This window comes from Candidatus Paceibacterota bacterium, from assembly GCA_030583745.1.
Classification (GTDB): Bacteria; Patescibacteriota; Minisyncoccia; order Phycocordibacterales; family BOKC01; genus BOKC01.
Map to the genome: position 1 here is coordinate 403701 of CP129473.1, position 57671 is coordinate 461371.

Here is a 57671-nt window from a genome sequence, read left to right on the forward strand (position 1 = left end):
TACAGGCTTTGCGGATAAAACGGCCGACGAGGATTCGGTCCCACTATCGCCTCAAGCTTATAGTCAAACTGAACGGTTCCTCCTTCCGACATATTTATCCTTGAAAGATAATCGGAAGCCTTTCCTTTATTGGAATATCTTCTTGGACTAAGATTATTGTTATTAGGAATTTGTCCATCATCGTCAGCCATATCGGGTGCAACTACGTAATCAGGCAAACCGTCGCCATTGACGTCGATAAGCTGGACGTATTCTCTAAGTCCCCAGAAGTAGTAATCTTGTTCGGTGGTGCGGTAATGGGAGGGCAGTTGGTAGAAGTCGGGGTCGAACTGCCAGCCGGTGCCGGTGTTTAAGTAAACTCTCGGCTTAAGGTTGTTGTTGTCGGGAATGATACCGTCATCGTCAGCCATATCGGGTGCAACTACGTAATCAGGCAAACCGTCGCCATTGACGTCGATAAGCTGGACGTATTCTCTAAGTCCCCAGAAGTAGTAATCTTGTTCGGTGGTGCGGTAATGGGAGGGCAGTTGGTAGAAGTCGGGGTCGAACTGCCAGCCGGTGCCGGTGTTTAAGTAAACTCTCGGCTTAAGGTTGTTGTTGTCGGGAATGATACCGTCATCGTCAGCCATATCGGGTGCAACTACGTAATCAGGCAAACCGTCGCCATTGACGTCGATAAGCTGGACGTATTCTCTAAGTCCCCAGAAGTAGTAATCTTGTTCGGTGGTGCGGTAATGGGAGGGCAGTTGGTAGAAGTCGGGGTCGAACTGCCAGCCGGTGCCGGTGTTTAAGTAAACTCTCGGCTTAAGGTTGTTGTTGTCGGGAATGATACCGTCATCGTCAGCCATATCGGGTGCAACTACGTAATCAGGCAAACCGTCGCCATTGACGTCGATAAGCTGGACGTATTCTCTAAGTCCCCAGAAGTAGTAATCTTGTTCGGTGGTGCGGTAATGGGAGGGCAGTTGGTAGAAGTCGGGGTCGAACTGCCAGCCGGTGCCGGTGTTTAAGTAAACTCTCGGCTTAAGGTTGTTGTTGTCGGGAATGATACCGTCATCGTCAGCCATATCGGGTGCAACTACGTAATCAGGCAAACCGTCGCCATTGACGTCGATAAGCTGGACGTATTCTCTAAGTCCCCAGAAGTAGTAATCTTGTTCGGTGGTGCGGTAATGGGAGGGCAGTTGGTAGAAGTCGGGGTCGAACTGCCAGCCGGTGCCGGTGTTTAAGTAAACTCTCGGCTTAAGGTTGTTGTTGTCGGGAATGATACCGTCATCGTCAGCCATATCGGGTGCAACTACGTAATCAGGCAAACCGTCGCCATTGACGTCGATAAGCTGGACGTATTCTCTAAGTCCCCAGAAGTAGTAATCTTGTTCGGTGGTGCGGTAATGGGAGGGCAGTTGGTAGAAGTCGGGGTCGAACTGCCAGCCGGTGCCGGTGTTTAAGTAAACTCTCGGCTTAAGGTTGTTGTTGTCGGGAATGATACCGTCATCGTCAGCCATATCGGGTGCAACTACGTAATCAGGCAAACCGTCGCCATTGACGTCGATAAGCTGGACGTATTCTCTAAGTCCCCAGAAGTAGTAATCTTGTTCGGTGGTGCGGTAATGGGAGGGCAGTTGGTAGAAGTCGGGGTCGAATTCCTGATTGGTAGTTATTGTTTGATATTCAAATTCAGTAGGGGGCAATTGACCGATTGTGCTTGAAGCAACAACAGATTGAAGAAGTGATCGGTTGTCATTATAGCCGGTTGTATAATTCAATAAATATTCTTTTGTTAAAGAATTGTCAATTTTAATCTGAATATTTGAAATACGTTTTGATGTAATAACTTTAAATCCTGCATCATAGGACGGTACAGGGTCTTCCCTATTTTCATGGATAAAATCAACAGTAAAAATACCGTCGTTAGAACTATGGCTAGTATATACAATACTTGATGGATATATTTGATTATTATCTCTAATGTAATTAAATTTTACAAAATTACTGTTAGCGTCACGAATCTCTTCAATCATCCATTTATAAATCTGGTCAGTTGATGAAGCATTAAGTTGTCGTGACTGTGTGGTTGTTCCAAATAAATATTTAGTTCCAGATTTATCAGTAACAATCCATTTATTATCAGAAAATTCATAGTTTAGAAAAGAGCCGTCTTCAACTCTGGATTTATAAGTGTTACCACTGTCAAGCACGAGCTCGCCGGAAAGCGAAGAGGTAAATGTACTAGTTGCATTTGTATAGAATTGATGCGCTCCATTCCGATTTACTCTTTCAATGTAAGGAATAGAAATTGACCACCCATACCCAACGAAACTATTATTGACAGCAAGACTACTATTGTAAACAAGGTTCAAATCAGGAGCTATATTATTTCGTCCTGGTGGTAAATCAATAGGGTATTTATACAAAGCAGCTCCCGTCAAGACATCGACATCGGGAAGAAAAGCATTAATGGCATTAGGGTTTTCAACAATTTTATCTTCGCTTGTACTAACTTCAATTTTACGATCATCATTTTCTTTTCTTAATTCCCCCACCCTTCCTAAGTCAGCGCTTCTATCCTTATTCTCAAGAATTTGTTTGTCTTCAGTGTTAGAAGGTTCAGATTGCCCTCCTAAAGTAATGGAGAAAACCGGCTCTGAAGATTCTTTTTGAGGAATAACCTCCTGACTGGTCTCTTCAGTTTGTTGTGCACGAACTTCTCTAATAAATAGAAGTGTATGTGTTGGCATAAGAAAAGAAACAGCTATTAAGCTCGCCGTTATTCTTGCAAACACCGAATTTTTTACTTTCATAACTTTTATTAGTAGGTAGATAACTGATAAGTCTAAACTCCTCCACATTAAGATTACCCATTACTGTTGTCAACATATAACAGAATTTATTTCTTCAGAATCCTATTTCAGCCTTATTTTAAAGGATAAAATCAACAGTAATAAAAATTAGAATAAAATTTGTCAATAAGGTCTGACAGTTTAGAGGTAGACCAACGTCCGAACTAAAATTATTTTAAAATCAGAAGAAAAGCATCCAGGAAATTTTGCATATTTTCTTTGGGTGTAAGTTTGGAAACTTTTTTTGATTCGCTATCAATGTATCCAACTAGACTAGACTTATCAAGCGCTAAAAGATACGCCAAGGTATCGTTCACAGGAATAGAAAATCCCTTTGTAATCATATCGAAGACCTTCCGACAATCTTCTTTACTTTTAATCCGTATTGCACCGGGGGCATATTGATACCAGGCGCGGCCGAAAACAAGAGCCGGTTTTTTACCGCGAAGTATTGTCTCCCATCCAGCCGTACCAGAGACAGTAGCAACTGCTTGCGACTTTCCTATAAGATCCAAAGTTGGCGTCTCTATTGGTACGAGAAAAACATTAGGTATGCGTGCAATCCTCCCATAGTAAGAGCGGTAACGATCTTCAGTAAAACCATTTCCGTAATATGGCCACTGAAAAGGATGTTCTTTAACATAGATAACCCAATCATTCGGTAAGGAATCTGCGAGTGTCTCAATTAGAAAAATTTGATCTTGAAAAGTTTCGCCTATGGGGTTGGTTGTGCACTCTGGTTGAAGATGTAGTGGTACATAAATGAAGTTTCGATTAAAATCTGGTGCAATCTGCAAAGATCTGTATGCGCGAGGCAAATTATGTCTAAAGTAATATGACAACTTAGAAATCATATTAGGCAGGTTTATATAAAATCTTCTAGCCTTGCTAAAAAAAAGTTTTGGCTTGAAAATACTCGTAAAAAAATTACGAATTTTACGTATTATTTTTTTTGTAGCTGTATATGTTTTAAGGCCATCTGTTAGGTAAGAAGGCGACGTATCAACCTCAGGATCATTATGCCGCTCGTAAAGTTTTCTAATATCTGCAGGAAGATCTTCAGCGCTTATTTGCGAGGAGCGCAGACGCTCGAAATTGTCACGAAGAAGCAAGCTTCCTTCTTGAATATCGTCCATCCATATCATCCTGCCCTCAACCCAAGTAAATTCAAACATTGACGTCTTAATCCCTAGATGTTTCGCTAGTCCATATAATGCAAAGTAAAGTGGTGCGTGTGGGGTAGTATTAAAAAATATTAGCTCGGGTTTATATTGATCAATCAAACCTAACCAGTAACGAATAAACTGGATAAATATTTGCCGTCGTTCTGAAACAGATAGCCCCTGATAGATTTTATTCATCATTGGCAGAACCAGAAGCTCTGTACTGGCAAGCTCTTTGAGTAAAGATTCATCCGGATGTGGATATTTATCACATGGAATTTGCGGGGTCGGAATACTATTTCGCGCTTCGTGGTAGGAGTGAAAAGCTGTATTTGGAAAACGTGAATGATCAATAGCTACGGGATCTTCATTTCTTGCCCAGTAAACTATTTCATGACCGTTTTTTTCCAGTTCTTCTACGGCATCAACCAACTCCGGACAACTCTCCGCCCATCCTATTAAAAATAATTTCATCCCGTTAGAAGTAGGAAACCATTAAAAATGGTTTTTATACTTGTTTAATAATAAAATCATAACTTAACTTTTGATGTGCCGCTTAAATCTCGTTTGTTTCCGTAGATTTTTTGTGCTTCCAGTATACCATTTGCCTGTTTTCTCGCTTTGTAATAAATAGATATAAAACATAACTTTGTCGTCTCTAATGGGATTATATATTTTTTAGTATTGCTTCTAATATATTATTGGCATGTTCTTCCTTGGTCAACTTAAAGAAATTTAGATCAGACCGATATTCTAAATCCAAACAACCCCTAAAACTTAGTTCGTCTAAACTCTTTAAATACTGCAACATTTCTTTTTGATCGAACATCTCTCCTTTCTCTATCTTTTCAAAAGCGTCCTTGCACGAAGAAAGATCTTCAACCCGATACGCTCCCGGAGCATCCTGATACCACGGATATCCGAATATCATAACAGGCTTACCTCGAAGCAAAGCTTCCCAGCCGGCTGTCCCACTTATAACCGAAACAGATCTGGATTTACTAATTAACTCAAAAGAATCAGTTTCAATCGGCACCAGTTTAACAGAAGAAAATTTTGTTATTGAATGATAGTAATTTTTCGGCCGATACGAATTGTGTCGACTACTACCAACTTTCCACTGTGTCGGATGTTCTTTTACATAAATCTCCCAACCCACGGGCAAACTGGCAGCTAAAAGTTCTAGAGCCATAAGTTGATCCCTGAAGATACCGCCTACAGGATTCGTTGAAAGTTCCGGTTGAAAATGCAACGGAAAATAAACGAATGGTTTTGTCATATCAGGCTCAGATGAAAGCTTCTTATAAAGACTAGGTAATTCCCTACTTAATCGAGATCCAAGCCAAAAGAAAAATAATCGGAAAGAAGAGGTAAGGCGATACCAAAAACCCCTATGTAAATCCTTTCTGAAAAGTGATCTTATACGCGACAAGGTTCTTCCCGAGATAGTGTAAGACGACATGATATTGGGCATATAAACAGGTGTATTATCTTTAGTTTTTGATGTTTGTGACTGATAATAATCAAGTAAATCTGGGCTCAGCTCATCTAAATTAACATTCCCACTTATAGATTCTTTATACTGTCGCAGATCGGCAGTGCCTTGTTCAAAATCTGACATAGGCAAAATTCGATCACTTACCCAAAGCTGGTTAAATATTAATGTTTTAATTCCCATCTTTTTTGCCAGATGGAAAATAATAGTATTTGTCGGTTCATGAGGTATTGTGCGAAAAACCACGATATCCGGTTTAAGATTTAAAAACAAACCTTTCCAGCACCTCAAATATTCGTAGTAATTTCTATAAAGCTCGGGTACTTTATGATTCGGATATATTCTATTTAATTGATAGAGGATTGTTGATTCGTAAGGAGCAAAGTAAGACAAATCTTCCGCATCCAGAGGTGGGATTTTTTCCATATTGTTTATTACCCACGGATTTTTCTCATCGCTCCACTCGTAATTCCATCTGAACTCTACAAGAGATTTAATTTCTTCCGGCAAATCAGGAGCAAATCCAGAAGCCCGGACCCAATGGACTATTTTGTGACCCCTTTTTTTCAGTTCCTTGGCAACATCAACTATTTCTGGAAAGACAGTTGTCGGAAATCCTATAAATAAAAATCTCATATAATAATTTTAAATTCCAAACCCTAAATCATATCAAGCGTAGAATGTTTTTTAACATGCCTTCGGCCTGAACTTCAAATGTAGTTGTAAAATGTTCTGGATTATTTCGATAACTCAAATCCAAACATCCCTTGAAACTGTTATCGTCTAGCCGCTTCAGGTAAGAAAGGACTTGTTTGGCATCTACCTTTTCCCCCATTTCAATTTTTTTCATTGCATCCTTACAAGACGAAGAGTTACTTATAACAAAAATTCCTGGAGCGTGCATAAACCAAGGATATCCGAAAACCAAAGAAGGTTTGCCGCGCATAGTCGACTCCCAAGCAGCCGTCCCACTTACAGTCGCAACCGCTTTAGAATTTCGAATGAGTTTGAAAGAATCGGTATCTACTGGAACCAATCTAACATTTGGAAACCTAGCCATCTTGCGATAATAATCTTTTGGCCTGTACGAGCCCCGCCTGGTACCACCAACTGGCCACTGCGTTGGGTGTTCTTTTATATAAATAAACCAATTTTTCGGTAAATGAGTAACCAAAAGTTCTAGCACCAAGATCTGATCTCTAAAGTAACCTCCCAAGGGATTGGTGGAAAATTCCGGTTGGAGATGCAAAGGGAAATAGATAAACGGCTTTTCAAAATCAGCTACTTTAGATAGCTTTTTGTAAGCTCTGGGCAATTCCCTACTTGAATGAGTTTGAATCCATTTATAAGTATGAGAGAGTAGGGTCTTCCACATTTTCCCAAGTATTTTTATCTCCCAAGCTTTTTTTAAAGCTCGAAAACCAGCTTTGGCGCGTCCACCCAAATTATAACTATTCAAAATACTGGGCATGTAGACTGGTACCCCACGTTTTAAATCCTTAGTCTGAAAATTATAATATTCCTGAAAATCTTCTGACAAATCGGAAACCTCTATTTCTCTGTCTTCATTTTTTAATTCTTTAAGTTCGGGTGTTCCTTGAGTAAAATCATTCATAGCCAAGACTCTCCCTTTAACCCAAGTGTCGGAAAAAATGACAGTTTTAATTCCTTTTGCTCGAGCCAGACTGTATAGAATAAAATGAAGTGGTGGCATATTTGGAACTATGCGAAAAACAATTACGTCCGGTTTTTTTTCAAGGATCAACCATTTTGAGCAGAGAAGTAAAGTATGATAGATACGTTCCAATTCCGGAAAGGCTTTTTTGGGGTGCGTTCGTTGTAGAAAATCAAAAATATGTGGCTCCTTGTCAGCAATCATCCTGACGTCTTCAGCGTCAAGCGAAACTTGATTGGATAGTGAAAGCAAAAAATTATTGTCCATTAAGCCTGAGTCTCCTTTTTCATCAATAAAAGAAGTCGGCTCTGAACTACCTATCCAGTAGACAGTTTCATGCCCAAGTGATTGGAGTTTGTCCGCCACCGTCACAATCTCAGGGAAAACTGACTGCGAAAAAGAAACAAAAATAAAACGCATCCCGTTAGAAGTAGGAAACCATTAAAAATGGTTTTTATACTTGTTTAATAATAAAATCATAACTTAACTTTTAATGTAATATTTAACTCCTGTTGGTTTCCGTAACTTTAGTGACTTCTAATAACGGAACGCATAAGACATACAATAAATCAATGTTTGCAAAGAAACAAGACACTTTATAAGTTTGTAAAAGTCTATTTCTTTATGTATTCTAGATTATATAAGTTCTATGAACATCATTTTTATCGCTCCTAAAATTAATCTTAGTGGCGGTGGCTCCAATTCAAACACTGATCTCCGTATTCGGACTCTTCAAGAAAGAGGGCATCGGGTAAAAGCCATTACTCTTTTTTCAAAATACAATAAACTACCAGATTATAATCCGTATGAGATTATTCCCTTCAACAAAAAACCAAAACATTGGATTCTTATAAATCTTTTTGTCTTTAAAATCTTGAAAAAATACGATAAAGAAACAGATCTATTCTACGTAGACGGACCACAATTCCTCTGGGGATCCGGACTTTACAAACTTTTTTATAAAAAACCAGTCTTAATTCATTTGAATGTGCTTCCCTATACAATTTTAGAACATGGGACAAAATTCTGCGCTGAAATCGACAAGGCGTCTGGAATTTTAAATAAAACAAAATCATTAGTGAGAACAAAAATGGGTGGAATTATCGACCGATATTTTGCAAAAAAAATTGACGCTTTTACTTGCACTTCTCCAATAATTAAAGAACATTGTGTAGACTTTGGATTCGGTGAGAAAAACATGCACGTTATTCCAGAATTCATTGACACTGGAATATTCACCAAAAGAACAAAAGGGCAAAAAGATAAAAAAAATCAAAAAAAGCGCTTACTTTATGTCGGCAGGCTGGTAGCTTGCAAAGGGGTTGATGTGTTAATAAAAGCCTTAGAAAGATTAAACCGAAAAGATATAGAGCTTGATATTGTTGGCGATGGATTGGAATTAGAAAAATTAAAAAAATTGGCTGAAAAATCTGGTTTGGATGAACAAATTCATTTTCACGGTTGGATTAAAAGAGAGATGCTTGGAGAGATATACAGCCAAGCAGACATATTTGTTCATCCGGCCCGCTGGGCAGAGCCCTTAGGAATCACTATAGTTGAAGCAATGTCCATGGGACTTCCGGTCATCGTACCTGAAATAAGCGGCTCCGCCTGGGCATCTGGCCTTGCCGGTCTTAAATTTAAAAATGGAAACGCAGAAGATTTGGCGAATAAAATAGAAACTCTTTTAGATGATGATAAGCTTTATCAAAAACTACAAGGTCACACCGAACAAGAGACGGAAAAAATGGGCTACAGAAAATGGACTAGGAAGTTTGAAAATCTAATTGAAGAGCTCATTTCTCTGCCTCGAAATAATAACCTAGAGTCATAAATTTTTTAGACATTTTGTTTTCTTTTTTTATCAAAGAAAGAATTTTATCGCCAAGTCTAGCCAAAGCAATAAGTGGTCCCGCTAACCAGTTCCATCTGACAAAACCAATAAAAACATGGTAAGCGACACTAAAAGAGCCGGTTCCCAATTCTGTTATCTTAATTTCCCGAAAGCCAGCGTTTCCTAGTATGCGTTCAAGAGAAAAGCGGGTAAAGCGGAAATGATCGCTTGGAGAACCGTGTATTGGAAACATGAATGGAACAACTCCAACAACTCTTCCTTTATGTTTAAGTACTCTGAAGGATTCCTTAACAGCGTTGTTATATTCAAATAAATGTTCCAGTAGATTAATGAACAAAACACAGTCAAAGCGCTCGTTCTCAAAAGGCCAGGGTTTTTCAGCGTCAAAATTAATATCAATTCCATAAGAATCATTAATATTGCCGACCACCACCGTATGATTTCCTTTGATTAGCTCTAAATAACCCGAAGTATGAGAACCTCCGACATCTAAAATTTCACCGTTAACTTCCAGGTTTTGAATGGCTCGATATTGCTCTTGCCTCAGAAAAGATTTGGTATTAAAAAGCGCCATATAATAAATTTATAAATTACCGATAGCTATTTTTAGTCGGTTTGCAAGAATAGCTAGGTCGTGATTTTTCTCAACATAATCGCGCAGTTCATTTCTTATAAGCTTGGTTTTCTCAGAATCTAAATGTAATAGATTATGCAATGTAATTGCAAGATCTTCTGCATCAACCCTATCAAGAATTAATTCTGGATTAATTTTTCCTCGAAGATTTGAATGCGGAGAAACGATTAGAGTCCCGACAGACATTGCTTCAAACATTGTTTTATCATATAAGCCATCTGGACTCAAATTAACAAAAATATTATGAGAAGCGTAAATACTTGGCGTAGTATGGTTTGGAACAGATTGAAAAAAAATAACTTTATTCTCAATTTCTAAAACCTGAGCCTTCTTTTTCAAACTTAAATAGTAATTTTCATCTTTTGGTAATGGATCGCCGTAAATTGACGCCATAAATTCGTCTCCCTTTTGATTAAGTAATCCGAGTGATTCAATAAACAAGTCCTGTTTTTTTATAGGAGCGATCCGACCTAAACAAAGAATGGTATTTTGTTTTCTAGAAATGGAATCATCCGGTTTAAAAAAATTTGTATCTATACCAACGGGCATTATTTCTGTTTTATCAAACTTAGCGGTGAAAGATTTGGAAGATGTGCAAAAAACTTTATCAGAAAAATAAATCGCTAATCTAGTTAAAAAATTACCACTTGAGTGGTTGCGCCACATAGTAATCTTTTTTCCCAGAATTTTCCAAAATAAACCTCCCAAAATAATATACTCTTGGTTCATATGGACAAAAACAGAATCATAGTTTTTCCTTTCATTCCAAATATATTTATAAAATCTGTATAAGTATTTTAATTTGGAAGTTCCGCCTTCTTTACCAAGAGATAGAACGTTTACATTATTAGGTAAGTGATATTCACCTCTCCAAAGACAAATGACTGTAATTTTTTCAAAATGTTTAGAAAATTCCTCAAGCCAATGATGGAAAAAGCCCAAAATAGAATCGTTTCTATCAACTTTCTGTGTGATAATCAGCAATTTCATATAATTATTTTCCTCCTAATTTCTCTAATATGAGATCAGATAATATTTTCGGATTGAAATCATAAAATAAAAAAGCTCCCAAATCACAAGCCGAGCCAACGTCGCTCGAAATTACCGGGCAATTAGCGGCTTTTGCTTCAGCAATAGTCATCCCGTAACCCTCATAAAAAGAAGTGACTAAAAATAAATCAGTGGTTTTGTAGTATGAAACAAGATCATCAGTCCAGGGTTCAAATTTAATATTAGATTCCAGATTCAATTTTTTGACAAAAGATTTTAATTTATATTCTTCTGGACCAGAACCAACGATTATAAGACCTGTGTTATTCTGATTTTTAATAACTTCCTTAAAAGCTAAAATTGCCAGAGAAATATTCTTCTCCTTTGATAAACGTGAGGCCATTAAAATAATTTTTTCATACTGCGGATATTTTTTCCTTAAATCGGTTTTAATTTCTGATTTACGAATATTTTCAGTATCAATAAAAATAGGTCTAACGTTAATTTTATTGTTTTCTATATTAAATTTGAGATTAATAAAATCTTTTATTCTATTGTTAACAACCCTTATCTTACTGGCTTTTGGTAAAAGAATTTTTGCCATCAAAAACCTTAATTTATTAATAAAAGATTCTTTTCGGAAATATCGGCTTCCAATGTCAGTATGAACTTGTAGCTCTAATTCAGAGCCAAAAAATCTTGAGAGCAGCCAAGCAACTAAACCACACTCGAACGGATCTTGAGCAGTGATCAAGTCTGGTTTTATCAATCTCCTACCTATCCTGGTAGCATCAATCGGATAAAGCCAGCGACAAAATGAATTCGTGGGATAAACCCAAAATTTGGAAGATATTTTTTTATCCCGAAAGTTTGAATTTTTTAATGTAAATACAATAATATCCAATCTATCAAGATTATTTGCATATCCTATATGTCGCTTTAAGACATCACTATTGTCTTCAAAAAATCTTTTATCTCTACTGATAGACAAAATTTCCATAAAAAATCACTTATTTACTAAGATATTTTCAATGATATTTAAAGTTTTTCCTACTGTATTTTCAATTGAAAAATCTCTAGACCTTTTTTCAGCTTCAGCGGTAATTTTCTCCCTAAATCCAAAATCAGATGAAAGCTTCTCAACAGATTTAATAAATTCAAGTTTGTCGTCAGGAGTTATTAATATCCCAGACTTCATACTCTCTATTATTTCAGGGATGCTTCCTGTCAAGGTGGAGATAACCGGTGTCCCAACATACATAGACTCAACAACTTGAAAAGAGAAACTTTCAAAATGAGTATTCAAAGCAAAAATTTCACAATTTTTTATAAATTTAGCCAAGTGTTCTCTTTCAAGCTTACCTAAAAAAATAACCCTGTCTTTCACCTCTAGATTTTCAGCTGTTTTTTTAAGATTAAGTTCTTCAGGGCCTTCTCCGGCGATAAAAAGTTTCCAGTCCTGGAGTTCCACTAATGACCCTATCAACATTTCAAAACCTTTCCATGGCACAAGTCTACCAGCAGAGATTATTGTCTTTGGTTTATATTGATATCCAGAATCTGCTCTTGGAAGTTCTTTAAAATCAATTCCATTGTAAACGGTCTCTATTTTTATTTTTATTTTTCTATTTGACATCCACTTACTGACCAGATTAGAAAAATATAGACTGGGAGTAATTATTTTGTCAGCTCTTCTAACAACAAATTTTTGGATAGAGCGCATAAATTCAACTCTAAATCCGTAATTTTTGTCCTGAAAATTATCAATACTGTCAGTCACTTTATACCTTTGCCTGGACTGTTCCCAAGCATAATCGCCGGCAACCCTAATAATAAATTTCTTTCTCATAATCTTTGAAGCGATAAGAGAGGGAAGCCCAACACTTACAGGATCTTGAGCATAAATAATGTTTGTGTTTACTGATTTTAATAGCACATGAATAACAAAGACAAAGTGGCGAATAACTTTAGGTAAAAATCTTACAACCCTAAAAGGTAGGACCCCTACATCAATTCCGATTTTTCTAAAATTTTCCTCCAAGAGCTTAGTGTAGGTTGCCGGGCCACCTATTTCGGGAGGGTAAATTCCTGTAGTTATAAGAATCTTCATTTTCTAAGCTTGAATATCATTAAATACCTCTTTCTTCATTCTTTGGCTGATATTGTCCCAATCATAGCTTTTTTGGACATTTTCTCTAGCATTTTTTACAATATTTTCCCTAAGTTTATCATCCTCTATTAACCTTTTTACCTGTTTTGCAATGTCATCAGGATCATCGACTTTGCAAAAAAGGCCGGTTATTCCATCCTCCAAAAAATCCACAATCCCGCCAACCGGTGTAGCGACTACCGGCAATCCAGCGGCCATGGCTTCAATAAAAGAATTACCCATACCTTCCGAACGAGACGGTCGCACAAAACAATCGCTTGTCTTAAGCAAGGTGGGTAATTTTTTATGCTCAATAAAACCTCCAAATTTGACTCTTTGTGCCAAACCCAAACTTCCAACAAGCCTCTCTAATTCATCACTTTCCTGCCCTGTGCCGGCAACGAAAAACTTGTAGTTCTTCGGCAAAAAAGTTAGAGATTTTATCACGATATCGACAGCATTTTTCTTAACCAACCGTGAAGAAGTAATGATAAAAAAATCGCCCGGTTGTTTACCTAAAATTTCTCTAGCTTCTTTGAGTTCTTCTTCCGAAATTACACGGCCAAAATTTGAGATATCGACACCGTTGGGAATAACAATCGGCTGACCTTTGTGCCCCATAGATTTTCCAAACTCTGCCAAGAAGTTGGAGATTGCCTGAATTTTGTCGGCCTTATGAAAAATCTGTCGGAAAAGAGGCATAAAAATCCCAACCCTTTTTTTTATGTACTCCAAATCATCCCCCTCCTGAAGAGTCAGAAGAAACGGGATTTTCGGATAAAACCATTTAAAAAACAGAGCGGCAAAACCAGCATAGTTCGCCATAATTGACCAAGTTAAATCAAATCTTTCCTTGCGATTTAAGGAACGAGCTTTCAGAAAAGCTAGAAAAGGGAAAAGATATTTGCTCACTGTTAGAGGCCAGTTTACCGAGGACCTGATAAAAATCCCTTCTTTTTTGGCGGCAAAGCCGATTCGGTGAATTGTTATGTTTTCAATCTTTTCAATCTTCGGCAAAGCCCTGTCCATTCTCAAGGTAATAATATTGAAATCAAACCCAGAAAGACGCTTGCAAATTTCTTGAACAGCTACTTCAGCGCCACCAATAAACGGGTGGTAAGCGATGGAAAAAATTAAAATCTTGTTTTTCATTCTGTTAAAAAATTTATCGGTATTACTCGTCAATCTCTACAATCTTAACGCCCCGAGCATCGTCTCGTTCTCTTGGTAAGAAATATACCAAAACCGACACAGTCAACAGAAAAATAGCAAGAATTAATATCCACTTAAACATAAAAATTATTGTCCAATATCTAAAATTTTTTCCAACTCTTCCCTCGGAATCTCTTTCGCGCTGTTTCTTTGTTTGTGTTCGACTCTGTCAGTCTGGGGAATTTTAATTTTATGCTGGCTGTCTTTTTTTTCTTGTTCAAAACCGACCGCGCCTTTTTCATTTAACCCCTCTGACATTGTTGGTTTTTTTTCCTCCGCCAAAATTCCGGCCAAAGCGGCTTTCAGCTCGTTTCTTGAGCTCATAGATGGCCCAGACTCTTTATCTTTTCTCTTACTTGAGTCAGCGATTTTTTTCAAAGAAACCTTAAAATCTCTGCGATCAGGAACGCTCTTTGGTGGTCGGCTATCGGGAATCTTATCCACCCTTTTTTCTTCCATATTAAAACTTGCAGGTTTTTGCCGAAAAGAGTTGTCATCTCGTCTTCTTACTGATTTGTCTAAATTTTCTTCTGGAGTAGACGGGGTGTGCCAATCTGCTATTTTCTGCTCAACACTTATTCTAGGTTCAGCAAATGTTTTTCTGGAAAACTCAATTATTTGATCTTTGTTGGAAACTGGTGGTTTCTTAATTGGTGGAAGAGTCGTAGCAGAGAATGGTTGAGAAGTAATACTATCTATCATCAACTTTAAATAAATTTGAACAAACCCCAAATTGACCAAATCTTCAATAGTGAAAGTTGGAGCAAATTCTTTCTCCAAAATCTCCGCATCAAAAGCGCCAATCCGAAAGACAATCATCGTACCGACGTTGCCAAAAACAGCCGCCCGCACCTCTTCTGGCATCTGCTCTATGTATTGGTGGGCAATGGTCAAAGATAATTTATATTTTCTAGCTTCAGACAAAATATCAGCGAAAGATTCATTAGCAAAAGACTGGAATTCGTCAACAAACAGATAAAATTGCGGCAAACTCTCCAAAACACTTTCATGAACATCAGCTCTAGACATGGCCGAAAGATATATCTTTGTAACAATCATTGAGCCGAGAAGTTGGGCATTTACCTCCCCCATCCGGCCCTTTGACAAATTGATAATCAAAATCTTCTTTTGGTCCATTATCTCGCGCAGATTAAATGAAGATTTTGGCTGGCCGATGATGTTTCTTATGAGAGGGTTTGAAGTAAATTGGCCAATTTTGTTTTGGATAGCCGGTGTGGCCTCTTGGGTGTAGCGATCGGTGTATTTGGCATATTCATCTTCCCAAAAAGATTTGACAATCGGGTCAGTGATGTTGGCAACCACTTTCTTTCTGTATTCCTTATCGGCATACATCCTGTTGACCCCAAGCAGTGTGGCTCCTGGATATTCCAAAAGAGCAAAAAGTGTGTTTGAAAGGATATACTCCATACGGCCGGACCAAGCGTCAACCCAGATCTTTTTGAAGGCCGACATCAATCCAGAAACAACTAGATGTCGTTTGTCATACCCAACATCTTCCATAATATTGAAAGAAATTGGGTAGTCCATATCAAAAGGCGCGAAATATACGACATCCTCAATTCTCTCTTTCGGCACATATTCCAAGAGCAGCTCGGCGGTCTTGCCGTGCGGGTCAATAAAAGCCAAGCCCTCGCCGTTCTTTATATCTTGGATAGCCAAATTCTCAAGAAGTGTGGACTTTCCCATTCCGGTCTTACCGATAATATAAATATGCCGAGCTCTATCTTTAGCTTTAATACCAAACGGCACTCTTCTGCCTCGCGCATCAGTTTCGGCAAAATAAGTTACTTTGTTGTCTTGATTACTCATAAACCTGCTAATTATTATAGCAGTTAAAAAAGGTAGTGTCTGGATTATGGCAGTCCCTGTTTCAAAACCTCTCTTAAACTTTCGTAGCGATTAGCCGGGTCCCAAAACATCCAAGAATGGAGTCCAGCATCATAAGTCGCTTGAATTTGCGCTTTTATTGCATCCGGACCGTACTCTCCTCCATAACGAAAATCTTGGAGCCATGGGCGCATAATGTTGGCGTCATAAACCGGTTTGTCATACAACCCGCTAAAGACCTCTCTTGTGGTTGTAGCTTGTCTTTCCGAATCAAATTCAGCCACTTTGTTCATTATCGGTTTGTTGTATTTAGTCTTTACCGGAGTCGTGGCAGAGGTGGCACGCCGAACAGCTTCTTTCATCGAAATATTTATAACCTCATAAGGATAGTGATTCGGATTGGCAAAATTATTCCAATTGGGTGGATAATGGGACGGGTAAACCATCGGGGCAATGTAGTCAAAATAAGGCATGGCTCTTTCCAAAACCTGACCAATGTTTAAGTCATCGGTGTTAGTCGTCGTCATACCGAATAAATCAGCGGATAAAATAACTCCGGTGTCTTTTAAAGCGCCGTCCAAATATTCAAAAAAATCTTCCAAGACTTCCGGCTTCGGCCTCTCGCTACTTATCGGAAACTTTATATCTTTCATCGGTCCATCTGAAGGAAATCTTATGTAATCAAAATTCAGCTCGTCAAATCCTATTTTTCTCGCCTCTTTTGAAATATCGATGTGATAATCCCAAATTTCTTTAGACCCGGGATCAGTAAAAGACAAACCTTTGAAATCTTTCCAGATTGACCCGTCGCTTCTTTTTTGAACTGCCAAATCCGGTCTCAAATTAGCCATGTGTGGGTCTTGGAAAACCGTAATCCGCCCGATGGTGTAAATATTTTTAGAGTGAAGCTCTTTTATAAAATCTTTCATTTCCAAGGTCCCGCAACGAGCCGCTTCCCAAGCATGCAAAAGTTTTTGATCTTCGGGTTTAAATGAAAGAGTTCCAGAAAAATCTTTTATGTCTATGATAACCGAATTAAGCTCGGTGGTTTCCAAAAAATCCAAAAGATTATTTCTAAAGGAGGGTGTCGAAGCTACACAGCTTGTCATATATATAGATTTTAGCGGGACAGGAGTCTTTAGATAAACTTCATCCTCGGAAGCCAAGAGCAGGGCCTTCCCCACCTTTGCCTCTTCAATAAAATTATTTAGATCTCCCCTTTGATAACTGACTGAAAACAATTTTGGCGCCAAAAGATAAAAAGCCAGCCCGAAAGCAAGCAGAACAAAACCCAAAAAAAATTTTGTTTTAAAAATTTGTTGTCTGTTCTTGTTTTTTTTCATTTTCCAAAACTGAAAAATTTTCATCCTGATCAGGATTCTGAATGTTCTCTTCCGAATTATCAAGGGCGCGTGTTTCAAATTCTATTCTGCTAGCCCGGCCGGTCAAAGCGTTTTTTCTAGCAATTAAATAGGCCGAAATAAAAACAAGAACTCCAAACAAAAGGAAAAGCAGATTTTTGAATTTTTGAGGGAAACCCAGAAAAGGAAGGATGGCTGTCAAAAGACCGGCAACGATAATTAAGTTTATTTTGGTTCTCATTTGAAATTTATTTAGCTGATATTTTTTCAGTAACTTTATAGATATCTCCAGCACCCATTGTAACAATAACGTATTGATTATCAAAATTTTCCAGCAGATACTGCGCGATTTCTCCAAAATCGTTAATTGCCGTAGATTTTTGTCCCCGTTTTCTGATTTCAAACGCCAATTTTTCATTACTAACGCTAGGGTCTATTTCTTCTCTTGCCCCGTAAATCGGAGCAACAATAACCTCCTCAACATCAGCGAAACTTTTTCCAAATTCTTCGAGAAAAAATTTTGTCCGACTGTAAAGATGCGGCTGAAAAGCAACGATGATTTTTTTGTCCGGAAAAGTCTCTCTAAGCGACAACACCGATGCTCTTATTTCAGTTGGATGATGAGCGTAATCGTCATAAACAATCGCTCCTTTGTCAGTTTCGCCCCTCCGCTCTAAACGCCGCCAAGTCCCCTGAAAATTTTCAAGAGACTTCTTGGCTTCTTCTCCAGAAATCTCAAAAACCGCCGCGACCGCCAAAGCCGCTTTGGCATTTTCTTCATTGTGCCGTCCTGGCACTTTCAGACTCGGCATTTCGGCCTTGAGTGAATGGTAATCAACGATGTTACATTCAATTTCCGGATTGTCTATTATTAGCTCTAAATTCGGGTCGTTTATGTTGCAAATTAAAAAATCGTCTTTAGCAAGTTTTTTTGCCAGTTCCAAAAAGGCGTTTTGAATATCTGACAAATCTGTATAGTAATCAAGATGATCAGCTTCAATGTTTGTAATAACCAAAATATTCGGATTCAAATGAAGAAAGGTTCGGCGATATTCGCAGGCCTCAACTAAAAAATTTTGGCTGGCGCCAAGAAAAAAATTACTTCCAAAATCCGACAAGATCGAGCCGGCAATCACGGTCGGCGACAAACCAGCGTCCACCATAACTTTTGCGATCATCGCAGTCGTTGTCGTTTTGCCGTGAGTGCCGGCGACCGCGATTGTAAATTTGCCACTTGAAATCATTCCCAGAGCTTCGGCATAAGAAACTGTTTTAATATTTAATTGTCTTGCTTTTTCAAGCTCTGGATTTTTTGAGTCAATTGCCGTGGTGTAGATAGCAAGCTTTGCATCATCTGGTAGATTTTCAGTGCTGTGACCAAAAAATATTTTTATACCTTTTGATGTTAAGAGGTCTGTTACTTTTGACGGCGCCAAATCAGAACCAGAAATTTCATGCCCCTCGGATAGAAAAAATTGAGCAATTGCCGACATACCAATCCCGCCTATACCTATGAAATGGATTTTCATAATCAAAGTATACTTGAAAACAAAACTTGAGAAAATTCTTCTTAAAGCTGGTTAACCAGATCCACAAATTTCTCTCCTCGGTCAAACTCATTTTTGAATTGACCAAATGATGTAAACGCCGGGCTAAAAAGAATGATGTCTCCCGAATTAGCAACCTTAAAAGACCTTTCTAGAGATTCCTTAAGTTCCCTAACCCTTTCTAAACCCAGCCCGTCAATTTCTGTCGGCAAACGATCACTGCCACTACCCGGGACAACAAATACTTTCTTACAAAACCTTGGTAAATCATCCAAAAGCCCTGTAAGGTTTAGTCCTTTATCATTGCCCCCGAAGATCAAAACAATATTTTTTTTCTCTTCATTTCCGAGGGCTTCAAGAGCGGCAATCGTAGCTTCTGGAGTAGTAGATGTGGTGTCATTATATATCTTTATTCCGTTAATTTCTTTCATAAACTCTAACCGCCCCGGAACGCCTGAAAAAGACTCCAAAGCCGATTTTACAATCGCTCGGTCAATATTTAGAGACTCCACGGTCAACATGGCCAGAGTAGCATTATATCTGTTGTGCTCACCTAGAATTTTTAAATTCCAGTCTGACGGCAAATCCTTGCTATCTCCTATTAAAACCCGAGCTTTTGATTCATAATTGTCTTTTATTAGACCGGCGCATTGACTACCAAGAATTAAAAAATCATTTTCTTTTTGGTTAGAAAAAATATACGACTTATCTTTCAAATAAGCGTTTAGGTCACCTTTGTAATAATTTAGGTGGTCCGGAAAAAATGTTATAAAAACCGCGATGTGCGGAGAGATTTTTTCTTCACCAAACCCTTGGAGTTGCCAAGAATCTAATTCTAAAACCGCAATTTCGTCCGGAGTACTCTTGGGTAGATGTGCTAAAGTTGAAACACCTTTGACATTGCCTCCCAAAAAAACTTTTTTACCAGCGGCTTTTAATATTTCATAAATCATGGCGGTTACGGTCGACTTTCCTCTTGTACCGGTTACGCCGATAATTGTGCCCGGAAAAAATTTGGCAAAAAGCGAGGTGCTCATCTTCACCGGAATGTTGTTTTTTTCAGCTTCTGCAATAAAAGGCGAGTCAAATGGCACTCCGGCCGCCTTTATAATCAAATCTCTACTTCTGAAGTCATCAAGTTTATGACCGCCCAAAGAATACGTTATGTCATATTCTTTAAGTTGTTCCAAAGAAGAAACAAGATCTTCTTTGGTTTTCAAATCGGTAACGGTTAAAACCGCTCCATGTTCAGCCAAAAATTTAATATCACCGACTCCTCTGCCAAGAATCCCCAGTCCAATCACCGTAATTTTTTTACCTTTAAAATATTCTTTATAATTCATCATCTAACTAATATAAGGACATCGCAAGTCCTTATTATTCTAAATCTAAAGCAACCTCTTGAAAATTTTCCACACTTATATCTTTAAGCCAGTTTCGTATACCTTTTCTATAGCCATCAGTTCCGCCGAAAAAATCTAACATGAAATCACGTTGGGTAACAGATGGAAAATTTTTCTCTCCAAGATAGTCTAAATGACTCGACCAACGATAAGAACCTAGAAAATTTATTGCCTGCCTATAATCTTTCAACTTCCCCTCTCTCCACTCCGGCGCGGTTAAATCAAGAGGGTTTAAATGAATGTAATAAGGTAAGTGAATGAAATGCGCGTCGTTTTCTACTAAAACTCTTTTATATCTTGATTCAAATAAAGCCCCCTTTCTCTCATATTTTTCATTGAAATATTTAGCATATCCCATATTTACTTTCTTCATAAATTTGGAAATACCGTAATCTATTTTGGATGAAATCAATAAATGATAATGGTTGGGCATCAAACAGAAAGCGTTAAGATTTACCAACAGTTTTCGCTTCTGCCGAGTTTTTTCAATATAAGGACTTGCGATGTCCTTAATTTTGGAGAAACGATAAAGAGAGTTGTTAACCCAATTCTGATCGTTAAACTCAAATAAATCGTGAATAAAACGGAGATAATCCTTGTTATCAAGAAAAATATTTCTCTTGTCTACCCCTCTATTTAGTACGTGGTAAAACTCCATATTCTATTGCTCAATTCACAATTTACCTATTATACCATAATTAATAATATTAAGGACTTGCGATGTCCTTATATTTATATTTAGAGAAAGGTCTAATTTTCGGACGTCTGATGTCCGATGTTTATTAAATTTTCGAAAAAGTCGGGCTGCCGAGAATCGAACCCGGACTTCACGCACCCGAAGCGTGTGGACTACCACTATCCTACAGCCCGAACTAAATAAAAACTTACTTTTTTACCGAATGGGCAAGGGGGGAGTTGAACCCCCACTGGATTGCTCCAACACGGCCCTGAACCGTGCGCGTCTGCCAATTCCGCCACTTGCCCACACACTTACTTTGCCATTAAAGAATTTTTTGCAACGAAAAAGACTGGTAAAGCTGATGTGGAACATGCCCAATCAAAACCAATGCGCGTGCCAGGGATCGAACCTGGGACCTTTCGAGTATCAGTCGAATGCTCTACCTTCACCCGCCCATCAATTTTTAAATACTTTATTTACCGTCCAAAGTGCGCGTGCCAGGGATCGAACCTGGGACCTTTCGAGTATCAGTCGAATGCTCTACCAACTGAGCTACACGCGCACTCTAGAAATTAAAAATATATTTATTGATGTCAAAATTGATAGGCGGGCAAGCCTGAGCTACACGCGCGCAATATTTGCTTTTCAAGATTCTAACACCCTGCGTACGTTTAATCTCTGGGCCTACCAAGACAGCTACACGCGCGCAATATTTGCTTTTCAAGATTTCTACCACGCGAGACAAACCTAAACCCAAAATACCCATAAAAATTAACAAAAAAAACTCTCAAAAACAAGAGAGCCCCGCGCGCAAGCGCGCGGGGCTCATATATGAATTCACTTCCCCCATTCAGGTCCAACCCAGACCCGATGGTACCGACGCCTTCCCTCAATTGCCTCCAACGGCACTTTCTTGCCGTTGATCTCCACCTGCACGATCTTGCCGGTGGGGACGGAAACATAGACGACGGGCTTTCGGGCGTCATCAACGATGATCACCACAGTCAAAGCCCCGAAGAAAATATAGAAGACAGTGAGAAGAAGAACGTTTCGAATTAGACGCTTGATTTTTCCCACGAAGAGCTCCTTTCTTCTTTATTCCTGCCGTCATTGGCTGGGAATCTTCTAATAGGATACAACAATTAACAAAATAAGTCAAATGAAAACGCCCCCGTCTAGACGGAGGCGTGAGCGAGACACAACAGGTCAAGCCCAGTACCGAGGGCTGCACTCTGTGCAGACCTGTTCTCCGGTGTAAGGATCCACCTGGAGAAGCGTTTTGTGGGTCGAACAGTAGAGGGCGAGGTGGGGCCACTCCTCCTTTTCCTCGCTTTCCACATCAACACCACCGAGGTGACTTTCAGTCAAAGCCACCTGACCAGCTTCGGTCTTGATGAGATTCCTCATTTCTCTCACCTTATCCCACCTGATTGTGGCCATCATGACCTCCTTCTTTGTTGCGAAGAGTCCTTTCACACATAGCACTTACAACAAGCGCTAATCCTTTTTCATACTAACACATTTAAAAACAAAAAGCAATCCAAGTCTGGACTGCTTTTTGTTTATTATCCTTTGTTTTGTTCCGTTCTAGCCCGATCATTTTACAAAGTAAAATAATTTAGGGTCTTTGTTGTGTATCTTTCTACACCTGTCATCCAATTTAGGTTTTGAAAACCATTGTACACTCGATCGAGATGTACAATATCGACTGTAGCCCCCACCGAAGTGAGGGTTGTTCAATTTGAAATATTCCACGAGCAGCTTCCGCTACCCGTGCCTTGTTACGACTTACTCCCTGTTATTGAGCTTACCGTGATGCCACAAAAGTGACGCTTCGGGTATTCCCAACTCCCTTGAGTTGACGGGCGGTATTTGATGTGTTATAATGTCACCATTATAATTCTCTTCAACACGGGGCAAGCGGTTTTCCCGCACCCTCGCGTTTTCCAAAGGTTGCTTATCCGATTTTTTTATCGAATTCACTTACCTTGCCATGATAAGTTTTAGCTTTCTTCCCTAATGAGCGCAAATCATTGCGTAGGGAAACAATTTTGTTAAATCCATCATCAGATAAATGTTCTTTGGCGCAAACCATAAGAACTATTTTTCTAAAAATAAGATAGGATTTTTTCTTTTTCGCCTGTAATGGATACTTATCAAGAAACGGGAATAAATACTCTTTCAGGTCCCAGATGCTGGTAATTTTATACTTGGCATGCGGATACCATCCATATCGCTCATAAGAGCAATCATAAATTCTCCCGATTCCGATAGTCACAAGTATGCGTTCCAGGATTTCTTGATCATCTTTCCGCAATTCTATTTCAAATTCCGGTCTGATCTCAAAACCTCGGCGCAGTGTCTTGTGCTTACCGATACTAATCGAAAAAGATCCTTCTCCATCAATAAATCCTGCGACATATTGAGGATCTAACTTTTTCCTTTGAATTTGTTCCTTCCCAATCGGAAGTTCTAGCTTGGGGTTAAACCGAGCATCTTTCCGAGTGGTACTACGAACTCTGCTGACTTCTTGCATATCATCATTGTACCATTACTAGTACAACTTCTCGGTGTGTATAACACAACGAGGAAAATGCAAGATCTCCCACGGTAACCGAATACACATTTTGTTTACATCTCGATGCCACGATACATAAAACGATTTTTTATAGAAGGTTTCTCCATGTACTCGCAGGATGACCTTCGTTTTATGCCATAACTGACATTCAAGCTATAAACTGCTACTTTACTCCTTCACTCAAACTCTTCACAGAGTAAGAACTAGTATTTCGCTTCAAAGCACTATAAATTGCTTTGGTTGGATTTCCACGCCCTCCGTAGTTTAAACGAAGGACGGGGCACCAACTAGCGTACTCAATCGCATGGCGACCCGAGTACAAGACTTGAGAACGTATTCACCGCGGTATAGCTGACCCGCGATTACTAGCAATTCCAACTTCATGGGGTCGAGTTGCAGCCCCCAATCCGAACTGGGGCGGCTTTTAAAGGGTTGGCTCAGGATTACTCCGTCGCGACCTTCTGTAGCCGCCATTGTATTATGTGTGTAGCCCCAGGCGTCAAAGGACCATGCTGACCTGGCGTCATCCTCGCCTTCCTCCCACCACCAAACTAACAGAGTTAGTTTGGAAATTCTAATTTCTAAATCCTAAATTCTAAATAAATTCCAATAACCAAATTTATAAATCTTAAACGAAATCCGTTTTAAATTTTAAAATTAGGATTTTGAGATTGTTTAGAGTTTAGATTTTGATACTTTGAATTTCCACTTAGCTCTCCGAGCTTAGTGGTGGGCGGTCTCGTCTGACACTTGTAACAGACGACGAGGGTTGCGTTCGTTACCCCACTTAAGGGAACAGCTCAAACCACGAACTGACGACGGCCATGCAGCACCTGCCCTAATGTCCTTGCGGACTCCAGCTGTTTCCAACTGGATTCATTAGGGTTTCAAACCTGGGTAAGGTTCTTCGTTTACCATCGAATTAAACCACATAATCCACTGCTTGTGCAAGTCCCCGTCTATTCCTTTGAGTTTTAAGCTTGCGCTCGTACTACCCAGGCGCTTGACTTAACGCGTTAGCTTCGCCTCTCAGAGGGTCGATACTCCGAAAAGCTAGTCAAGATCGTTTAGGGCGTGGACTACCGGGGTATCTAATCCCGTTCGCTACCCACGCTTTCGTGTCTCAGCGTCAGGAATGCGCCAGTCTATTGCCTTCGCTTTTGGTGTTCCCCATGATATCAACGGATTTCACCCCTACACCATGAGTTCCATAGACCTCTCACATCCTCCAGTTCTACCGTTTCCCCCGCGGGCCCTCGGTTAAGCCGAGGAATTTAACAGGGGACTAATAGAACCGCCTACACACCCTTTACGCCCAGTAATTCCGGATAACGCTTGGGGCACTCGTATTACCGCCTCTGCTGGCACGAGTTTAGAGGCCCCTTATTCTTCGGGTACTATCAATAAACTTTCTCCCCGATAAAAGGTTTTTACGTCCCAAAGGGACTTCATCAACCACGCGGCGTCGCTCCGTCAGGCTTTCGCCCATTGCGGAAGATTCTCGACTGCGGCCTCCCGTAGGAGTATGGTCCGTGTCTCAGTACCATCGGTGGGGGTCAGCCTCTCAGCTCCCCTAGCCGTCAAAGCCTTGGTAGGCCATTACCCTACCAACTAGCTGATAGCCCGCAGGCCGTTCCCAGAGCAGATTGCTCTTTTAGTGTTTCCACGCCATCGGGAATTAGCTCACCTTTCGGCGAATTATGCCCGACTCTGGGGTACGTACCTACGTGTTACTACCTCGTCTGCCGTGGGTCTAAACCCACTCGACTTGCATGCCTTATCCACGCCGCCAGCGTTCATCCTGAGCTAGGATCAAACTCTTAATTAAGATTTGTTTAACAAATCTTTTAGAACGGAACAAAACAAAAGATAATACCACCGCGCTTGGCGCGGAATTTATAATCTCTAATCTATAATTCTAATTTGATTTCCTAGCTAATTTTTTGGAATTTTATTTAACTTGCACTTATTTTTTGAATACATTCTATTTTGACATTTCAAAGAACACACCTCTACTTTAAGAGGTGGTAGTAGTATAGACGATAGAAAATTGGTGTCAAGACAAAAAAACTAGCAAGATTAATAACGAAATATAATGCCAAGGCAGGGTTGGCGTAGGTTAGAAGTTAACCTCCCTTCTTCAAATTCCCCATCAGAATTAGAAGCGGGGAGGCCAGAAAGATAGAGGAGTAAGTTCCGACAATAACGCCGGCAATCAGAACTAAAGTGAAATTTTTGGTTACTTCCCCGCCTAAAAAGAACAAGGCTAAAAGCACCAATAAAGTAGTTAGGGAGGTGTTGATAGACCGAACATAAGTTTGGTTCAAACTCTTACCGGCGGTCAAAGAAAAATCTTCCTTAAGATTGTTTTCTTGATTAAGTCGCAAATTTTCGCGAATCCTATCAAAGACCACAATGGTATCGTTAACTGAAAAACCGAGAATAGCGAGAAGCGCCATCACAAAAAGCACATCAACCTCCGCCCCCATAAAGAGACCGAGAAGAGAAAAAATCCCAAGTGGAATTATAATGTCATGAGCCAAGGCAATGGTAGCCGCAAAGCCGTATTTCCAAGAAGACACCCCGCCTTGAATAGGTAGGCCGACAGAAACTTTCCTGAATGCAAAAGCGATAAAAAGAATAATAGCCACAATGGCAACAGCGATAGCGACCCAGGCCTTCTGTTTTAATTCGTCACCAATAAGCGGACCGACAGCGCTAAATCGTTCTTCCAACGGCTCAAAATTGTCACCAAAAGTCATTGCTGAAAGTATTTCCTTTTTCTGGTCATCGGAAATAAAATCTGTCCTTAGGATAAACCTTCCTTCATCCGAATCTCGCAAACTAAAACTCTCTATGCTTTCAGCAGAGGCAACAGCCACCCTCAATTCTTCAAGAGAGGGTGAATCATCTTGATACCGGACTTCCAAAATTGACCCGCCACGAAAATCAATACCAATATTTAAACCAACAAACAAAACCAAAAACAAAGACAGAACGACTAAAAGACCGGAAACCGCCAAAAATATTTTTTTGTATTTGATGACAATCATAATTATTTAGATTTTTTTGTTCCGCTACCGAATAAAAAATCAGTTCTAGGATTTTCAGTCGCTACTGCCAGAAGAAAAGTTCTAGTAATGGAAATCGCCGAAAGCATACTAACCAAAACACCGAGACCAAAAATCAGAGCAAAGCCCTTGACGAGCGAGGTGGCAATAAAGAAAAGAATAACAGCAGTAATTAAGCTGGAGACGTTGCTGTCCCTTATCGAAAGCCATGCCCTGGAGAAACCGTCCTTGATTGCCTGCTCTCTTTTTTTACCTGACCTTAATTCCTCTTTCATTCTCTCAAAAATAAGAACATTTGCGTCTATCGCCATTCCGATTGATAAAATAAATCCGGCAATTCCAGCAGCGGTTAAGGTTACCGGAATAAGTTTAAATAAAGCCAGCATTAAAATGACGTAGGCCACAAGAGAAAGTGAGGCCAAAAATCCGGGCAATCGGTACCAGGCAATCATAAATAAAACAACTAAAGCAAAACCAAAGACCCCCGCTCTAACTCCTTCATCCAATATTTTCTCACCCAAAGAAGCACCGATGCTTTGGGTTGAAATTAATTCAATCGGCACGGGTAATGCGCCGAAATTCAAATCACGCACTAAGTCTCTACCCTCTTGCGGACTAAAATTGCCGGAAATCTGGGCGTTCCCGTCTCTTATTTCTTCCCTGACAATAGGTATGGATATCGGTGCGCCATCTAGAAAAATAGCAAGTGGTTTGCCAATGTTGTTTCTTGTAATTTCAGCAAATAAAGCCCGCCCCTCGGAATTAAAAGAGATTAATACTATTGGTTCTCTGGTTGTTTGGTCAAATTCCAATCGTGCCCTATCAAGCATTCTGCCGGTCAAGCCAGTATCAACAAAAATTTCTTCGAGGTTCATTAAAATTTCTCCTTCGGAATCTGGCTCGACGGAAGATTCATCCGACATCAATTTGAACTCCAGAAGCGGAGTCTTTCCGATAAGTTGAACGGCTTCTTTGAGATCAGTTATCCCAGGTAATTCAACAATAAGTCGATTTTCTTCTCCTGCTAAACCGCCCCTCTCAATCTGAACGATTGGCTCTGAAACTCCAAAAATATTTACTCGCCTTTCAATCACTTCTCTCAAAGACGACATGGCATCATCCACACTCCTTCCGTCTCCCAGACCAGAAACATCAGCGTCATAAACCAGATGACTGCCACCTTTCAAATCAAGCCCGAAACGAAAAGCGAATCTAGAGTTTTCACCTTCTGTACGAACAATAAAAAACGCTAGTCCAGTTGACAAAAAAAGCAGTAAAACAGAAAAAATAATATATTTATTGCTTGAAAACATTTTTGAAAAAAACAAAAAAATAAAAACTTGTTCGGCGATTATACATTAAAAAATACGGTCTTACAAATATGTTTTTTTAAGACTTTCTATTCCATCCGCAAGCATAATTTTCGGCTCCCATTTTAGAACACTTTTGGCTTTTGAAATATCAGCGCAAGTGTAAAGCACATCTCCCGGTCTTGGAGGAACGTAAACGCAGTCTCCGCCAATTATTTTAGCAATTTGTTTTACGGAAAAAACCTGACCGCTACCAATGTTTATAGTCTCTCCACCTCCAACCATTTTACTTTCCATCGCCAAAATATTAGCTTTAGCAACATCCTCAACATGAACATAATCTCGATAATACTCGCCATCGCCACAAATTGTCATTGGCTTGCCTTCTTGCTTTTGTTTTAAAAAACGTCCGATAACCAAAGCGTAAGCCCCATCCGGATCAGCATATTCACCATAAACATTAAAATAGATCAGGGAAACTGTTTCTAAACCAAATTCCCTAGAAAAAATTTTACAATAATGTTCACCTACCAATTTATGCAACCCATAAGGAGAAATCGGGGATTTTACTATATTGTCTTCTTTGACCGGATATTTATCTTCTGATAGCTGACCATAAGTGGCACTGGAAGAAGCAAAAACAACCCTTTTAATTCCGGCTTTTTTAGCTGACAATAAAACCGCAAGAGTTCCATTCACATTGACATCGTGAGTTTCTTTCGGTTTTTCTACAGAATCAGCGACCCTTGGCAAAGCCGCGAGATGAAAAACTCCATTGGCACCTTTAAAAACCTCAGATAAAATTTTTTCATCACGAATATCACCCTCAACATATTCTGCGCCTGACTGAAAACGTTCTTTTTTTTTACCGCCGGCGTAGTTGTCTAAAACTACAACTTTAAAACCAGAGGACAAGAGTCTTTTAACCAGATTAGTTCCAATAAATCCCGCGCCTCCGGTTACTACCACTTTTTTGTTTATTTCCATTTTCTATTTTCAAAAAATTAAATTCCACTTGTCATAAAAAGCGCCTTCAGAGTTTTTAAAGCAATTTTTAAATCAAGCATCAAAGACCGATTTTTAATGTAATACAAATCATAAGAAAGCTTGGTCTTAGTTTCATCAAAATCAGCATTAAATTTCGGCGGATTTTGATGGTAAAGTTGCGCCCAACCGGAAAGTCCGGGTTTTATAAGATGGCGAACATTATAATAGGGCACTTTTTTCTCATAAAGTTCAGCGATTTCAGGAATCTCCGGTCGAGGTCCAATTAGGGACAAATCCCCTTTCAATACACTCCAGAGCTGGGGCAATTCGTCTATTCTGGTCCGGCGCAAAAAACTACCAACTTTGGTTATTTTTTTCGGCTCATCAACAGTCATGGACCGAAATTTTAAAATTTTAAAAATCTTATTGTTCTGACCAACTCTATTTTGGGCAAAAAACACCGGCCCACCATCATCAAGTTTTACAGCTAAAAAGACAATTGGGTAAAAGACAAAAGAAACTAATCCTAAAACCAAAGCGGCAAATATGTCAGTGACTCTTTTTACAAAATCAAAGGTCGGATTGTGGACAGTAGAGATATTTTCCAAAAACCAGTTGTATTTCAAAACCGACATCGGAACTCGGTCAAAAATATCTTCGTAAACTTTGTGCATATCAACAAATTTAACCTTGGAAAATATGAGGTTGTAAAAATTAGACAAAACTGACTCGACCTTTTCACTTCTCAAATCTATAGCGATAACTGATACTTCTTCGGAATAGACAGTCTTGAGCACTTCTTCTTTAAAATCCAAGCCATCGATTTCTTCTAAATCAACAGAGGAAATAAATTTTATTCCGTAACGTTCGTTATTATTAACCTCTTCTTTCAACTCTTTCATCTCTTCACCGTGGCCAACTAGCATGGCATTTTGCCTCTTGGAGGTATAGAAAAATTTTTGACCTTTGACTCTCCAAAACAAAATCAGGATGAAAGAAATAGCGAGATAGATGAAGAGATTAGTCTTTGGGGTTATGCCAAAAAAGGGAATGAAATAAAAGAAAGTGATAGCGATAACAATATTTGCCAGTTGAGTATGCAGAAGGGTGTTTGGTAGCTTACTTTGAAAAATCAGTGTGTGTTTTTCATAAAGTCCGGCGATAAAAAACACTAAAAACCAAACCGCAAAAAGTATCGAAAATGGTTTTAGGTGGTTAACAAATTCTTCCTTTCCGGGAATTTCCTGATATCTAAAAAACAAAGTTAGCCAAAGAGAAGCCAAAAAGACTAGTAAGTCCCCAAAAAACAGAAAAAACGCTTCTTTTTTACCCGAAAAAGTCATATTAGAAAATTATACTATAGAAACTGGCTTAAAATGTAAAACCCCCTGTTGGGGGTTTTGTTTTGTCAGGGTCGTTCCGCTCTTCCTGCTCTTCGTCCCGCTTTCGTCCTAATCCTGCCGGCCTGATGACTCTTCGTATCCTTCTTCCTCACCACCCTCTTGGGTTTTTCAGGAAATTCTATGCCAAAGAAGAACAACTCAACCCATCCGATCTCCCGGCGAGCGACGTAAGCTTTCAGCAGGAAGATGAGATCCAAAGGCATTGCACTGCGCCCCGTCTCCCAATTGCCCACGGTCTGTGAGGTCACACCGCAAATCAGACCGAATTCGCGTTGAGATATGCCGAGCTTCTCCCGACAATCTCTGACAAACCTCGATGCCCGCTGGCGGTGTTTGGCCTGAACATTTTTTCTGCCCCTTCTTCCATGCATTTCGCACTCCTCTGGCTGAAGTTTCTGAGCGACAAATCTAAGATTAAAGTATCAGCATATTAGAAGCTTGTCAAAAACTCAAAGTTCCAATAAGATAGACCTCTAATGGGGAAAGGGCAAAAAAAGAGGATTTTGTACGTAATTACAAAGGGTAATTTTGGAGGAGCGCAACGCTATGTTTTTGACTTGGCGACCAATTTGCCAAAAGAAGATTTTGAAACCGTCGTCGCTTTCGGTGAAGGTGACATTTTAGGAAAGAAATTGGCCGAAAAGAGTATTCGAACAATCCGATTAAAAAATTCTCAGAGGAACATAAACCCTCTCAAAGATTTTATTCTTTTTTTTGAGCTTATCCGAATTTATAAAAAAGAAAAACCAAATATTATCCACCTCAACAGCTCCAAAATTGGCCTTCTTGGAGCGCTAGCAGCTTGGTTTTATAATTTCCTAAAGCCTAGAGCCTATCGCCTAAAGCCTATCTTCACTGCTCACGGCTGGGCTTTCAACGACAGTAAGTTTTTCTGGCAAAAATTCCTTTGGAAATTTCTTCAATGGCTGACAGTTCTTATGACCAACAAAACAATCGCTGTTTCAAAAAAAACCGTAAACGATATGAATTGGCCGGGGACAAAAAAGAAGATTCGCTTAATTTATAACGGCATCCGGCCAATTGAGTTTTTTGAAAAAGATGAAGCGCGAAAAAAGCTTTTGCCCCAGTTAAAAGACAGGTTATGGATCGGCGCGATTTCCGAGCTTCACAAAAACAAAGGGGTGGATTTGCTGATCGAGGCCTTCTCTAAAATTTCCAACCAATTTGAAAGCGCTATCTTAATCGTTTGCGGCAAAGGTGAAGAAAGAAAGAAATTAGAAAAGATAATAGAAAAAAACAATCTGAAGAGTAAGGTTTTTTTGTTGGGCTACGTGGAAAACGCGCAAAGGTACTTAAAGGCCTTTGATATTTTTGTCCTACCATCGAGAACTGAAGGTTTACCTTACGTAATTCTAGAAGCCGGTTTGGCCGGATTGCCAACTCTTGCTTCGGAAGTTGGTGGGATCCCTGAAATAATTGAGAGTGGTAAAAACGGTCTACTTTTCACACCCGGAGAAAAAGAAGATTTGACAAAAACTCTGCAAGACTTGTTATCAGAAAAAGGTGATTGGCAAAAATTGGGGGCCGAATTAAAAAATAAGATTCTTGACGAGTTTAGATTGGAAAATATGGTAGAATTAACCTCAAGTTTATACAAAATTTAAAAAACTCAAAATGAACCCAGAAGAAAACGAAGTTGAATTTTTAGAGGAAGAAGAGACGATAGACGAAACAAACAGAGTGAGGAGAGCTGCCAGTGAAATGGCTAATTGGCTCATAAAAAAGAAGTTGGCTAGAAACGAAAAATCAGCCAACAGAATTCTCATTTTAATAATCATTGTGGCTTTTTTCTTGACCGGATACATTATCTTCCGATCCTTCTGAACTCTTTAGACTAAAATTTTTTCCTCTTTTTCGTCCTTATGAAAAGCGCTCCTGTATTTGCGCATGCCCATTAAGATTCCCAGCGCAGCAAATTCTGCGAGTAAGTGGGATCCGCCATAACTCATAAACGGCAAAGTGATGCCGGTGATTGGCAAAATTCCTATATTCATTCCGACATGGACAGTAAAGTGGCTTATTATCCAAAAAGAAAGACCGGCGGCAAACAAAATCTCAAAATTTGACGAACCATAAATTGAATTTACAATCAAACGCCAGAAAAAAACAACAAAAAGGCCAAGTAGAATAAGAACCCCAAAAAAACCCCACTCTTCAGCAAAAGCGGCAAAAATAAAATCGGTCTGATATTCCGGTAAAAATCTCAACCTAGACTGCGTGCCAAAGCCAATTCCTTTGCCAAAAAACTGACCGGAACCGACAGCGATCATTGACTGAAGTGAGTGGTAGCCGGCGCCCTGTATATCAGCTAGTGGGTTAACAAAAGTCATTAGGCGTTGTTTTTGATAGTCAGCCAAAACAAAAAACCACAGAAAAGTTAGTGACAAAAAAGCGGCTAAAAGTACTGCCAGAACGTGTTTTTTTGAAATACCAGAAACCATTACCATTCCGAACCAAATGAAAAAAATAATGATTGACGAACCAAAATCTGGCTGTAAAAAAATCATCAGGAACAAAACAAAAGCGTAAAAGCCAGAAACTAAAACATGCTTGAGGTGAGCGATTTCAATGTGCCTTTTAGAAAAATATTTGGCCAGAAGTATGATCAGTGCGATTTTTGCTGGATCGGTTGGTTGAAAAGAAAAAATTCCGAAGTTAATCCAGCGCTCGGCACCCTTAACAGTAGAACCAAGAAAAAAAAGAAGAAAAAGAGTTAAAAAAGAAATCAAAAATATCAATATGGTAACGCTACTTCTTCTTAAAAAACGCCAATCAAAAAGACTGAAGGCGAAAAAAACTATCAGAGAAATAGAAAGCCATATTATCTGCCGATTAAAGAACGGGCTTTCTTCAACAAACGAATGCATTGTAACTAGACCAGCGCCGGAGATTAACAGAGCAGACGATAATAACAGCCAGTCAATATCGAAAAACGATCTGGCCTTCAGTACGATAGGTCTTAATTCCCCCATAGTTTAAAATCTTTTAATCGTCAGATTTCTTTAGTAATAATCTCAACCGCAGTCGGAGCTTCGCGACAAATTGTTTCGGCTAGAGAACTGAAAATCGGAAATAGGTCGGCCGATTTAGAAGCGCCAAAATAATGTGACGGGCTCGTGGCAAGAGAAGCGAGAAATTCTTCATCTATCTGTTCTTCACCGAGACCAATTGAAAAAATAGTTATGTTTTCAGATTTTATTCTTTTGGACAATTCTAGAGCAGATACCATCGGAAAATCAGCGCGGTCGATAGTCTTAGGATGAGTCGGCACACCATCAGTAAATAAAATTATAACCTTCTCGGAAGAAGCGGAAGAATTTGAAGAGATCTCTTGAAACGCTAGGTTAAGGCCGTGAGTGATATTGGTTTCCTGTGTCCAAACCTCAGCTGGAGTTTCGGCTAGCACTGATATTTTGGCAACCGATTCCATAGTTTTTGCGATATCTCCGGTCAATGGAATGTCTAAAGTTGCCTCCGTCGCGAAAGACACCAAGCCACCTCTGACATTAGAAAACAGCTTTTCCAAAAAACCTGAAGCCGCGCGCTTAGCAGAATTCAAGGGTTCCGGATTCTCCAAGTCCCAATTATCAAAGACCATACTGCCAGAACGGTCAAAAACAAGCATCAGATCAACCGGGTTTTCGCATACAAATTCCTGGACCTCAAAAGGTTTCGGCCAAGTGAATATCAAAGTCTCCTGGCTATCTTTTTTAAAATCGTTCAAAAAAGTTCTTGAGGCGCCGATGGCGTTTTTATTGCCATCAAATATTAAGGCCACAACTTCCAGCCGATCGATGTCAAAAATAGAGCGGTTTTCAATTTGGGCTTCAAGTCGCGGTGCACTCTCTTCCCTTGATAAAAAATTTCTACCAACAAGAATTTCCGAGGGTCGAGTCTCGTCCTTATGCCAGATGATTTCGCTTGTAAATTCAAAGTCTGTCCGAGAAACTTCGCCACTAATTTCAAAGTTCGGCTCAAATACAACAATCGTCCTAGTATTTGGTATTAAGACAACGCCACTGCGTTCCGCTAAAACATTGCCGAGTCCATCTCTTATCTTAAAAACATAAGACGCGGATTCTGCTGAAGCATTAATGTTTGGATTTTCAATAAAAGCAACGGAGCTGTAAATTCCCGGAGAGACTTCAAAAGACCGGCTCCAATGTATAATCGGATTTCTAACCTCAAAAGGACATAGACGCGAGCAAGGCCCGCCACAATCAATTCCGATTTCTCCCTGGTTTTGCCGGCCATCAAAACAAGTTGGTTTTTGGTAGGAAAAAATAAAATAAAAAGAAAAAATCACGACAAACAAAAATAGAAACAACCCTGAAAGATAAATTAGTTTTCTTTTAACTGACCACTCTAATTTCTCCATAAAAGAGATTATAGCAAAAAAGAGAGAATCCGTGCGATCTCTCTTTTTTTTTTGAATGCTTTGTGTTGGCGACTAGCTACTCTCCCCTTTTAGAGTACCATCGCCACTACCGTGCTTAACTTCCGAGTTCGGAATGGGATCGGGTGTACCCACGGCGTTTAATCACCAACACAAAACATTCAAAGAAAATCCTAAAGGTAAACAATTGCAAAAAAGAGAGCAAAATCCGCGATTTTCAAATTTCCCGATGAGATTGATTTATTAGTACGCCTCGGCTCAACACATTACTGTGCTTACACCTAGCGCCTATCAACGTGATCATCTCTCACGAATCTCAATGATTCCTAATCTTGGGGTGGGCTTCCCTCTTAGATGCTTTCAGAGGTTATCCCTTCCGAACTTAGCTACCCTGCGGTGCCCTTGGCAGGACAGCAGGCAGACCAGAGGTTCGTTCACAAAGGTCCTCTCGTACTATTCGCGACTCCCCTCAAGAATCAACGCCTGCAGTAGATAGGAGACCAACCTGTCTCACGCATGATACCACTTATTACTAAGTGCATTGGACTATAACTTCATCCCTTACATGATCGCATGTGAGGGACTGCTAACGTTTAGTCTCTACGGGCGTGCTAAAAACTTTTAAATGTTAACCCTTAACTATAACTAGAAATTCCAGTTAGGGTTATTTGTTACTTGTTAATAGTTTCTGCTCTTCCCTCGGTATTCTCCTCTTTCTTTTAACTAAAAGCTATAAGCTAACAGCTAAAAGCTAAAAGCTAAAAGCTGATTGGAATTCACCGATATAAGTCAGCTTAATCAACCTAGACCCTAAACCCTATTGGCTAGACCCTAGTTTTGACCGCCGTGATGTGATTGATTCATCCGCCATAACCCTTTTCAGAGCGAGGCAGACTTTCTATCTAATTATTTGTTTATAGACGAAAAACTCGAAGTGGTTCAGATTGTGAAAAAGTCGATCTATTCAACTTCTTCACGGTCTGACATTAATTAATCTGTCATTACTGACAGGACAGACTATACCTTTCCCGATTTTTCCAATGTCGGGACTGACGTGTTAGCATCCGCTTATACGGACACTCTGCCGTTCATTTAACTGTGAACAAGCAAGTCGTTACGGGGATTAGCAATCTTATAAATCATTGAAGGGATTATATGAGGCTCAACAATAGCAATAAATTTCTGGAAATCATATCTTCCAATACTTATCTTAAGCTTTGTTCGATCCTTTACAATTGTCGCGTTGATTTTTAATGATTTTCTCAGAAATTCTACTATTTGCTCATGGTCTACTTTAGAAAAACTATGAGTGCTCAATGTAAAACTTTCCTTGGTATTAGAACCATCATCCATAAACCAAATCGCGATCATTCTTGGATTGAGAAAACTAAATATATCGTGCGGTAATATCTTTGTCCCATTTTTGTAGAAATAATGATAAAGAAAACCTAATTCTTTCAAACTTTTAGTATGAAAGTACCAAGAAATCTCACGCAAACCTCTTTTAGGGTTATCCCATGAAATTTCAGATGGTTCTTTATTCACAATTTCTTTCAAGACATTGAATTTCCACAATACATATTCTTTTTGCTTCAATCCATGATGCACTCTAAATCGTGCCGTCACTGGAGATCGTATTCCAATTGACCGGCATTCTAAGCGCGCATCACCCAACAATGACCCAATAAGCACATCAATCTGATGCGCGGAAAATGAAGATTGCAATCTTCCCACGATATTATCCATTGCTCATCATTATACTATGACAAGCATTCGGACTTCACCGTTATGAGTCAGTTTATTTTTTATCTCTTATTTATTCTCGTAGATTGTCTTAAGCTGGGCTCATTTTGAATCACTTACCCAGCTCGCGTAACTTTTTAATTGGCGAACAGCCAAACCCTTCCCAGCTTCTCCACCAGGAGGATAAGTTGAGCCGACCACAAATACATTTCCCTTATTACTAAGGGCGCAGACTATACCTTTGCTTGTTATTGCCTTACAAGCACCAGCGTGTTATGGCTGTGCGTATTTGGCTTATGCCAGGACACCCACCATCTTCACCTCCTCTGTTTTTACAGATTCGGATCCAGTCGTTACGGGGTCGTGAAAACCTATTTTATACATCATCGATGGGATGATATACGGCTTAATAGTTTGAATCAATTTTTTTGTTTCTTTTGTATTACAATACATTCTGTACCCCCTGTCTCTGTCCTTGTAATATTTCATCTCCACATTAAATTTCTTCTTTAGTGCGAGCTGTAACAAATTGATTTCTGGTTCTAAAAATGAATAGGTGCTGATATCAATGTGCTTTTTACTGTAAGAACCGTCATCCATAATCCAGATGGCAAGTCCCAAAGCATCAATTTCACTTACAATACTTTTAGGAACTATTTTCCTTCCTGTTTTATATCCGTTAGGGATATAAAATGTATTATAAATATCAGTTAATAATGGGTGGCGAATCGTCCGAAACCACCATGATTTTTGGTATTTTTCTTTTTGTGCAGTATATCTATAACTAATTTTTGGTTCTGTAAAAACAAGTGGCTTTAAAATTTCATATTTCCATAAAACATAATCTTTTTGTGCTAAACCTTGTTCTATCTTTAGATTAGCATTGACTGCACCCTTACCCATTCTCATCGTGCCATCGCCCAGGAGAGATCCTGTGATTAAAGATCTCTGTGCGGGCGAAATAGTAACCCCATTTTTAATCGGTATCCATTTTTTATACCAATGTTTATTTTCACAACTTCCCACGGTGTTAACCATAATTATAACGCAAATTATACTATGGCATTCTCCGTTATGAGCTGATTTAGTGCGTATGATTTTCATCACACACCTGAGAGAATTGTTCGTCTTCTCTCTCCTCGACATCGGCTATGTTTATCGAGGTGCCGAACTCCGCCGTCGATATGGACTCTTAGGCGGAACCAGCCTGTTATCCCCGGGGTAGCTTTTATCCGGTAATCTTTGGCCGCATCTAATGCGAACCAGCGGTTCACTATGTCCTGCTTTCGCATCTGCTTGAGACGTACCTCTCACAGTTAAGCCAGCTTATGCCATTACACTATCGGCACGGTTTCCATTCGCGCCTAGCTGACCTTAATGAACTCCTCCGTTACTTTTTAGGAGGAAAGCGCCCCACTTAAACTGCCCACCAGATAATGTCCCTTGGCGTTTTTGCCACCGAGGTTAGAACATATCTTTTCACAGAGTGGTATTTCACTGACGACTCCAGTCCAGCCGAAACCAAACCTTCAAAGTCTCCCACCTATGCTACGCAGTAAAAAAATAAGCTCAATATCAAGTTACAGTAAAGCTCCCGGGGTCTTTTCGTCTAACTGCAGGTAACCGGCATCTTCACCGGTATTGTATTTTCACCGAGCAAGTCCCCGAGACAGTTCTCCAGTCATTACGCCATTCGTGCACGTCTGAACTTACCAGACAAGGAATTACGCTACCTTAGGATCGTTCTTTAATGTTTTACATCCGCCTTTTATAATTTGGCGGAACCTTATGTCGCCATAAGGATCGGACTATATCATCACCCTACATCAGTCGGTGCTTGCTTGGATGTAGTAGTGTCTTGCGTGTAGTCTCTGAGGATATTTCCGTTTTTACTGTTAATTAATTTGTATCCAGTAAAATCATATTTTCTTTTTCTACCTTTGCCTTTATTAAGCTCTTCACGGAGCTTGAGAATTTCTTGTATACCTTCTTTATGCAAATGATTCCCATTATTTACCATCTCTACAATTTTTTTAAAAATTGAGAAATTTCTCTTTTTATTTGCTGAAAGAAAATGAAATCTTTCAAAGAAAGGCACTACATTATCTCTTAACGAATTTATGTTATTTACCTCAAAGTAAACAACACCATCCCTCCTCTCTCTTAAATGACCGCACCTTAGAATTTTCTTCATCAAGGCTAAGATCACTCTATCTCTTTGAGAAACATTAAAAGAAAGAAGGAATTTAATTCCGCTTTGATAATCAGGCCGGTGAATAATAGAAACATTAAAGCTTCCTTCACCGTCTGAAAACCCGGCTAGGTAATAACCGAGTTTAGGATCAATTTTTTTGATCCAATCATTCATGGCATTTTAACTTTAACGGAAATCTTTCCTGCGAATTGTCTGTACCTTCTCGTTGTTACTGCTTCTTCGACTAGAAGCTAGTAGAGTTAGGCTCAAACCAGAGTTTTTCGCATATAGCAAGATTTATTATCGTAACTACAACGATCAATTTCATAGTTACGACCGACATTCACCAGGGCTTACAACGATCAGCTCGCATCATTTTGGGCGCGTCTATCACGCTCAAAATGATGCGAACCGCCATTGCTTGACCTTCTGGCATTGGTCAGGCGTCACCCCCTATACATCCTCTTGCGAGTTCGCAGGGAGCTGTGTTTTTGATAAACAGTTGCCAGAGAAACTTTAGCTGCGGCCGAGCACCATTGCTGGTGCTCGGCAGGCCTTATCCCGAAGTTACGGCCGCTTTTTTGCCGAGTTCCTTGGGGACCTCTCACTCGTTCGCCTTGGTCTACTCGACCTGACTACCTGTGTCGGTTTTGCGGTACGGTCCAAACTTGTTTAATCTTAGAAGATTTTCTTGGAAGCGTGCTTTGTGAAATTTTATCCCCCGAAGGTTCAAATTTCCGGCCTGCTTGAATTTATGATGCCCGGATTTTCCTAGGCATCGTTCTCACAGGACGAACGCAAATCCAATAATGCGCTCCACATACTACACTTCGTCCCTCCATAGAAACAAATTTGGGTCACGGAATATTAACCGTGTGTCCATCACCTACGGCTTTCGCCATCGGCTTAGGCCCGACTAACCCTTCCCTGATTGTCATCGGGAAGGAAACCTTAGTCTTTCGGCGTGGCGCGTTCTCAGCGCCATTGCGGTTACTTGTGCCAACATTCTTACTTCTTGACGCTCCAGTGTGGGTTACCCCTTCACCTTCACAGCAGACAAGAATACTCTCCTACCACCCCTCACATGCAAGCACGTGAGGGGTCCTCAGTTTCGGTACTATGCTTAGCCCCGATCATCTTTGGCGCAAAATCTCTGGATGAGTGAGCTGTTACGCTTTCTTTAAAGGGTGGCTGCTTCTAAGCCAACCTCCTCATTGTCGGAGAAATTTCACAACCTTCCTTGCACTTAGCATAGATTTAGGGACCTTAACTGGAGATCCGGGCTGTTTCCCTTTCGACCAGTGGAGCTTAGCCCCCACAGTCTAACTGCCAAGCTATATTCTTCTAGTATTCGGAGTTTGATAGGTTTGACGAGATTTCTCCCTATTCAAACCTTCCAGTGCTCTACCCCTAGAAGGAACACTTGACGCTAGCCCTAAAGCTATTTCGGAGAGAACCAGCTATTACCAAGTTCGATTAGCTTTTCACTGCTTACCACAAGTCATCCGAAGGAGTTGAACGACCTAACGGTTCGGGCCTCCTCCCGCCTTTCGGCGAGATTCACCCTGCTCATGGCAAGATCACTTGGCTTCGGGTCTGATGTATAACACCATAATTCGCCCTATTCAGACTCGGTTTCCCTATGTCTCCACGCTCGCGCGCTTAGACAAGCGATATACATCAACTCGTTGGCTCATTCTTCAATAGGCACGCCGTAACGGACGCATCACGCGAAGCGCGATGCCAGGCTTTAGGAAATTAGGCTTTAGGCTCTAGGAAATTCCTAGGGCCTAGTGCCTAATGCCTAGCGCCTAACATCACATTCCATGTGATGCACCCGCTCTGACTCTTTGTAGGCATATGGTTTCAGGTCTATTTCACCGCCCTCACCGGGCTGCTTTTCACCTTTCCCTCACGGTACTAGTTCACTATCGGTCTCTAACGATATTTAGCCTTACCGGTTAGTTCCGGCAGATTCACCCGAGCTATTGATGTCTCGAGTTACTCAAGAATAACAGCAAAGGAGTTTTTCTTGTTTTCGCCTACGGGGCTATCACCTCCTAGGGCTTCTCTTTCCAGAGAATTCGGCTAACAAAAAAATATTTTTTACTCCTCTGGCTAGGCCACACTGTCATCTTACAACCCCCAACCGCATCACGCCAAGCGCGATGTCTGTAGGCACTAGGTGCTAGGATGTTAGGCGCTAGCTTTTTACTAGAACCTAAATCCTAATTTCCTAAAGCCGGCAGTATCACACGCAGTGTGATGCGGTCGGATTTGGGCTCCTTCCTTTTCGCTCGCCGCTACTAAGGAAATACTTATTAGTCTATTTTCCTCCAGGTACTGAAATGTTTTACTTCCCTGGGTACGCAATCCGCCTCATCGGCGGATCAATGTGCAAGCACATTGAGTTTCCTCATTCGGAGATCTCCGGATCAAAGGTTGCTAGGCACCTCCCCGAAGCATATCGCCGCCAAGCCGCGTCCTTCATCGCTCGTTAGAACCAAGGCATCCACCATACGCCCTTGAATTCCCATCAGGAAATTCAAAAACCGCATAACTCTTTCCGCTAACTAGCGGAAAGAATGATTTTGCTCTCTTTTTTACAATTGTCCTACGTTCTTCACGTAGGATTACCTTTTCTGCCTACGACAAACAAAGACCCCATGTCACCATAAGTGGCATAAACGTTGTCGCGACAGGATTAAGTTGTCAAAAATCAGGATCCCAACCTTTTACAACCTTGTCTTCCGGCCGAGCTCTACTTTTACAAACAGCGCTCGGCCGAACAACAAAAAACCGCTATCTCAAGCGGGTTTTACTAGCAAACAATGACTGAAATCACCTTCGCCGCTTGAGTGTGTTTAATAAAAAAATATTTAACATAAGATTGTGTTCTATTATAAGAATCCGAAAAAAGAAGTCAAGCCCAGAAAGAAGCCCGGAGTAACCCGGGCTTCTTAGGCTTTAGTTTATTATCTCTTTTCCGAAATTTCTTCTTTTAGTTTACCAAGAAATTCAGAAGCAGTGTTCTGTCCGCCGAGTCCGAAAGATAATCCAAGACCAAGAGCTAAGGCGATTATAACTCCTGTAAAGAGCATTTGGACAAAGTAAGCAGCAATGCCCAATTGTTCCAAAGCAATAAATACCGCGAAGATCCAGATTGACCACTTAGTTACGCTACCCAAAAAGTTGGCGGCTTTTAGGTGAGCGGATCGAGCTGAAGCCGAGACAATTTTTTGCATTACGTCCGCGATAACAACAGCAACCAACAAGATCAAAACAGCAACGATAACTTGTGGCAAATAATACAAAACGACATCTTTTAAGAATTCATTGACTTGAGTCAATCTCAATGTGTCAAAAGCGGCCACCAAGAAAACGATAATGACAAACCACTTTACCAACCCACCGACAAAACGACCCGAGTCAAGACGAACCCCTCCCCTCTGAAGCCATCCTTCCATTCCAGCTTTTCTCAAGGCCTCGTCAACTTTCAAAGACTTCATGACCTGATAAACCACACGGCCAAAAACAGCGCTGACTAACCAACCGATTATAACTATGAGTAGGGCGGTTATAAGCATCGGCAAGAAACCAATTACTCCAGCCCACATATTTTGGAACGACATAACAATAGCATCGCTCCCAAAAACACTTGTAGTTTCAAACATGTTTGATTTTTTTGAGACAAAGAACAATGTTCTCTATCTCGGATAAGCCGTAATTCGCCAAAAATACGGCAGTAAATAATTAATTATAACTAATAAAATTTGCTCAAAACTATTCTGTTGAGCCAAATCTGCTTCACTGAAAGTTTAACATCAAATCGTAAAAAAGAGTCAAAAGCTGTGGATAACTAAAAAATCGAAATAACTGGCGGTTAGATCTCCATCTCTAGCTTATTAATAATTTTTTTGTGAGGGTAATCAAGAACGTCTCTTACTAACTTATCGCAAACACCAAGCCGATAGACAAATTCTTGGGTCTCAAAAAAGCTGTATTTCAGCTCCTTTCCAACAACTGATTCAATGTCCGACATAACAGACTGAATGATTCCTTTTTTTAGCTTGTCGCCAACAACCAAAATATCCAGACGACTGTCCCAATCCTGAATAAAAACTCCAGCAAAAATCACAAGTTTGATAACCCCGGCCTTTTTAATCTTTTCAAGAATTTCCTGTTGCTGGGCTGGTGGAATATGTATAAGAAAATTCTGCAGTGGTTCAAGAAAGGGAAATTTTTCGTTCAAAGTCCACCCTTCTACCCTTTTCCTCTTGAGATCCCGCCCTCCTTTTTTGCTTAATTCTTTCGTAAAATATTTTCTCTTGATAAGGCCGATTTTTTCCAAATTCATGATTTCAGACCTAGTCTTTATCGGCTGGGTTTTAGTCCGTCTTGAAACAGAAGCAGTATCAAAAGCAGACTGCGGATTAAAAAGAAAAAGACGCATCATTTTGACCTTGGAGCTGCTACCAAATATTTTCTCTAATGTATCCATTTAATTTTCCTAATTTTACCACACAGTTTGCAAACTGGCATTTTGGATGTTATTTTGAATAGATGAGCTATGAAGATTTCGTAAAGGAATCGGGTTGTGTAGAAACTATTTTGAAAAGCAGTGTTGAAACTGCGAGCTGGAGCGGTGGGGTGGGGGTCTTTGTCAGTGTCGTAAAAAAAGATGGGAAATATGAAGTAAGAGCCGAGGTAGAGGACAAAGATTTATTAAACAAACACTTGGCAAATATCAACCGCGGAAGCTGGGACAACGAAGCGCCGACCATTCAAACCGCCGAAGACGAGAAAAAAGCGTTGGTTTTAGCCAAAGAAATGCTAGACGACAAGGACAATTGGCTTTCAGAAAAATATAATTAAAAAAACCCCTTTACGGGGTTTTTTTTAATGTCATTATTTAAGCTCTACCTTGCCGCCTACTTCTTCTATCCTCTTCTTTATATCTTCCGCCTCTTCTTTCTTTGCGCCCTCTTTTAGTACTTTCGGAGCGCCATCAACAAGATCCTTGGCCTCTTTCAGCCCAAGACCCAAAACCTCTTTAACTATCTTGATTACACCGATTTTCTGGGCCCCGCCGTCTGTCAACTCAACAGTGAAAGTTGATTTCTCTTCAGACGCCCCAGCTCCCCCGCCTTGTGGAGCAACGGCTACCGCCGCCGCTGAAACACCAAACTTCTTTTCAAATAATTTTACCAGCTCATTGAGGTCCAAAACTGACATCTTTTCAATCACCTCAACTATCACCTTAAATTTTTCGGGAACTTCCACTTGAGCTCCTTCTGTCTCTGTCGTTTTTTGTTCTTCTACTTTTTGTTCTTCCATAAATTATTTGTTTTAAACTTTTAAGATTTTTTCTCCGCTATTTGGTTTAACGAAATCGCTAATCTCTGAATCGGAGAATTTATAAGATTAACAAACTGCGAATAAAGAATTTTCTTTGAAGGAATCCTGGCTAGAGCTAACATTTCTTCTTTGCCCAAAATTTTGCCTTCAAAAATGCCACCGATTATTGAGAACTTTCCTTCAAATTCTTTTTGGATAGAATTTGCTTGCCTTCCGGCTTCAAGGGGTTCTACACCAAGAGCGTGAACAATGCTAAGCTCACCTTGGAATTCTGGGGTCTCCCCAAAACCACTGTCAGCAAGCGCTTTTTTGACCAAAGTCTTTTTTGCTACCTGATACGACACACCCGCTTCCTTGAATTTCTTTCTCAAAGAGGTAGTTTCAGATACATTTAGACCATGGAAGTTGGTGAAAATCACCTCGGCACCTGAAGAGAATACATTCTTCAAGCCCTCAAGAACCTGTGATTTTTTTTGTTTTGTTATAGCCACAAATACGTAAGTATTATCCCAACGCTAATAATAAATCGACCTCTTTTAAAAGGCCTAAACAAAAAATGAATTTACCTCGAGAGGCTAGAATTTAATTAAGACTTTTCAGTCACCTCTTGTCTCTGGCCTTATAGATTAGATATTAATTGACCGTATCTTTAAAGTCAAGTTAAATCGCCAGGAAAAGGATGAGAACAATGCTTGTTGAAATTATCAACAAGAAACCAAAAATAAATTTTAAAAAAGCTCTGCTAAAATACTTTTTCATTATTCAACCTAGTATACTATTTCAAACTTCCGAGAAAAAGAGCCATTTGAGCCCGCGTGTTGAGAAGGCAGACTGTGTTGAATATTGGCTTCGTCCACCGCTCTTAGAGCGCCATTATTGAGAAAAACTTTGGCATCAAAAATTTCTCCAGCGCTGGAACTCCTGTCCCTCGGCTTCATCGTTAAAGTAATGGTCCGAGTACTGTTCATAGGAATAAAATAAGAGAAACCACCAAAACGAAGGGTGTACTCACCTTTCGCGTTTTCAAAAAAATCGCTATGTTGCGGATCTATACGAGCCAGAATTTTTCCCCCAGCAGAAAGTGTTATTTCCCCTACATAGCGCCAAATCCGTTCGTCAAAAGTCACATCAATTCTTCTGACTTCAATATCCGACCGAAGTGACTTAACTGAAAAAGATAAAAGTGTATTACTAAAAGTGTTGCCGATATTCATCCTGACTACACTCGAGCCACTTATCGGCTCAAGCACAACAACCGCCTCGCGACTTGATGTGACAGGCGCAAAATCCTGCCCAGAAGAATAAGCCCCTAAAACCTGGCCTTGAGAAAAGAGAGATGACTCCCGCATAAGAGAATTGATAATTTGAGAAATTCTCTGGATTTCGGATTTGGCAGCTTCTGGTGAAATCCTCCCAGATTGAATATCTTGGCTCAAATTTGAAACCATAATGGAAACAACGCCTATTTCTCTTTGAAGTTCAACAAAAGAAATCGCGGCTTCAGCCCTCTGAAAAGATACAGAAATTCCCAAGACGATTACGAGGGAAAGCAGTGTTTTAGCTTGATATTTCATATTTTTATATTGTATATCAAAAAATACAAAAAGTCAACAGTTTCCCGTTGACTTTTTGTATCAAACAAAACTTGAGAAAGTTTTATTGTTTCTTCTTTTTTAGGACCAAAAAGATTATGATGGCGAGAATCAAAATCAGAATCAGCCAAAGCCAGGATCTGCTTCCCTCGTCCTCGCTTTCTTCTACGACCTCTTCCAGATTCTCATTTGCCACTACTTCGACTTGCTCTTCCTCCACAGGTTCCAATTCTTGAGCTTCGACAGACTCACCCAAAACAACCCCTTCTACAAATACCGCTCTCTCCGTACCTGATTCGGCCATAGCCAACCTCTTGTTTAATTCCGATTGTAAAAGAGCGATCATTTGTTCTATTAGATTTCTTAATTCTTCGCGAAGACCCTCTAAATCATCTTCGGAATCAGCGCCAAGAACAAGTCCACCACCGCCGCCACGGTTAAAATCACCAGAACGACCGCCACCAGAAGAACCGCCTCCGTCATTACCGCCACCGCCGCCATTACCACCATCGTCGTCGCCACCGCCAATTTTGTCTCTATCAATTTCTATGCCATCTACTGGACCTTTAATATCTCCATCTTTTGTACCGCCACCAGGATCTGGGATAGTAAATTCAGAACCCTCTTTACAGCTCTGCCAAATAGCCAAGAAATAATTAAAGTCATCAGAATTTATAACACCGTCATCGTTGAAATCAGCAGAGTCTTCACCGGCATTATAGGCATTTAGAAAAGCCAAAATATCCAGAGAATTGTATGTCCCGTCACCGTTAAAATCAGCCCTTAAGCAATCTTTGCAGCCCATCCAAATAGACAAGAATAGTTTGAAATCGGCCTCATCAATAACCCCATTCTCGTCAACATCAGTTGAAAGGTCTTCTTCGTTCCAAGCGTTTAGAAAATCTAAAATATCCCGAGTATCAATGATTGAGTCTTCATTGAAATCAGCAACCGAACATTTAGACGGCAACAAATCTTCACTTATTTGTTCATGTCCAACAATTTCTGGCTGAAATAGTTCTTGCTCTCCAGCTGTAAATCCAGAAGAACTAACAAGGGCTTCCGAAACCACTTCTCCCGATTCTAAAGATTCAGAATCTGGAGAAACTTCCGGCAAAACAACCACTTCTGTTTCGACAACCTCGGCTTCTACTTCCGGGTCAACGACAAATACACCGGTTGTTTCGGTTTCCAAAACCGTTACTTGCCTTACTTCCGACATAAGAGAGAGGTCGGCTCCGGAAATTCCCGGCATAAAGCCGATTGAAAAGATTAGAGCAAGATATGTAATCCTTTCAGTAATATTCTTGTTTTTCATATTTTTTATTAGGTTCTAATAATCTTTATAATACTATAATAAGATACAAAAAAAAGCAAGAGTAAAAAGCAAATTAGGGCAAAACAAAAACCCCCAAAGTCCATTCGGACTTGGGGGGTTTCTGCGACTTGGCTAAGTAGAGCCCTATTTCTCTTTTTGTCTTTGCCTAAAGTCTGTAATCTATCCTGTAATCCTTTGTAAGATTACGGGAAGGATACGTCTGAAGTCCTCCATTCTAGGAGGGGTACCATATGTGTGTGCATTGCCTTTCCAACCTAGATTGTCTGGTAGTATTTAAAGAAACTGTTCAAAACACACCATAATCGATTTGCATTTCAAACGCGAGTTTTCATAATTTTACATATACTGCATTAGCAATAAAAAGGTCAGTGGGTTTTAGACATTACAAAATTTTAATCAATACAAAAACCCGCCGATAAGGCGGGTTTTTGTATGCTTTAGACCATTCTCATGGAAATGACCTAAGCTTTTGAGTTTCAGAATTTGGCTAAACTTACAGAGTTTGAACTACATGCAGACTACCTATACCGGAAGTCAAAGTGTTGGCGGTGTTAGCCGCATTGGTACTTCCAAACTTAATTCCGGTAATCCTCATTTCGCTTATCACTGGATTGGAACCAACTGCTGACCTCAAAATTCCTGTGTAGATAAACGTTCTGGAGACCCCTGGGGCAATGAAGTATGAGGTTGAGGTGTCACCAGCAGGAGTTTCACCTACAGTATTTACAACTGTAATAGTTGAGGAAGCATAGGTTGAGGATGTTGCTAATGCTTGTCCTGGGGTCTTGTGGATAAAGACATCTGTGTTGCCAGTGTTAGTCAGAGTAACAGTAAAGGTTGCTGTACAGAACGGATTGTAACCAGAGTCTGCATTTCTAACAACACAACCTGATGTCACGGCTGACATAGAAGAAGCTCCTAAACCTGCCTGTAGGAAGGTCCGATCTGAGCTAGTTACATCAACAGCGTTTGAAACTGTAAGAGAATTGAAGTTTGTGTCAATTCCAGCGATAGTTGAAGCGTCCAAGGTGGTAGAAGCTACTACTCCACCTGAAATATCAGCTCCGGCAACGTTAGCAGTCAAAGTAAACTCAACCCACTGGTCAACCGGTAAAGGTACCTGCAAGTTGGTAAACTCTGTGGTTGAAGCTAGAGTGGAAGCACCATAATTGAAGCTTCCAGACTGCAAGCGAACGTTACTAAAGAGAGTTCCCGCTGCCGGGCCACCTCCTCCGGTCGAAGCTTGTGTCTGAATAGTAAAGTGTATGGTTTCAAGCGTACCTGAAGTGTTCTGAGATTTGATTCTAAACCTACCTAGAACAACATTTTCTGTTTGAGTCGTTCCAGCTGCAACAGAAGTAAATCCAGCTGTAGGACTGTTAGGACTGGAGCTGGTATAGATGTCAGCAACTGAACCTGTGTCTGGAAGAGTAAAGGTAAAGGTTGCGCTAGGACCAATGGTCTCAGAGAAACCGATGCCGTTTACAGTTCTAATTCCACCGGTTGGGATGCTGGTAGTGATTGTCTGTCCGGTAATCTTGTCTGAAGAAGCAAGGACAGAAACAGCTACTACTAAGTCAACATCTGTGCCCGGAGAAACAACCAAGTTTACACCTTCAAAGCGAACTCGATAATCAGAACCTACTGTTACTTCAGTAGCATCAGATGAACCAGAAAGTGTTTTGGTGGCCAAAACATTACCGCTTCCATCTCTAAGCTGAACTTGGCTCATTGTTAACCAAGGTCGTTCGTTAAACTTAACTTCTACTCTATCAACTCTTACTGGACCAGAGGAAGCTTTAAGTCTTGTGGAAAGAACGTTTTTTGTTTCGCCTTTCTTTACAGCTGTACCACTGCTTACCAAAGCAGAAGTACTGATTGTGATAGAACCGTCACCAGTCAAGGTAGTTGGTGGTGTAGTGGTGCCATCACATCTCGCACCTGTGGTTGGGCTAAAGCCAACGGTTGAAGTACATCCTTCTGGAAGTCCTGATGGAGGAGGAGGTGTAACTCCTGCTGTCAAGGCAGCATGTCTTGCTATAGATATTGGACCAAAGAAACCAACGGCTGGAGCAACTCCATTAGCAGCTTGCCATGCGGCAACCGCGTTTTGGGTTACTGGACCAAAGTATCCAGTCGAGCCACCCGCAAAGGTGAAGTGACCGGTACTTGTCAAGTAATTTTGCAAGCAAGTTACATCAGCTCCACTTGAACCAACGGTCAAGCTTCGAGTGAAAGTACAAGCAGCTCCGGAACCGGAACCACCGCCTTGCAAAGCAGCAAGTTGGGCCAACAATGTATTGATCATGGCCTGAAGCTCATCAACAGTTTGAGCTGAAGCTGGAGTAGCTACTCCAACGGCGCCCATAACCATTGCCAAGCCTACGAAACCTGCAACAATTTTTAATTTAAAACTCATTTTTAATAATTATTTTCTCCCCGTTTACTGGTAAAAGTTTTTGGAGAGAATCTTAATAACTCGCCGGACTTCGACAAAAGCCGGCGTTGTGCTGATAATTTTCTTTTCCAGCACCAACTTTGTATTCGGGCTCTCAAATACAAAGTTGGTGCTGGAAATTTGCTGATAAATTTTTAACCAACTTTTCGATCTCCTCGACTAAAGTGGACCGAAAATTTAGTTGATAAATTTTAGACTGAATTTCAACAAGACAACCACATTAAGGACAATCCCGAAATCTCTGAAAAAGATATTTTAATCTCGCAAACGAATATTTAATTTTCAAAGTACCCGAATTGTCAGAATCTGGCAGAAACTCTACAGACCGGGCAGCTATTCTAAGACGATAATCTACTGCCTTGCTTACAGGATTTCTAGCCATTACAAGCTTATCTGTATTCGGAACAGTATACCACAAAACAACCTAAAAGCAACGTGCTTGATATACCTCTCCCGACAAGTCAATTTTACATAAAAAGACAGCCGGAACCAACGATATGGTTGTGGATAACTCTAAAATTAGGGTTTGGGGTATGGGGGTTGGGGTTTAGGGTATGGGGAAATACAAAACTAAACGCTGATCTTCTAGACCGCTCCAACCCAATTTACCTATACCCTATTGGCTGTCCCCTATTTGGCTGTCCCCTATTTTAAAGATTTAATGAATACCGACTCCATCTTCGCTCCCCCTCTTTCTTGAGAATTCCACTTTTTACCATGAAGATTAGCTCCCTCTGAATGGTTTTTTCACTGCAGTCTTTTATATTATCAGAAATGTCTTTTATAGAAGCCGATTTTTTGTCTTTTATAATATCTAAAATCTTTATCTGCCTTTTATTTTTTCGCTCTTTGCCAAATTTTTCATCCTTGTCTTTACCTTGTCCTACGTGATTAATCTTGATTTCTTGATTTGACGCGCCATTATGTCCTTTATCGTAATTTAATTTATTTCTCTCATCAGTCTGACCCACATTGTCTTTTTCAAATTGTCCTATAAGCCCATGATTCTGGACGAAAAAGAAGTCGTTTGATAAACCGTTTTTACCCCCCAAATCACAACGCTCTAAATAGGAGTTAGCTAATCCGGCCATCTTCTCAATCTCTTTTTTTAATATATCAAGATTCATTTGTGAAATAAGACCAGCAAAAAAAGAAGTTTCAAGGAAAGAATCAACTTTCAAAAGCTGATTCTCCCACTGATCCAACCAGCTTTTTTTGCCAACTTTGGCAATTGTAAATTTTGAAACTAAAGACAAATCAAGAAGCTCAAGAGAATTCTTTCTCAAAATGTCTTTAATCGGTTCTCTGTCATCAAAAAGACTTGTCAAAAGATAAACCGCCGAAACCAATCTTTCTGTCTTTTTATAAAAATAAGAAAAATTATTGTCTTTTATAAACGAAACTACGTCCTTCACATATAAGCCCTTTAAATCAGCATTTTGAAGGTCGTTATTAGGGCTAAATTGTATTTGTCTTTTATCGTTCATATAGTGTCCTTTATTAATCCACCAGATTTTGTCTTTTATAAAAGTGTGGGAAACCTTAAAGGACAGTATATCCGTAAAAGACAGAAATATCAATGACCCGGCGATACAATGTGTGGATTTTATTACGGGAAGAATAATGTCAGGAAATTTTGGAGAGTGATTGGAAAACCAAGATTTCAACCGCAAGGCAAATTAAAATTATGCTATCATTGTTTAATCAAGTAAGAAAAATAATTCAAATGGGACGCAAGAAAAAGAAAAATAAAAAAACAACATCGGAAAGTTTTTCTTTTACGCAATCTGAAACTTTTCAAAGCATTTTGGCAGTAGTTTTTTTTGTTCTAGCTTTCTTTCTGGCAGTGGCGTTTTTTGAGAAAGCCGGAATAGTCGGAGAAGTCGCAATCAAAATATTAAAACCTCTTTTGGGCTGGGGGTATTTCATTTTGCCAACAATTCTAATTATTCTTGGGTCGGCTTTCTTGTTTTCAGTTCAAAGGAGGATGGCGTGGCCACAAATTATTGGTGGGATTTTGTTCCTTCTCTCCGGAATGGGAGTTTTAGAGTTGATTTTTACCGATAAAGGCGGGCAGATCGGAGCGTTAATAGCGGCTCCAACTTTAAAACTTTTTGATTCGATAGTAGCGGTGGTTATCTTGCTTTCTCTGACAATAATCTCTCTGATAATAATTTTTGACACAAGATTAAGATTGACAGCCGTCTGGCAATTTATTTTGAAAACAAGGCGCTTGTTTGGGTTTGGAGCAAAAGAAAATTCCCCAAATATAGGCGCGGTGGAAAATGAAGTTGAAAATATAAAGATAAACGATGGCTCTGATGAAGACCTTGATGAAGATATGGAAACCAAAGAAGCGAAAGAATCAGGAGAGCAAATTCAAAAAAAGGAGCAGGCAAAAAAGGATACTAAAAATAAAAACGAAAATTTACCGATAAACTTAAGCAAAATAAGTGGTGTGGCTTACAAAGCTCCCCCACTTGATTTACTTTCCAGAGATTCGGGCAAGCCGGGTGTTGGCGACATCAAAGCCAACGCCAACATCATAAAAAGAACCTTGCAAAATTTCGGCATAAACGTAGAGATGGATGAAATTACAATTGGCCCGACTGTAACTAGATACGCTCTAAAGCCGGCAGAGGGCGTAAAACTTTCAAGAATCGTTGGTTTACAAAACGATTTGGCTCTAGCTTTAGCCGCCCACCCGCTAAGAATTGAAGCGCCGATACCCGGAAAATCATTGGTCGGAATTGAAATACCCAATAGTATAAAAACAACGGTTGGCTTGGGAAGTATTTTGGCCGAAAATGAGTTTCAAAATTCACCCAAACCAATGTTTATCGCTTTGGGTAAAGCAATATCAGGCAAAGCCCATTTTGATGATATCGCTAGAATGCCTCACCTTCTGATCGCCGGAGCAACCGGAAGTGGTAAAAGTGTTATGGTTCATTCTCTTATCACTTCCCTTCTCTACAGAAACTCTCCAGAAAACCTTAAACTCATACTAATTGACCCAAAAAGAGTAGAATTAACTCTCTATAATAAAATTCCACATCTCTTAACGCCGGTTTTGACCGACCCTAAAAAAGCCATTTTAGCGCTGAAGTGGGCAGCCAAAGAAATGGATCGCCGATATGACATATTGGAGGCAGAGAAAGTGCGAGATATCGGCTCCTACCACAAAAACATTCTTGAACCGGTTTTGAAAAGTAAGAAAGGTGGCAGTAGAGACGAAGCTGAAATGCCGGAAGCCATGCCATATATAGTAATCTTTATTGATGAGTTAGCTGATATTATGACAAGTTTTCCGAGAGAAATGGAGGCCGCAGTGGTTCGACTAGCTCAGATGTCAAGAGCGGTTGGTATACATCTTGTACTCTCAACTCAAAGACCATCGGTCAATGTCATCACTGGGCTGATAAAAGCTAACATCCCAACAAGAATTGCTCTACAGGTCGCAAGTCAGATTGATTCACGAACCATTCTTGACATGACTGGAGCCGAAAAACTACTCGGGGCCGGAGACATGCTTTATCTTTCAAGTGATATGTCAAAACCTCTAAGAATCCAAACGGCCTATATTTCAGAAGCCGAAGTCAAAGATGTGGTTAAATTTATTTACGAAAACAACCCAAGCGACGACTCAACTGTAGATATTAACCTCGAAACAGCTCAAAACGCCATAGAGCTTAGTAATTCTGATTCGGACGTGGATGATGATTTATACGAAGAGGCCCGAGAGTTGGTTGTTAAAGCTGGTAAGGCCTCAACCTCTTATCTTCAAAGGCGTCTTAGAATAGGTTACGCCAGAGCCGCAAGACTCATAGACATGCTTGAGGAAAGAGGGGTGGTCGGCGCCGGCGAGGGTGCCAAACCAAGAGAAGTTATAACAAATGACGAAGTTGGGGTTGAAAATTCACCCGAAGAATACGGGGCAGAAAACCGATGAAAAACCCTGATTTCAAGTCAGTCCTAAAAATAGCTTTGGTAGCGTTTTTTGCTTTAGTCATAGTCGGTTACTCCCTGTTTGAAGCTCGGGGTATAATCAGCGGTCCAATTTTAGAAATTTACGAACCAAGTGACGGGGGTGGCTTTGAAGAAAGCTTGGTAAAAATCCACGGGAGAGCAAGAAATATTTCTTTTTTAAGTCTTAATGATTCGCCGATTTTTATAGATGAAAAAGGTGTTTTTCTTGAAAAATTTATTCTAGCGCCAGGATATAATGCAATAAAGATTTCAGCCAAAGACCGATTGGGGAGAGAAAGGATAAAAGTTCTTAAATTGGTGTATAATTTAGAAAAATAATAAACGAACAAAGCGAGTGAATATGTTTTTCTAGGGCAGTCCAAGTTTTTGCGAAGCAAAAACTTGGACTGCAGATAAAATTCTAAAACTCACTTTGTTTTGTCTAATAAGTATTTCTATCATGAAAAAAGCAAAAAAAGAAGAAAGGGTCTCTGGGAAAAATATAGACGAAACTTTGCGCGACATAAAGTCCCGTTTTGGAGAAGAGGCAATAATGAAACTCGGTGAAAAACCTAAAGTGAATGTGGACGCAATCCCGACTGGATCTATAGGATTGGACGCCGCGCTCGGAGTCGGCGGTATGCCAAGAGGCAGAATTATAGAAATATATGGTCCAGAGTCTTCTGGAAAAACCACCCTTTCCCTGCATGTAATCGCCGAGGCCCAGAAAAAAGGCGGGGTTTGTGCCTTTATTGACGCAGAACACGCTATGGACCCAGAATATTCAAAACGCTTGGGTGTAAAAATAGACGAACTCCTTATTTCTCAACCAGACACCGGAGAACAAGCTCTTGAAATTGTAGAATCTTTGGTGCGTTCTGGAAAACTAGACGTTATAGTTGTAGATTCTGTCGCCGCTCTAACTCCAAAAGATGAGATAGAAGGCGAAATGGGCGCACATCACGTCGGCAAACAAGCCCGCCTGATGAGCCAAGCTTTAAGAAAATTGACAGCTATCGTAGCCAAAAGCAAGACAATTGTCATCTTTATAAATCAGATTAGAATGCAAATCGGGGTGATGTTTGGCAATCCAGAAACAACTCCGGGTGGTAAAGCTCTTAAATTTTATACATCGGTCAGAATTGATATCCGACGTATAGCCCAAATTAAAAAAGGGGAAGAAATTATGGGTTCTCGCATCCGAGCAAAAGTTGTAAAAAATAAAGTGGCTGCGCCTTTCAAGCAAACCGAATTTGACTTGATGTATAACGAAGGAATTTCTAGAGAAGGAGAAATTATGGCGCTTGGCGAAAAATTGAAGATTATTGAAAAATCAAGCGGTGGATCTTACACTTATCGTCCGGAGGGTAAGAGTGAGGAAATTAAGCTCGGACGTGGCTATGACGCCGCCCGACAATTTCTAAAATCAGAACCAAAAATTACAAGCGATATTCTGAAAAAAATAAAAGAGCAGTTAAAAGATAAGTAAATGCATGTTCCTAACTGGCTTAAGGGCGGTTTTCTGGGCGTCTTGACTGTTTGGGTTGTTATTTTCATCAAAGCAATTTGTCTAGACGATTGGTGTTTCGCCGACACCTTCTTGCCAATTATTTTCTTCCCCTTAGCAGGACTCGATTATTTTCTAAACGCTGAACTAATAAAGTTTTTCGGGAAAAACATCTTTCTTACAATTTCAATTTTTTGGTTTGTTATTGGTTCGTCTGCTGGCGCGTTTTTTGGCAAGTTTAGAAAAGAAAAGGTGGAGACTTGAAATTAAGCGACTTTTGTAATAACTTATTGTCTATTATGTTGCAATACAACGAAATCACGGAGAAAAAATTTATAGAGCTAGACGGCGAGCCGTATGAAGTTTTAAGTTCGCACGTTTTCCGAAAACAGCAAAGAAAGCCGGTCAACGCTACTAAATTAAAAAATTTAATAACTGGCAAAGTTACCGAACGGTCTTTTCATGTTTCCGAAAAAGCCGAGGAAGCTGATCTTCAGAAAAAAGAAATAAAATTTCTATATTTAAACAAGGGTCAATACTGGTTTTGCGACCCAGACAGTCCGCGCGACAGATTCTTTTTTGGAGAAGAAATGATTGGGCCACAGGGCAAATTTATGAAAGAAAATTCTTTGGCCGAAGCGCTCGTGTTTAATGAAAAAATTATAGGCATCAAGGTGCCGATAAAAGTTGAATTGGCAGTGAAAGAGTCTCATCCTGCAGTCAAAGGTAATACCGCCCAAGGCGCAACTAAAGAAGCTGTTTTGGAGACCGGGGCGATAGTTCAGGTGCCGCTTTTCATCAAAGAGGGCGATATTTTAAGAATCAACACCGATACCGGAGAATATGTGGAGAGAGTAAGTTAGGGTCTAGAGTTTAGCCAATAGGGTGTAGAAATTAACCTCCAGAAATCATAGGGAGATTAGCGCAAGTAGTAGCATCCTCTATTGGCTAGTGGCTATACCCTAAACCCTATTTCTGTACGTAGGGTAAAAGACCCATAAAACGAGCGCGTTTTACGGCCATAGCAAGTTTTCGCTGATTCTTAGCTGAAACCCCAGTCCTTTTTCTAGCTATTATACGGCCATGAGGATTGAGAAATTTCCTTAGAATTTCTACATCCTTATAATCTATGTGTTGGATATTATTTTGGGTGAAAAAACATTGGGTCATAAATTTTATTAGTTGGTAGATTATAGTCAGTAGTCAGTAGTAAGTCAACTGTTCACTATTTTATTCAACATTTTCATAACTTCCTCAAGTAAGTTGTCTATTTTTACACAATCAGATTCTTTAATAAATTCAAGTCTTTTAGCTATTTTTACTTGTGTTTCCAATTCAGCGCCAGAGCCGAATGATATAAGAAAAAATCTTTTAACTTCATTTTTACCCCCACGCCTACTGCCTTCAGCAATATTAGAAGGAATAGATACAGCGGCTCTTCTCATTTGAGAAGTGAGACCATATAACTCTGATTTAGGAAATTTATTTGTTATCTGGTAGATCTCTACTACCAATTCCATAGACTTCTGCCAAACTACAAGATTCTCGTAACCCATTTTTGTTGTTGCCTTAAATCTACAGACTACTCACTACCTTCTACTGACTAGAATGGTATATCATCTGGATTCACTTCCTCTTCCGGATATGCAATCTCTCCGTCATCCTTGGTGCTTTGTTTTTTGTCGCCAGAGTTAGGAGAAGAAGAATCGTCCTGTGAATTTGGAGACGTAAAGCCACCTCCAGACTTGGCACCAAATTGCACCCGGTCGGCAACAATTTCAGTCCTGTATCTTTTTTGGCCGTCTTGGCCGTCCCAGCTTCTAGTCTGAATTCTACCTTCAACCAAAACATTTTGACCTTTCTTCAAATATTGAGCCGAGGTTTCAGCTTGACGTCCAAAAACTACGACATTATGAAATTCCGTGTTCTCCTGTTTCTGACCATCTTTGTCCTTCCAAACTCGATTGGTAGCAACGCCGAGAGTGCAGACTGCGGTACCGGAAGGCAGAGATTTAAGTTCCGGATCTCTTGTTAAGTTGCCTATGATTAAAGCTTTATTTAAATACATTTTATAAATTATCGCTGTTTTTATAATCTCAAATTATAAAAATTCTGCAACCCTATCAGCTGAATTATTCACTGACCACCAACTTTTCTATACTTTTATCAATCTCTTCTTCGGAAACCGGACCCAGTGCCGCTTCTTCCGCTTGTCTTGCGCTTTTCGCCTCCCTGTCCTTTCTGACTGCTAACTTGTGAGAATACAAAGTATTTTCTTTGACAGTCTCGATCAGGAGAAATCTAATAACGTTTAAATTATTTTGGAAAGAGTTTTTGATCGCCAACATCTTCGACGGTTCAATTTCAAATTTTACCCAACCAAAGTAGGCCTGACTGTATTTTTGGTTTTTATTGTCAATTTTTTTGACCATTTCATAAGAAAGTGGTCGCAATCTGGGAAAATCTTCGGAAATAAAAATACCACCAAATTCTTCGATGGCTGTTTTCAGCGCCGAAACCTCTTCCGGCAATTTTTCTTCGGCGATAGATGGCGACAAAAGAAAACTAGCTTCGTAAACCCTTGCGTCTTGGGTTTCGGTTTCTTCTTGGTCCTCTTTTTGATCTTTTACTTCTGTTTCTTGCATAGGCAAATAGGTTAACATAAATGCTTTAGGTTTTCAACCCGGATTAGGGTTTAGGGTTTAGGGTATAGCCAATAGGTTAAAAAAAGACCACAGCTCACGCTGCGATCGTCATCTCACCTTGGCTCTAGCGCCAACTAGCGAGATTAGATGTCTTTCCATCCGTCAGGATACATTTCGGTGCACCTACCTAGTCTGAACGAGGTCAGACCCCTGTGCTGAATTGTCGCGCCCGTAAAAACAGGTGCCCACGTG

General features: G+C 40.0%; 47 protein-coding genes, 4 tRNA genes, 3 rRNA genes and 1 other annotated feature (1 of these 55 only partly in view). Of the genes, 9 read left to right on the forward strand and 45 right to left on the reverse strand.

From position 1 onward, the window contains the following. The 4 genes from QY304_02120 to QY304_02135 form a co-directional block, all read right to left on the reverse strand. On the reverse strand, nt 1-2801 hold the 5' end (the start) of the coding sequence (locus QY304_02120; GenBank protein WKZ26179.1) for an FG-GAP-like repeat-containing protein. 3685 nt of this gene lie to the left of the window's left edge; only the first 2801 of its 6486 coding nucleotides appear in the window; its start codon is at nt 2799-2801; the stop codon falls past the left edge of the window. A 209-nt stretch (nt 2802-3010) separates the two neighbouring features. After that, complete coding sequence (locus QY304_02125) at nt 3011-4477, reverse strand: hypothetical protein (protein WKZ26180.1); 1467 nt, start codon at nt 4475-4477, stop codon at nt 3011-3013. 193 nt (nt 4478-4670) lie between these two features. After that, complete coding sequence (locus tag QY304_02130) at nt 4671-6134, reverse strand: hypothetical protein (protein ID WKZ26181.1); 1464 nt, start codon at nt 6132-6134, stop codon at nt 4671-4673. 28 nt (nt 6135-6162) lie between these two features. Beyond that, entirely contained in the window at nt 6163-7593 is a 1431-nt protein-coding gene (locus tag QY304_02135; protein WKZ26182.1) for a hypothetical protein, read from the reverse strand. A 229-nt stretch (nt 7594-7822) separates the two neighbouring features. On the opposite strand from QY304_02135, the gene QY304_02140 reads away from it, so the two are divergent. Beyond that, the gene (locus QY304_02140; protein WKZ26183.1) at nt 7823-9007 is read left to right on the forward strand and encodes a glycosyltransferase family 4 protein; all 1185 of its coding nucleotides are present in this window, start codon (nt 7823-7825) and stop codon (nt 9005-9007) included. On the opposite strand, the gene QY304_02145 is transcribed toward QY304_02140, so the two are convergent. From QY304_02145 to QY304_02255, 23 genes are all read right to left on the reverse strand, one after another. Then, a complete protein-coding gene (locus QY304_02145; GenBank protein WKZ26184.1) occupies nt 8970-9602 on the reverse strand; it encodes a methyltransferase domain-containing protein in 633 nt (210 codons plus the stop codon). The genes QY304_02140 and QY304_02145 overlap by 38 nt on opposite strands. 9 nt (nt 9603-9611) lie before the next feature. After that, nucleotides 9612-10652, reverse strand: a complete 1041-nt coding sequence (locus QY304_02150; protein WKZ26185.1) for a glycosyltransferase family 4 protein — start codon at nt 10650-10652, stop codon at nt 9612-9614. 4 nt (nt 10653-10656) lie between these two features. Beyond that, nucleotides 10657-11652 carry a glycosyltransferase gene (locus tag QY304_02155; GenBank protein ID WKZ26186.1) on the reverse strand — a complete coding sequence of 332 codons (996 nt, stop codon included), beginning with the start codon at nt 11650-11652 and terminating at the stop codon, nt 10657-10659. Between the two features lie 6 nt (nt 11653-11658). Next, complete coding sequence (locus QY304_02160) at nt 11659-12762, reverse strand: glycosyltransferase family 4 protein (protein WKZ26187.1); 1104 nt, start codon at nt 12760-12762, stop codon at nt 11659-11661. A 3-nt stretch (nt 12763-12765) separates the two neighbouring features. Beyond that, nucleotides 12766-13953: a glycosyltransferase family 4 protein gene (locus tag QY304_02165; GenBank protein WKZ26188.1), complete on the reverse strand. Its 1188-nt coding sequence runs from the start codon at nt 13951-13953 to the stop codon at nt 12766-12768. 147 nt (nt 13954-14100) lie between these two features. Continuing rightward, complete coding sequence (locus QY304_02170; protein ID WKZ26189.1) at nt 14101-15843, reverse strand: type IV secretion system DNA-binding domain-containing protein; 1743 nt, start codon at nt 15841-15843, stop codon at nt 14101-14103. Between the two features lie 44 nt (nt 15844-15887). Continuing rightward, a complete protein-coding gene (locus QY304_02175) occupies nt 15888-17204 on the reverse strand; it encodes a putative glycoside hydrolase (protein ID WKZ26190.1) in 1317 nt (438 codons plus the stop codon). Then, entirely contained in the window at nt 17170-17463 is a 294-nt protein-coding gene (locus QY304_02180; protein ID WKZ26191.1) for a hypothetical protein, read from the reverse strand. The genes QY304_02175 and QY304_02180 overlap by 35 nt, the downstream gene beginning before the upstream one ends. 7 nt (nt 17464-17470) lie before the next feature. Beyond that, nucleotides 17471-18751, reverse strand: a complete 1281-nt coding sequence (gene murC / locus QY304_02185; GenBank protein ID WKZ26192.1) for a UDP-N-acetylmuramate--L-alanine ligase — start codon at nt 18749-18751, stop codon at nt 17471-17473. A gap of 41 nt (nt 18752-18792) precedes the next feature. Continuing rightward, nucleotides 18793-20115: a UDP-N-acetylmuramoyl-L-alanine--D-glutamate ligase gene (murD, locus tag QY304_02190; protein WKZ26193.1), complete on the reverse strand. Its 1323-nt coding sequence runs from the start codon at nt 20113-20115 to the stop codon at nt 18793-18795. 31 nt (nt 20116-20146) lie between these two features. Beyond that, complete coding sequence (locus QY304_02195; GenBank protein ID WKZ26194.1) at nt 20147-20830, reverse strand: transposase; 684 nt, start codon at nt 20828-20830, stop codon at nt 20147-20149. 141 nt (nt 20831-20971) lie between these two features. Further along, nucleotides 20972-21042, reverse strand: a tRNA-Pro gene (locus QY304_02200). A 30-nt stretch (nt 21043-21072) separates the two neighbouring features. Further along, nucleotides 21073-21156, reverse strand: a tRNA-Leu gene (locus QY304_02205). Between the two features lie 83 nt (nt 21157-21239). Beyond that, nucleotides 21240-21304, reverse strand: a tRNA-Ser gene (locus tag QY304_02210). Nucleotides 21305-21340: 36 nt separating this feature from the next. Further along, nucleotides 21341-21413: transfer RNA gene (locus QY304_02215), tRNA-Ile, on the reverse strand. A gap of 275 nt (nt 21414-21688) precedes the next feature. Beyond that, on the reverse strand, nt 21689-21928 hold the full coding sequence (locus tag QY304_02220; GenBank protein WKZ26195.1) for a hypothetical protein: 240 nt from the start codon (nt 21926-21928) through the stop codon (nt 21689-21691). 129 nt (nt 21929-22057) lie between these two features. Continuing rightward, on the reverse strand, nt 22058-22327 hold the full coding sequence (locus QY304_02225; GenBank protein ID WKZ26196.1) for a hypothetical protein: 270 nt from the start codon (nt 22325-22327) through the stop codon (nt 22058-22060). A gap of 481 nt (nt 22328-22808) precedes the next feature. Then, complete coding sequence (locus QY304_02230) at nt 22809-23387, reverse strand: LAGLIDADG family homing endonuclease (GenBank protein WKZ26197.1); 579 nt, start codon at nt 23385-23387, stop codon at nt 22809-22811. 327 nt (nt 23388-23714) lie between these two features. Next, a 16S ribosomal RNA gene (locus QY304_02235) occupies nt 23715-25257 on the reverse strand. Between the two features lie 298 nt (nt 25258-25555). After that, entirely contained in the window at nt 25556-26482 is a 927-nt protein-coding gene (secF, locus tag QY304_02240; GenBank protein ID WKZ26198.1) for a protein translocase subunit SecF, read from the reverse strand. Nucleotides 26483-26484: 2 nt separating this feature from the next. After that, nucleotides 26485-27813 (reverse strand): protein translocase subunit SecD, encoded by a 1329-nt coding sequence (secD, locus tag QY304_02245; GenBank protein WKZ26199.1) that lies wholly within the window; start codon nt 27811-27813, stop codon nt 26485-26487. 60 nt (nt 27814-27873) lie between these two features. Then, nucleotides 27874-28797: an NAD-dependent epimerase/dehydratase family protein gene (locus QY304_02250; protein ID WKZ26200.1), complete on the reverse strand. Its 924-nt coding sequence runs from the start codon at nt 28795-28797 to the stop codon at nt 27874-27876. Between the two features lie 17 nt (nt 28798-28814). Next, the gene (locus QY304_02255; GenBank protein ID WKZ26201.1) at nt 28815-30140 is read right to left on the reverse strand and encodes a sugar transferase; all 1326 of its coding nucleotides are present in this window, start codon (nt 30138-30140) and stop codon (nt 28815-28817) included. Between the two features lie 536 nt (nt 30141-30676). Here QY304_02255 and QY304_02260 point away from each other — a divergent pair. Together QY304_02260 and QY304_02265 are read left to right on the forward strand one after the other, a co-directional pair. Next, entirely contained in the window at nt 30677-31825 is a 1149-nt protein-coding gene (locus QY304_02260) for a glycosyltransferase family 4 protein (protein WKZ26202.1), read from the forward strand. A gap of 10 nt (nt 31826-31835) precedes the next feature. Continuing rightward, nucleotides 31836-32045, forward strand: a complete 210-nt coding sequence (locus tag QY304_02265) for a hypothetical protein (protein ID WKZ26203.1) — start codon at nt 31836-31838, stop codon at nt 32043-32045. A gap of 5 nt (nt 32046-32050) precedes the next feature. Here the strand turns inward: QY304_02265 and rodA are convergent, their stop codons facing one another. The 8 genes from rodA to QY304_02305 all read right to left on the reverse strand — a co-directional run bounded on the left by rodA (nt 32051) and on the right by QY304_02305 (nt 43055). After that, a complete protein-coding gene (rodA, locus tag QY304_02270; GenBank protein ID WKZ26204.1) occupies nt 32051-33193 on the reverse strand; it encodes a rod shape-determining protein RodA in 1143 nt (380 codons plus the stop codon). Nucleotides 33194-33213: 20 nt separating this feature from the next. Then, nucleotides 33214-34599, reverse strand: coding sequence for a vWA domain-containing protein (locus QY304_02275; GenBank protein WKZ26205.1), 1386 nt, complete (start codon nt 34597-34599; stop codon nt 33214-33216). 63 nt (nt 34600-34662) lie between these two features. Next, a 5S ribosomal RNA gene (rrf, locus tag QY304_02280) occupies nt 34663-34769 on the reverse strand. 940 nt (nt 34770-35709) lie between these two features. After that, complete coding sequence (locus QY304_02285; protein WKZ26206.1) at nt 35710-36363, reverse strand: LAGLIDADG endonuclease; 654 nt, start codon at nt 36361-36363, stop codon at nt 35710-35712. A 291-nt stretch (nt 36364-36654) separates the two neighbouring features. Then, nucleotides 36655-37398 (reverse strand): LAGLIDADG endonuclease, encoded by a 744-nt coding sequence (locus tag QY304_02290; GenBank protein ID WKZ26207.1) that lies wholly within the window; start codon nt 37396-37398, stop codon nt 36655-36657. Nucleotides 37399-37430: 32 nt separating this feature from the next. Further along, a 23S ribosomal RNA gene (locus QY304_02295) occupies nt 37431-41093 on the reverse strand. A gap of 436 nt (nt 41094-41529) precedes the next feature. After that, nucleotides 41530-42228 (reverse strand): hypothetical protein, encoded by a 699-nt coding sequence (locus QY304_02300; protein ID WKZ26208.1) that lies wholly within the window; start codon nt 42226-42228, stop codon nt 41530-41532. 209 nt (nt 42229-42437) lie between these two features. Then, nucleotides 42438-43055, reverse strand: a complete 618-nt coding sequence (locus QY304_02305; protein WKZ26209.1) for a hypothetical protein — start codon at nt 43053-43055, stop codon at nt 42438-42440. A 62-nt stretch (nt 43056-43117) separates the two neighbouring features. On the opposite strand from QY304_02305, the gene QY304_02310 reads away from it, so the two are divergent. Then, nucleotides 43118-43429, forward strand: a complete 312-nt coding sequence (locus QY304_02310; GenBank protein ID WKZ26210.1) for a hypothetical protein — start codon at nt 43118-43120, stop codon at nt 43427-43429. Between the two features lie 33 nt (nt 43430-43462). Here the strand turns inward: QY304_02310 and rplL are convergent, their stop codons facing one another. From rplL to QY304_02340, 6 genes are all read right to left on the reverse strand, one after another. Beyond that, on the reverse strand, nt 43463-43891 hold the full coding sequence (rplL, locus tag QY304_02315; protein ID WKZ26211.1) for a 50S ribosomal protein L7/L12: 429 nt from the start codon (nt 43889-43891) through the stop codon (nt 43463-43465). Between the two features lie 20 nt (nt 43892-43911). Continuing rightward, on the reverse strand, nt 43912-44403 hold the full coding sequence (rplJ, locus tag QY304_02320; GenBank protein ID WKZ26212.1) for a 50S ribosomal protein L10: 492 nt from the start codon (nt 44401-44403) through the stop codon (nt 43912-43914). A 20-nt stretch (nt 44404-44423) separates the two neighbouring features. Beyond that, nucleotides 44424-44547 (reverse strand) — a sequence feature (ribosomal protein L10 leader region). 132 nt (nt 44548-44679) lie between these two features. After that, nucleotides 44680-45486 carry a hypothetical protein gene (locus tag QY304_02325; protein ID WKZ26213.1) on the reverse strand — a complete coding sequence of 269 codons (807 nt, stop codon included), beginning with the start codon at nt 45484-45486 and terminating at the stop codon, nt 44680-44682. A gap of 82 nt (nt 45487-45568) precedes the next feature. Further along, nucleotides 45569-46822 carry a GC-type dockerin domain-anchored protein gene (locus QY304_02330; GenBank protein WKZ26214.1) on the reverse strand — a complete coding sequence of 418 codons (1254 nt, stop codon included), beginning with the start codon at nt 46820-46822 and terminating at the stop codon, nt 45569-45571. Nucleotides 46823-47336: 514 nt separating this feature from the next. Next, nucleotides 47337-49262 (reverse strand): peptidoglycan-binding domain-containing protein, encoded by a 1926-nt coding sequence (locus QY304_02335; protein WKZ26215.1) that lies wholly within the window; start codon nt 49260-49262, stop codon nt 47337-47339. A gap of 689 nt (nt 49263-49951) precedes the next feature. Further along, nucleotides 49952-50788, reverse strand: a complete 837-nt coding sequence (locus QY304_02340) for a hypothetical protein (GenBank protein WKZ26216.1) — start codon at nt 50786-50788, stop codon at nt 49952-49954. A 239-nt stretch (nt 50789-51027) separates the two neighbouring features. On the opposite strand from QY304_02340, the gene QY304_02345 reads away from it, so the two are divergent. The 5 genes from QY304_02345 to QY304_02365 all read left to right on the forward strand — a co-directional run bounded on the left by QY304_02345 (nt 51028) and on the right by QY304_02365 (nt 55637). Then, complete coding sequence (locus tag QY304_02345) at nt 51028-53250, forward strand: DNA translocase FtsK (GenBank protein ID WKZ26217.1); 2223 nt, start codon at nt 51028-51030, stop codon at nt 53248-53250. Beyond that, nucleotides 53247-53606: a hypothetical protein gene (locus QY304_02350; GenBank protein WKZ26218.1), complete on the forward strand. Its 360-nt coding sequence runs from the start codon at nt 53247-53249 to the stop codon at nt 53604-53606. The genes QY304_02345 and QY304_02350 overlap by 4 nt, the downstream gene beginning before the upstream one ends. Nucleotides 53607-53727: 121 nt before the next feature. After that, a complete protein-coding gene (gene recA, locus QY304_02355; protein WKZ26219.1) occupies nt 53728-54756 on the forward strand; it encodes a recombinase RecA in 1029 nt (342 codons plus the stop codon). Next, nucleotides 54757-55038: a hypothetical protein gene (locus tag QY304_02360; GenBank protein ID WKZ26220.1), complete on the forward strand. Its 282-nt coding sequence runs from the start codon at nt 54757-54759 to the stop codon at nt 55036-55038. 35 nt (nt 55039-55073) lie between these two features. After that, a complete protein-coding gene (locus QY304_02365; protein WKZ26221.1) occupies nt 55074-55637 on the forward strand; it encodes an elongation factor P in 564 nt (187 codons plus the stop codon). Nucleotides 55638-55743: 106 nt separating this feature from the next. Here the strand turns inward: QY304_02365 and rpsR are convergent, their stop codons facing one another. The 4 genes from rpsR to QY304_02385 form a co-directional block, all read right to left on the reverse strand. After that, complete coding sequence (gene rpsR, locus QY304_02370) at nt 55744-55944, reverse strand: 30S ribosomal protein S18 (GenBank protein ID WKZ26222.1); 201 nt, start codon at nt 55942-55944, stop codon at nt 55744-55746. A 44-nt stretch (nt 55945-55988) separates the two neighbouring features. Continuing rightward, nucleotides 55989-56330, reverse strand: coding sequence for a four helix bundle protein (locus QY304_02375; protein ID WKZ26223.1), 342 nt, complete (start codon nt 56328-56330; stop codon nt 55989-55991). Between the two features lie 47 nt (nt 56331-56377). Further along, a complete protein-coding gene (locus tag QY304_02380) occupies nt 56378-56842 on the reverse strand; it encodes a single-stranded DNA-binding protein (protein ID WKZ26224.1) in 465 nt (154 codons plus the stop codon). Between the two features lie 64 nt (nt 56843-56906). Next, nucleotides 56907-57419 carry a 30S ribosomal protein S6 gene (locus tag QY304_02385; protein ID WKZ26225.1) on the reverse strand — a complete coding sequence of 171 codons (513 nt, stop codon included), beginning with the start codon at nt 57417-57419 and terminating at the stop codon, nt 56907-56909. Nucleotides 57420-57671: the final 252 nt, after the last annotated feature.

Coding starts and splice junctions, on each gene's coding strand:
- QY304_02125 (WKZ26180.1), bottom strand. CDS start 4,477: ATGAAATTATTTTTAATAGGATGGGCGGAGAGTTGTCCGGAGTTGGTT.
- QY304_02130 (WKZ26181.1), bottom strand. CDS start 6,134: ATGAGATTTTTATTTATAGGATTTCCGACAACTGTCTTTCCAGAAATA.
- QY304_02135 (WKZ26182.1), bottom strand. CDS start 7,593: ATGCGTTTTATTTTTGTTTCTTTTTCGCAGTCAGTTTTCCCTGAGATT.
- QY304_02140 (WKZ26183.1), top strand. CDS start 7,823: ATGAACATCATTTTTATCGCTCCTAAAATTAATCTTAGTGGCGGTGGC.
- QY304_02145 (WKZ26184.1), bottom strand. CDS start 9,602: ATGGCGCTTTTTAATACCAAATCTTTTCTGAGGCAAGAGCAATATCGA.
- QY304_02150 (WKZ26185.1), bottom strand. CDS start 10,652: ATGAAATTGCTGATTATCACACAGAAAGTTGATAGAAACGATTCTATT.
- QY304_02155 (WKZ26186.1), bottom strand. CDS start 11,652: ATGGAAATTTTGTCTATCAGTAGAGATAAAAGATTTTTTGAAGACAAT.
- QY304_02160 (WKZ26187.1), bottom strand. CDS start 12,762: ATGAAGATTCTTATAACTACAGGAATTTACCCTCCCGAAATAGGTGGC.
- QY304_02165 (WKZ26188.1), bottom strand. CDS start 13,953: ATGAAAAACAAGATTTTAATTTTTTCCATCGCTTACCACCCGTTTATT.
- QY304_02170 (WKZ26189.1), bottom strand. CDS start 15,843: ATGAGTAATCAAGACAACAAAGTAACTTATTTTGCCGAAACTGATGCG.
- QY304_02175 (WKZ26190.1), bottom strand. CDS start 17,204: ATGAAAAAAAACAAGAACAGACAACAAATTTTTAAAACAAAATTTTTT.
- QY304_02180 (WKZ26191.1), bottom strand. CDS start 17,463: ATGAGAACCAAAATAAACTTAATTATCGTTGCCGGTCTTTTGACAGCC.
- murC (WKZ26192.1), bottom strand. CDS start 18,751: ATGAAAATCCATTTCATAGGTATAGGCGGGATTGGTATGTCGGCAATT.
- murD (WKZ26193.1), bottom strand. CDS start 20,115: ATGATGAATTATAAAGAATATTTTAAAGGTAAAAAAATTACGGTGATT.
- QY304_02195 (WKZ26194.1), bottom strand. CDS start 20,830: ATGGAGTTTTACCACGTACTAAATAGAGGGGTAGACAAGAGAAATATT.
- QY304_02230 (WKZ26197.1), bottom strand. CDS start 23,387: ATGCAAGAAGTCAGCAGAGTTCGTAGTACCACTCGGAAAGATGCTCGG.
- secF (WKZ26198.1), bottom strand. CDS start 26,482: ATGATTGTCATCAAATACAAAAAAATATTTTTGGCGGTTTCCGGTCTT.
- secD (WKZ26199.1), bottom strand. CDS start 27,813: ATGTTTTCAAGCAATAAATATATTATTTTTTCTGTTTTACTGCTTTTT.
- QY304_02250 (WKZ26200.1), bottom strand. CDS start 28,797: ATGGAAATAAACAAAAAAGTGGTAGTAACCGGAGGCGCGGGATTTATT.
- QY304_02255 (WKZ26201.1), bottom strand. CDS start 30,140: ATGACTTTTTCGGGTAAAAAAGAAGCGTTTTTTCTGTTTTTTGGGGAC.
- QY304_02260 (WKZ26202.1), top strand. CDS start 30,677: ATGGGGAAAGGGCAAAAAAAGAGGATTTTGTACGTAATTACAAAGGGT.
- QY304_02265 (WKZ26203.1), top strand. CDS start 31,836: ATGAACCCAGAAGAAAACGAAGTTGAATTTTTAGAGGAAGAAGAGACG.
- rodA (WKZ26204.1), bottom strand. CDS start 33,193: ATGGGGGAATTAAGACCTATCGTACTGAAGGCCAGATCGTTTTTCGAT.
- QY304_02275 (WKZ26205.1), bottom strand. CDS start 34,599: ATGGAGAAATTAGAGTGGTCAGTTAAAAGAAAACTAATTTATCTTTCA.
- QY304_02285 (WKZ26206.1), bottom strand. CDS start 36,363: ATGGATAATATCGTGGGAAGATTGCAATCTTCATTTTCCGCGCATCAG.
- QY304_02290 (WKZ26207.1), bottom strand. CDS start 37,398: ATGGTTAACACCGTGGGAAGTTGTGAAAATAAACATTGGTATAAAAAA.
- QY304_02300 (WKZ26208.1), bottom strand. CDS start 42,228: ATGTTTGAAACTACAAGTGTTTTTGGGAGCGATGCTATTGTTATGTCG.
- QY304_02305 (WKZ26209.1), bottom strand. CDS start 43,055: ATGGATACATTAGAGAAAATATTTGGTAGCAGCTCCAAGGTCAAAATG.
- QY304_02310 (WKZ26210.1), top strand. CDS start 43,118: ATGAGCTATGAAGATTTCGTAAAGGAATCGGGTTGTGTAGAAACTATT.
- rplL (WKZ26211.1), bottom strand. CDS start 43,891: ATGGAAGAACAAAAAGTAGAAGAACAAAAAACGACAGAGACAGAAGGA.
- QY304_02325 (WKZ26213.1), bottom strand. CDS start 45,486: ATGAAATATCAAGCTAAAACACTGCTTTCCCTCGTAATCGTCTTGGGA.
- QY304_02330 (WKZ26214.1), bottom strand. CDS start 46,822: ATGAAAAACAAGAATATTACTGAAAGGATTACATATCTTGCTCTAATC.
- QY304_02335 (WKZ26215.1), bottom strand. CDS start 49,262: ATGAGTTTTAAATTAAAAATTGTTGCAGGTTTCGTAGGCTTGGCAATG.
- QY304_02340 (WKZ26216.1), bottom strand. CDS start 50,788: ATGAACGATAAAAGACAAATACAATTTAGCCCTAATAACGACCTTCAA.
- QY304_02345 (WKZ26217.1), top strand. CDS start 51,028: ATGGGACGCAAGAAAAAGAAAAATAAAAAAACAACATCGGAAAGTTTT.
- QY304_02350 (WKZ26218.1), top strand. CDS start 53,247: ATGAAAAACCCTGATTTCAAGTCAGTCCTAAAAATAGCTTTGGTAGCG.
- recA (WKZ26219.1), top strand. CDS start 53,728: ATGAAAAAAGCAAAAAAAGAAGAAAGGGTCTCTGGGAAAAATATAGAC.
- QY304_02360 (WKZ26220.1), top strand. CDS start 54,757: ATGCATGTTCCTAACTGGCTTAAGGGCGGTTTTCTGGGCGTCTTGACT.
- QY304_02365 (WKZ26221.1), top strand. CDS start 55,074: ATGTTGCAATACAACGAAATCACGGAGAAAAAATTTATAGAGCTAGAC.
- rpsR (WKZ26222.1), bottom strand. CDS start 55,944: ATGACCCAATGTTTTTTCACCCAAAATAATATCCAACACATAGATTAT.
- QY304_02375 (WKZ26223.1), bottom strand. CDS start 56,330: ATGGGTTACGAGAATCTTGTAGTTTGGCAGAAGTCTATGGAATTGGTA.
- QY304_02380 (WKZ26224.1), bottom strand. CDS start 56,842: ATGTATTTAAATAAAGCTTTAATCATAGGCAACTTAACAAGAGATCCG.
- QY304_02385 (WKZ26225.1), bottom strand. CDS start 57,419: ATGCAAGAAACAGAAGTAAAAGATCAAAAAGAGGACCAAGAAGAAACC.